Raw genomic sequence first — 57,671 nt, forward strand, 5'->3', positions numbered from 1 at the left:
CCCAGAGACGTGCGGATCCCGTATGCGTGCTTTGTTTCCCCAAGCTGAACGATTTCGCCCGCGGCCGGAGCGACAAACGTCCCGTCAGCCGGTTTAATCGCAACGCCTTCACCCATCATACCTTGAGAGAAGACGGGATCCGGCACATTCTTAAGCGGAACCATTTCACCTGATACAGGCGCATAGATTTGTTCTGAACCGGAAGTTGTTCCCTGTTCCGGAGTCGGTCCCTTTTTCCTTACAGCGCCTGCCGTTTGCGGTGATGCGATGTCCTTCAGATGATCAGCGACAAATTCCACATCCGTTCCGACAATAATCTGCACGTTTTGTTTGTCGATCTTCACGACACCCCGTGCTCCTGCCCGCTTAATGGATGTCTCATCCACTTTGCCGGTATCTTTAACCGCTAACCGAAGTCGGGTCGTGCAATAGTCGATCCGATCCAGATTCTCATTGCCGCCGAGTGCGTCAAAATATTTTTCAGCCATAATCCGGTATTTATCTTTCTCTTCAGTTTCAGCTGGGCTGATTGCGGGTGCCGCCTGATCTGTAAAGAATCCGGCTCCCGCATAGGCCAGACCGTCATCGTCTTCACGTCCGGGCGTCTTGATATCAAACTTCTTGATCGCCCAATAGAATATGCCAAAATAGATGAAAAAGAAAGCAATACCAATTGGGATCAGTTCCCATGCTCGTGTACCATGTGTATAGTTCAGTGCGAAATCAATCGCCCCGGCGCTGAAACTGAAACCAAGCTTGATACCAAGCAAATTCGTAATCAAGCCGGAAAGACCTGTCAGCACAGCATGCACGATATAGAGCGGATAGGCTAGAAACATGAACGAAAATTCAATCGGTTCAGTGATCCCGGTCAGAAATGCAGTCAGTGCAACCGAAAGCATCATGCCGAATGTTTCCTTCCGTTTCTCTTTCTTGGCGGTCAGAACCATCGCAAGTGCAGCGCCAGGGAGACCAAACATCATAATCGGGAAGAAACCGACCTGATAGGTTCCGGCAGTCGGATCGCCCGCGAAGAACCGGTTGATATCGCCGGTCACCCCATGGTATGTACCGAAGCCAAACCAGAGATACGTATTCAGGACATGATGGAGTCCTGTTGGAATCAGCATACGATTTGCAAAACCGAAGACAGCAGCTCCAACAGCCCCGGATGAAACAATCCATCCGTTGATGCTGTTCAGACCATCCTGAACAAATGGCCAGATCACACCAAAGATAAGAACAAGAATAATCGCAGCAACCGCGTTCAGCAAGATGGCAATATGCCTGCCGTTAAAATAAGGATTGTCATTCATTTTGTCACAAAAGCGGTTGTACAGAATGGGCGTGCATAGTCCGGCAATAAATCCGGCAAATACACCCATACTAATGTTTTTATCAATGCCAATGACACCGAAATTCAGTATAAAATAAACAATCGCACCGCTTACGGCAGCTGCACCGCTGCCATCTTTTGAAAGGCCAATCGCGATGCCCATGGCAAACAGCAAAGCCAGGTAGGTGAATATCGCATTCCCTCCGGCATTGATAAACGGAATTTTCAATACGTCGCTCGCTCCAAGGCGGTTAAGCAGCCCAGCGGCAGGCAACACGGCAATCGGCAGCATCAATGATTTGCCGAGCCTCTGTAATCCACCCAAACCTTTCATCAGGCTCTTCCCCCTTATTTAATGTGTGCCAGCACGATTTGAGCAATGAATGAACCTAGAAAAAGGCCGTATACACTGGTAATAATCGGCACAAAACGGCGCCCGCCGAAAAAAGCCAGCCATTCCGGTAAATGAATATTGTAGAATTTGTTGTACAGCCAGCCGGCAACGATTCCGGTCAGGCAGGCGCAAATAAAGAAGAAAACCATTGTTCCACCTAATGAAGCTCCAACTTTCACCGGCGTCGTCACATCAAAAACGAGTTTGGCATTCACAATCGATGTGAATGAAGCGGCAAATACCAGGTAGCCGACACAACCCGCAAGCGCTGCCGCACCGCTTTTGTCGTGCGCAATGCCGACCGCAAGTCCGACCGATAAAATGAGCGGCAAAAAGTAACCAAAAGTATTGGCCACCCCGGAAAAGCCTCCAAAACCGGTTAGCGAAAGCAGCAAGAATAGCGCATAAATAATGATAGCAAGAATGGGATAAACAAGTCCAGCTGCCAAGCGTTTAAAAAGATGATCCCGATGCATAATGTTTCCTCCCTCTCTTTTTTTGATTTCAGAGACAATGTCCTTTTATCTGACGTTTTCTGAATAAATATTTAATTACCAGCCAATTTTAAATCAACAAAAGATAAAAATAAAGCATCAAAAGTCATAGATGTAACTTTTTCTGACATCACTTTTAACAAAAATACCTTACTTTTCTTTACTTAGTCAATTTATTATGGGGAAAACAGAAGAAATCGCAGAAGGTGTTATTTCCTGACTTCTAAAGATTCGTCTTATTATGATTAGGAAGGGATTCGATTGGGTGGTAGGGTCTGCGAGATATAATGTGTGTGCTGGCCTGCACTTATGCAATCAAACAAAAGAAAGCCATATAAAGATATAGCTTCCTCCTTGAAATGGATGAAATGCAGTGTATTGGAGCATTTAAGTTGTTCAACTTTAACTGTTACGCATGATCTGTCTGCTACACTATTGTCGCGGAATGTAAAACACCTTAATAAAGACAGGCTGTGCTAAAAAATCAGGCTGATTTTCATGTGAACAATCCAGGTGTCCCGTTCGTTTGCAAGCATATCACTCATCTACTTTCTCCAACTTCACAATTTCATCCTCCGCCAGACCGGTCAGTTCGCTGATTTCTGCGATGCTCATTTGCTTGTTCAGCAATTTGCGGGCAAACTCCTTTGATGCTTCAACCTTGCCTTGATCCACACCCTGCTTAATACCTTGTTCAATTCCTTTTTCAATGCCTTGTTTCACACCGCGGTCATAGAATGAGTTTGGCCATTTTAAGACGGCATCACGCTCGTTTGCAGGCATATCACTCATCTACTTTCTCCAACTTCACAATTTCATCCTCCGCCAGACCGGTCAGTTCGCTGATTTCTGCGATGCTCATCTGCTTGTTCAGTAATTTACGGGCAAACTCCTTTGATGCTTCAACCTTGCCTTGATCCACACCCTGCTTAATACCTCGTTCAATTCCTTTTTCAATGCCTTGTTCGATACCTTGTTCAATTCCTTGTTTCACACCGCGGTCATAGAATGAGTTTGGCCATTTTAAGACGGCGTCACACTCATTTACAGGCAGTTCTCTCGTTTCTTTCATCAGTTGTTCCTCCTCGTTTTCATCCAGCTGAAGATAGGTTTCAAAGAATCCGTTGATCATGCCCAGGCGTGCTTCATCAAGGTTCATATGGACCAGCTGCCTGAGGAAAGCGAGACGAACCTGAACCCGCTCTTTCTTCGAGTAATGCATCCTGCTCATCAGTGCTGCACTGACCGGATTGTTGCTATGCATGAACGTTCTCCAGTTCAACTTATGCAACTCAACTTTAAGAAATTTAAACTGATTGACTCTCAAGAATGGTGCGACCACTACAAATTCATCAGGTTCGTTCTTAATTTTATTGTAGCTGAAAATGGCGATCGGTAAAACTGGTTTTCGAAATTTCAGATAGATCATGCAGAAGTAGATAAACATCCGCTCAGGAAAGCTCTCCTGATAATAATTCTGCGCTTCAAGATGAACGATCAGGATCAAATCCTTCGCCGACTTCAATTTTGTTTCTGCGATGACATCGGCTCTTTTCTTATTCCCATTAATCAGATCGGGAAACAGTTCCTCTGAAAGAAATTTTTTTACTGATAAATCGAGTCTTTCATAGATCTTCGGGAAAAAGGCTTCAAGAAATTCATCAAAAAAGTTGTGGAGTAATTCTTTGAAGATGCGGTCATGATCCGTCATGGAGGTCCTCCCCGAAAAGATTCTTTTGGAGGGGGCATTTTAATAAATAAGCAATCCTGCAGAGTGTAAAAGACGGGGGATGAAACTGTTATAAGTTAATCTGGAGTATATTGTCTGTGACGATTTTCTGATGTCACTTTTTAATAAGCCTGAGCTCAGACTGTTTCCTTTACCCCTCCTATTCCGGCACAATAATACCTATTAATTATGATGAAAACCAGAAATGGGCCCCGGATTGAAAAATCGAGACCATTTTTTGATTACGTTGTAAAAAATCGTAACTTTCATCTCTTGGTATTTAACTTGTGCATGTCCCGCCATACTTGGCAAATCTAGAAACGCCTCCTTGCATCGAAGAATGCCTTCTCTTAATGTTTACTGAACTGCTTCATCCAGTGGAACGGAATTCCGATCAAGAATCACCTCTCTTGATGCGAACATCCAGTGTTTCTCCAATTAAATAGATCTGATGAGAATCGATTAATAACTTTATGCACTGCATTCTTATCGGGAGTTCGAATCTCAGCAATCAATACCACTTCATCAGACAGTCATAAAAATTTTTAATTGTGTGAAATTCAGATGTGATTTACCGCAGGAAAGGATGCGCAAGAGGATTAGAAAGAGCAGATTTGCCCAGCTTGCAAGGATTAATAAATCTCAATCCGGTATAAATAAGGACTCTCGACTACTTTAAAAAGAAGTAATCGAGAGTCCCTTAATCAACGTTTTCCTAATAATGTATGTGGTCAAGGCGTTTCTTTTTTACCTTTAGGATTCTGGCCCTTTGGCGAATTAGAGATAACGAATGCTGCATTCTGAACGGCCTGCGGATCACGCCGGTTCAGGATAATCAGCCATAAAATTCCGGCGACAAGCCATGCAATATCCATGTAGGTGGCCCAATTCATCGGTGATTTAGGCAGCGGATAGATCGATGAAACAAGCGGGAATATAAAACAAATTACGCCTATAGTCGGAATTAAAAAATGACGGATCCAGCTGAAATCCTGTCGATAGGAGTGAAGATAAAGAACTGGAACAGCGATACACGATGAAACATACAGGATCATGCCAAGGACACCGCCCATAGTCTCAAGGAAAGAAAAACCGCCGACCGGACCGTGAAAAATTAGGGCGACGCCGATTGAAATAATCAGATTAACGCCTGTGATCAGTGTGATCGCCGCAACCGGTGATCGGTGAACCGGGCTAACACGGGCAAATCTTTGCGAGAAGATACCGGCGCGACCCATTGCAAACACAAGACGTGAGCCTGCTGTAATCGAAGCATTGCCAACAGCAATTGTGCTGTTGAGCAATGCGAGGAAGACGATCCAGATGCCAGCAATCCCCCATACATTCCGAGCCATGCTCTCCCATGGATTGGCAGCCTGCAGATATTGGCCGATCCGATCCGGGCCCCAGCTTAGGACACCGGCATAAATGGCAAAAATAAAAAACAGGCCGACAACAAGTGTGGCACCAACAATAGCAGCAGGAATGTTACGTTTGGCATTTCGCGTTTCTTCGGCCAGTGGCGCAGCGGTCTCGAAGCCTGAAAATGCAGCTGATACAAAGATCATTCCGCGGAATATGCCACTCCATCCGCCCTGAACACCCGGTGCCTGCGGAGTGAACAACGTAAAAGAATTTTGAGCGCCGGCACGGATAATCAGCCATGCGGCGAGGACAGTGAAAACGGCAAGCTCGATAAACCCAAGAACCATGCCAACACCTGCTGAAACCTTGACACCGATGCATGCAATCAGAAACAATATGACTGCCAGCAAAACATCCCACACAATCCATGGTGGATTCCATCCGAGAAGAGCGGGAAGTGAACCCTGCATCAACCATGACATCACTAAAAATAGCGCAGCGGGCCCGGTACCTTCCGAAAATAGAGTAATCCATGCGGCCAGGAAACCGAATCGGGGACTGAACGCCCGCGACAACCAAGTCATGTAATATCCGGCAGACGGCACTGCACGGGATAATTGTCCGAGACTATATGCGACGAACAAGGTAGCGATCAGCCCAAGAAGGGTAGAAAGCGGAGCGGCCGCACCTGCAACTCCCATAGCGGGAGCCAGACCGAATACCAGTCCGACACCTGGGGAGATATGACTGATGGACTGGAAAAGCGCACCGCCAAAACCAATCGCATTATGGGGAATTGAGGATATTTTTTATGAAAATAAATTTCTGCTCGAATAATGGAGGAAACTATAATGGCTCTGTCGAGAATTGAGATTGAGACACGTTATTCGGAACCCGCAAAATATATAAAACTCCGGCCGCTTTCGGTGAATGAAAGCAGGGGGTATTTGCTTTCAAAAAGGTTGATGGATATCTTTGGCGCTCTCTTGGGCCTTCTTCTCCTTTCTCCTGTTTTTCTGATTGTTTCGCTTGCAGTAAAGATCGAAGAACCAAAGGGAAAAGTTATTTTTAAACAAATCAGGGTTGGAAAAAGCGGAAAAACGTTTCATATTTATAAATTTCGATCGATGGTTTCAAATGCAGAACAGTTACTTGATAATCTACTGATTGAGAATGAAACAACGGGTGCCATGTTCAAAATGAAAGATGATCCACGCGTTACAAAGATCGGCCACTTCATTCGAAGAACCAGTCTTGATGAACTGCCACAATTCTTCAATGTACTGAAGGGCGAAATGAGCCTTGTCGGTCCGCGGCCACCGCTTCCCAGAGAAGTAGCGGAGTATACGGAGTATGATAAGCTGCGCCTGACAGTTACTCCGGGCTGCACCGGTTTATGGCAGGTAAGTGGCAGAAGCGAATTGAGTTTTAACGAAATGGTGGATCTTGATCTAAAGTACATGAAGCAGAGAAGTATTACTTTTGACTTAAAGATTATTCTTAAAACTATTTTAGTTGTTTTTGAGATGAAATCCGCGTATTAATTGCAGAAACTTGTCCACCATATAATAAAGATGTTGCTCATTTTGGTTTCAATTCAATGGTTTGATATTGAAACCTGATCCGGTATTTGAAACGGTGGCAAAAATGATCGAAATAGTTTACTTGGCTTTAGTTGAAGCTAATAAAGCCGCATGAATCTGAACAAGCGGGTGAAACTGTGAAAAAAATATTATTCATCACGACTCATCTTTCAGGGAGGGGAGGGACAGAGACGGTTCTAAGTACAGTTGTCCGTCTCTTAGTCGAAAAAAAATACGAATATGTTCCAAAAATCTTTGTTCTGGGCGGTAGCACAGACAAAAATTGGATGAATGATTTGCCTCATGGGGAATCACGTTATTACAAGAATAGTATGCTTCGCAATATGGCTTATTTCTTTACCCTAATTAAGCTTCTCAAAGAAGAACGGCCGGAAATAGTTGTGGGACTGGATCCGTTGGTTTGTCTCTTTACCAATATTATAAGAAAAACTTTTCTTGGAAGGTACATCATTTTCTCATGGATTCACTTTTCGCTCTTTCATTCGAATGTACGAGCGAACTTAATACCGAAAGCAGACTATCATCTGTCGATCAGTTCGGGCATTTCCCGGCAGCTGTCAGATCTGGGCATTCAACAGGATCGGGTATTTACGGTCTTTAATCCAGTTATCCATACAGTGCAGACAATAGAGCGGCCGGTTAACGGTACCACGTTTATTTTTCTTGGCCGAATTTATTTTGAGGGCCAGAAAAGACTCAAAGATTTGCTTGATACACTATCCCATGTGGAGGGAAACTGGACACTTGAAATTTTTGGAGACGGTATTGACATGGAAAAATGCCGAATCTATGCAAAACAATTAAACCTGGCTCCTTATGTGCACTGGAACGGTTTCGTCCCTCGTCCCTGGGATAAAATATCCCGTGCGACAGCCTTGATCTTAACATCAGCCTATGAGGGCATGCCAATGGTTTTAGCAGAGGCTATTGCACGAGGTGTATATTGTATTAGTGCAGATTGTGAAACCGGCCCGGAAGACATCATTATAGAAAAGATAAATGGAGAGTTATACCCGGCCGGTGATCTTAAAGCCTTAGAGCGCAAGTTGCAGGACATTGTTAATGGTCAGACACTGCCCGATCAGGAGGCCATGAAGGCCTCTCTTGGCAAGTTTCATCTGGATCAATACTATCTTAATTTTACTGGTGCGATTTCTAGTGTCATGAGTGCAGCTCCTCTTAAGGATTAGACGTTTGTTCTGTATAAGTTGTTGATGACCTGAATTTAACGCGTGGGCGACAATCATTTCGGACCAACTTCGATAAACGGACAAAATTTGTTGAAAGATCAAGATCATAATTTTGAAATTTCAGTTGAGAAGAAGTAAGGGATTCATTAAAATATGTTGAAATTTTACCAGACATTTTGAGTGCATTTGGTGTAGATTAGTTTTTAGCTGCGTCATCAATTGTGGCTTAACAGCGGGGAAAGATACATCGTCCATATTATTACCTTTTTTCAGTTTCTGGAATAATTTGAACTGATTTTCATGATCCCTGTTTTTATTATATTTATAAATTGCTCAGAGATATCAGAATGTCATGTGAAAAAACGGACAATCAGGACTATCGGAGAAACGTATTCTTAACATCAGTCTTTGAAAGATGCCCCACATTGCTTAATCTTTTTTATGATAATTTCTTCTCTGAACTTCAATTGGTCGGAAAGTATTTATCTCATTATTTTTTGCTCTTTATTGTAGTTAGGAAGTAGTTGGGAAAATTTTTACATAAGAGCTGCAAGATGAAAAAAATCGGAAAAATCAGGTGTCAAAGAATGAGCAAATATATGATCAATGTGATTGAATCTGAAAAACAGCATGCAGGCTCAAAAGCGAAAAATGATATAAATTTTTTTCTCCATGAATTAGGTTATTTGAATATTTATATTGACAGAGAAGTTGGAAGGGTGGAGAAATATTTATTCGCGAAAAGCAGCGTTGACAAAAAACTTTCCCAAATAAACGATGGAGACATGGTTATCGTTCAATATCCGTTTTATATGGGATACTGGTATATGAAGGTATTTATAAGCAGATTAAGAAAAAAGAATGCTAAGACGGTCTTAATTCTTCATGATGTCATTTCGCTTAGAGAATGTCCGGATAATAGCAAAGCTGTAAAAAAAGAAATAAAGCTGTTGACCAAATTTAATCTGATTGTTTCACATAATACGAAAATGACCCAATGGCTGAAGCAGCACGGAGTGAATCTTCCAATCATTAATCTGAACTTGTTTGATTATTTTACCCCACAGCCGATTCAGGAACGTAAACAGACAAAGAAGATTGTATTTGCCGGAAATTTAAATAAAGCCAGATTTTTGACATTACTGGACGGAATAAGTGCTGAGTTTCTTTTGTTCGGTCCCAATCCGTCAGAAAAGATGCCGAAAAACACCAAATACCAGGGTTCCTTTCCGCCGGATACATTGCCAAAGTATCTTGATGGAAGCTATGGACTTGTTTGGGACGGAGACTCAGTTAGGTCCTGTGGCGGCATGTTCGGATGCTATCTTAAGTATAACAACCCTCACAAAATCTCGTTGTATCTCAGCAGCGGACTGCCCGTAATTGTTTGGGATCAATCTGCTCTGGCCCCTTTTGTTTGTGAAAAACAAATCGGCTTAGTCATCGGTTCATTACAGGATATCGGAAAAATTTTAGAAACTGTAACGCTGCAGCATTATGAACAGATGAGAAAGAATGCTGAAGAACTAGCTGTAAAATTAAGAGATGGTTATTTTATCAAGAAGGCCATTAGGTCAAGTGAAAAATTGTTAGAATCAGAAACCAGGTCTAAAGACTTGATATAATGGACGATCATAGGGTAAATGCCGCTGTTTTTTTATTAAATATATACACGGATTGCCTCATGGGTCACAGATGAAAAAAAGATAAAGATCTGACAGATGTTTTGTAAAAAGCATATCGATCGGTTCAGATTGTACACTTTTTACAGTAATAATTGAAACCAAATTTTAATGAAATCATAAATTTTGTGTAATAAAATGAGTGCATAAACCAGACAAAATCTTTGTGTGACTTTCTTCCCATATCTTCCTCTTTTCATTGCTAAATTATATGCTATAATGCATATAGCTTGATGAGCTGAAAATGTCGATATTTATCATACTCTAGCGGTAAATATTGGTGTATAATAATGTCTATCTCTTAGAGGTCATATTTTTTTAAACGGAAAAGGACGGCTTTATTGTCGCTCCATTATTAATAATATCTACTAACTATATTGTATAAAAAGTCAGTATCGAAATGCGAGGGAACAGAATGAAGATTGCGGTCATTGGAACCGGTTATGTTGGTCTTGTGACAGGGGTGGCGCTGTCTGAAGTTGGTCACTCAGTGACTTGTATCGACGTCGATCCTTCGAAAGTGGAAAAATTGAGTCAAGGTATACCGACAATTTACGAGCCTGGTCTTGAGGAATTAATTAAGAAAAATATTGTCGAGCATCGTCTTTCTTTTACGGCGGATCACAAAACCGGCCTCAAGGATGCTGAGGTTGTCTATATAGCTGTAGGAACACCGCAAAGAAAAGATGGTTCTGCCAACCTTGACTATGTGGAGCAGGCCGCCCGCGATATAGCAGTGAATATTGATAAGAACATCGTTGTAGTCATTAAAAGTACAGTCCCTGTAGGAACAAATTTTCACATTAGAGATATCATCAATCAGAATACAAAGAACGGTATTCATGTGAAAATTGCCTCAAACCCTGAATTCCTTAGGGAAGGGTCAGCTGTAAAAGATACGTTTCACGGTGACAGGATTGTTATCGGTTCTGAAGATGAGGTGGCTGGTGACATACTGGAGGCAATCAATAAACCGTTCAACATGCCGATTGTCCGTACAGACATATCAAGTGCGGAAATGATCAAGTATTCTTCGAATGCGTTCCTTGCGACAAAAATTAGTTTTATTAATGAGATCGCCAATATTTGTGAGTCACTCGGAGCGAATGTCGAAGAAGTGGCAAAGGGTATGGGATTCGATCACCGGATTGGGCCTGACTTTCTGAAAGCAGGAATTGGTTACGGCGGTTCATGTTTCCCGAAAGACACCAATGCCCTTGTACAATTGGCAGGGAATGCTCATCACGAGTTCAACTTGTTGAAGTCAGTTATTGAAGTTAACAACCATCAGCAGACTTTACTGTTGAATAAAATCTTGTCCCGATTCGGCAGCATAAAAGGTAAAAGAGTTGCTGTGCTCGGACTCGCATTTAAGCCGCATACGGATGATTTGAGAGAATCACCCGCTCTTGTCATGATTCCGAAGCTGGCTGAATTGGGTGCAGATATAGTGGCGTATGATCCGATTGCTGTATCAAACGCCAGGAAACAAATTGATGTTTCGATTAAATATACTGAAGACCTGAACGAGGCGCTGAAAAAAGCAGACTTCACAGTCATTATTACGGACTGGCCGGCTGTTAAGAAGATAGATTTGTCCCTGTTCAGTAAACTAATGAGATCGGCAGTTGTTTTTGATGGCCGAAACTGTTATAGTTTGGACGCAGTCAGAAAATCTTCGATTGAATATTATTCTATCGGCCGTCCGGATCATACCCCCGAATTGATAGGCTGATCACTGGTAAGGAGAGTCAGACATGAAAAAAGTCAGAAAAGCCGTTATTCCGGCTGCAGGATTAGGAACACGTTTTCTCCCGGCAACAAAGGCACTTCCGAAAGAAATGCTGCCTATCGTCAATAAACCGACGATCCAATATATTGTTGAAGAGGCTGTTGAAGCCGGTATTGAAGACATCATCATTGTTACCGGTAAGGGCAAAAGAGCTATTGAAGATCACTTTGATATTGCCTATGAACTGGAACAAAACCTGATTCAGAAAAAGAAATTTGATTTGCTTGAAAAAGTCAGGGAACCGTCCAAAATTGATATTCACTATATCCGGCAAAAATCGCCTCAAGGTCTGGGACATGCTGTTTGGTGTGCCCGCAAATTTATTGGCGATGAGCCCTTCGCAGTGTTACTTGGCGACGATATTGTTCAATCAGAAAAACCGTGCATCCAGCAGCTTGCCGAGCAATACGAGAGAACCGGATGTTCAGTGCTGGGTGTTAAAGAAGTACCGGAAAATCAAACACAGCGTTACGGAATCATAGACCCTAAGGCTCAGGACGGCCGTCTGTATAATGTCAGTCGTTTTGTGGAAAAACCGACTTCCAATCCGCCCTCTAATCTGGCGATCATCGGCCGTTACGTACTGACACCGGAAATCTTTGACTTCCTTGAAAAGAAGGAAATTGGTGCTGGCGGTGAAATTCAATTAACCGATGCTATTCAAAAGCTAAATGAACTTCAAGGCGTTTATGCTTATCAATTTGAAGGTAAACGATTCGATGTCGGAGAAACCTTGGGTTTTGTTCTAACAAATGTAGAGATGGCGCTTCAGGATAAAGATATTCAGGAAGATGTGCTAAAGGGCATTGAGAAAATTCTTCATGACAACAAGCTACCGCTAAAGTAATGGAGGAGCAAACGATGGCTATACCAAAATCAGAAATCGAAGCACACTACAGCAGAGGCAAGGATATTCAATATAAAAGCCAATTAATTGGCGAAAATAAGGGATATCTTTATACAAAAAGGGCAGTAGACATTGTTGGTTCATTGGTTGGTCTTGTTCTTCTTTCCCCGGTGCTTCTTATTGTGTCTATTTTGATTAAGCTGGAAGATCCGCATGGTTCAGTCTTTTTTAAACAGGTACGCGTAGGGAAACACGGGAAGTCTTTTCAAATTTATAAATTCCGTTCGATGGTATCAAATGCGGAAGAGTTACTGGATAAGCTGCTTGATCGAAACGAAACAACCGGCTGCATGTTTAAAATGAAGGACGACCCGCGGATTACTCGGATCGGCCGTTTTATCCGGAAAACAAGCATTGATGAGCTGCCACAGCTTGTCAATGTGTTGAGGGGCGAAATGAGCCTTGTCGGTCCCCGTCCACCGCTGCCCAGAGAAGTAGCCGAGTATACGGAATATGATAAGCTGCGGCTTGTAGTTACTCCGGGCTGTACGGGCTTATGGCAAGTGAGTGGTCGGAGTACACTTGGGTTTGAGGAAATGGTCGAGCTTGATTTAAAATACATTAGGCACAGAAGTTTAAAATTGGATTTTAAAATTATTATTAAAACGTTTTTAGTTTTTTTTGACACAAAAGACGCATATTAAATAGACAAAGCGAAAATATTATTGGTATAAAACATTAATCCGATTGAACTGTATAATTTCAGTGTAGAAATTAGCGGAGGATATTAATATTAATGGATATTATTATTGTCATTGCGACGCATAAAAAGTATCAAATGCCAGAAGAGGACATGTACATGCCGATTCAGGTAGGAAAAGCTATAAAAAAAGATGATCTATATGAGGGAGACAACACAGGAGACAATATCTCCGCGAAGAATCCCAATTATTGTGAGTTAACTGCAATGTACTGGGCATGGAAAAATCTAAAGGCTGATTACTTGGGCTTGGCTCACTATCGACGACACTTTTGCAACAATGATCATTTCTTAGGAATAAGAAGAGGGACATTGAAAAAAGTGCTTTCATTTGAAAAAGCAAGTGAGTTATTAAAAAAGTATGATGCCATATTGCCACAGAAAAGGCATTATTGGATTGAAACAATAATGTCTCACTACGAACACACACATAAAATTGATGATTTGTTGAAAACTCGGGAAGTTATCTCAAAAATTCAACCAGATTATCTTCCTTCATTTGATAAAGTATTGAAAAGGCGCTCTGCTCATATGTTTAACATGTTTGTAATGAAGCAGAATATATTTCATGACTATGCTGATTGGCTTTTTTCAATATTATTCCAATTAGAAAAAGAAATTGACATAACGAGTTATTCCTCTTATGAGGCCAGGGTTTTTGGCTATATCAGTGAAATATTGTTTGATGTCTGGTTAGACAAACATCAAATAAATTGTATCGAATTGCCGGTTATGTTTATGGATAAACAAAATTGGGCTAAAAAAATTTATAAATTTATAAAAAATAAATTTTCATCAAACGAGCTGAATAGCGTAGATAATGAAGGAGAAATAAAAAGGGTTCGGGCTGCCGATATTAGATAATAAAATTTTATCTTCTAATATCAGGCTGAAAACAGGTTTTCATGATCAGAATTTAATAATGTTAAAGCAAATGATCTGATTTCTGGTGAAACGATGAAATTCGCTTAGTATTTCAAGATTATCGCTTATAATATGGCCCAATCGTTTTGACGGGCTTTTATTATTTAAGATAGTTGAATGGGTACATGATGGGCGTAATTAATTATTGACTTAGAAAAATTAGTTTCCTGAATGAGGGAACTACTAAGAGAAGACAACAATGAACCTTATAAGCAATGTTGGGTTTCATCGTTAGATGTTGTTTATTAGGGCTTGAATTATAGATATGATTTATCATCCCAACCACATATAAAATAGTGAATGGGGTGAAAAAGGAGGATCACTTCTCATATGATGTTTTAATTATGAGGAGAAAGCATGAGCGATAAAATAACGGTCAGTATAATTATTCCAGTCTATAAAATACCTGAAGAATATCTTAATCAATGTATTGAGAGCATTCTGGATCAAACATTTGATAACTTTGAAATCATCCTTGTTGATGATAATGACAATAATGATATAAGTGGGAAACTATGTGATAAGCTTTCTTTTGATCATGCGAAGATCATTTCTCTGCACCAAAAGAATCAGGGAGTTTCTGTCGCCAGGAATAATGGTCTGTTACATGCTAAAGGCCAGTGGATCGCATTCGTTGACTCTGATGATTGGCTTGAGCCTAATTATCTAAAAAGACTCGTACAGGAAGGCGAAAATCACAAGGCAGATATTGTCATGTGTTCCTGCTTTGCAAATTATATCAACAGAGAGAAGATAAATGAATTTTTTCAATATAGAACTAAGCTCTTTACGGGGAAAAAAAAGGATGAAATTCTATTGCAGCTGATCTGCCGGGGTATCAATGACTATTTTCCACCGGAAACGGGGGTAGGAGTACCTTGGGCCAAGCTATATCGTAAAGATTATTTAGAGGAGAAAAAGCTTAAATTTGATTCACAGTTATTCAGAATGCAGGATAATATATTTAACTTATATGCAGTAGAAGATGCAGATCGAATTTATTACTTTAACGAAATTTTATATCATTATAGAAAAAATAATGGTTCTGCTACAAAAAAATTCAATCCAAAAATTGTCACATATTTTGAAAAAGTAAATGAGGCTACCGAGGGTTTTATAAGAAAACACAAAAAAGAAAGACTCTTCTATAAGGCTTTATACGCTAAGACTTTAATCGGTTTTAACAGCTATATTAATCTTTACTACTGGCCAGTACTCAGGGCGAGGCAAAAAAGGTACCGGGTGATCAAAGAAGAAATTAAAGGTCTGTTAAAAAAAACGATGTATCAAATAGCTCTTTCAAAGGTTGATAAACATATACTGAATTTTCAGGAAAGAATCTATGTTGGACTTTTGAGAAAAAAGATGATCGGAGCCTTGTTGTTCATTACCCTTCTGAATGATTTTTACAAAAGATTGAAAAATGGCTCCCCTGAACAATAAGCAATCAATGTGTAGATGGAAATTGAAAATTTTATAATACATAATCATTAGGGTGGAGAACAGTGCAAAAAATAATAGCTATTGTTGTGACCTATAATCGGAAGGAACTTTTGATTGAATGTTTAAATGCAATTAAAAAACAGACCTATCCTGTCAGCAGGATTGTTGTTGTTGATAATGCCAGTAATGATGGCACAGACAAACTCTTCAGCAATAACAATATGTTTGACCAAGATCTTTTTGACTATCAACGTTTACCACAGAATATTGGCGGTGCCGGAGGATTTCACGAAGGATTTAAATATGCATCGCAATTAGATGTGGATTGGCTTTGGATTATGGATGATGACACTATTCCCCGTGACGATAGCTTAGAGAAACTTATCGACGATGCTGGCGTTTTGGGGACAGACAACGTTAGCTTCCTTGCAAGTTCTGTCTTTGGCCCAGAGAATGAAGCGATGAATGTTCCAGTGATATCAGGGCATCATTCGATCAGCGGCTATCCTGATTGGTATTTTGATCTGGGGAAAGGTCTCGTAAAAATTGAATCGGCGACTTTCGTTTCTTTGTTAATCAATAATCAGGCAATCAAAAAGATTGGATTGCCGGTTAAAGATTATTTTATCTGGGGAGATGACACCGAGTATACGTTGCGATTAACACATTATTTCGGGCCTGCATTCCTTTCCGGAAAGAGTAAAGTTTTACATAAGAGAGCAAATGTCAAAAAATTAATCATTGAAGAAGAAACAAATATTAACAGGGTTCCTTTGTACTACTATTTGGTTAGAAATATTCTGATAACAAGAACAGAGTATTTTGGGAGAAAAGAAGGAATAAAAGGTATAATTTTATGGGGAGGATTTTCTGTAACTCTGTTATTTCGACCAAAAGTAAAATACAGAGTGAAAAAGTTCCTTACCGTTCAAAAGGGCATTTTAGATTTTATTTTTCGACAATATGATTACAAAAGATTTAGCAATCGTATGACGCATTAACGAAATGAACTTTTTATGGATGTTGTTCAAAAGGGTGGCAAAGGGGAACAAACGGGCGTTGAGATTCATCGCTGATCATTTTGGGATTTTTTGGGACACTTTTTTATAATAGTGAAGCATGTTTGGCGTTTGATTCTATTTCACGGTTTGATCATACTTTTTTTATCACGCATATATCCCATTCTGATCAACTTCCCTTTTTAATTTCATACAACGGCTGTTCAAAGACATAATAACAGTTAAACACAGGAGGGTAATATCAGCATGTATGACTATCTAGTAGTCGGTTCTGGTTTATTTGGCAGTACATTCGCTTACGAAGCTGCAAAACATGGCAAACGTGTAAAAGTCATCGAAAAGCGGTCACATATTGCAGGCAACATTTATACTGAAAATGTTGAAGGTATAAATGTTCATCGGTATGGTGCACATATTTTCCATACCAGCAATCGTGAGATTTGGAATTATGTTAATCAATTTGCTGAGTTTAATCGTTACACGAATAGTCCGATTGCCAACTACAAAGGTGAAATTTATAATCTCCCCTTCAATATGAATACATTCAATAAATTGTGGGGTGTTGTGACGCCTCAGGAAGCGAAAGAAAAAATTGAGCAACAGAAGAAAGCGGCAAAAATTGGTCTACCAACGAACTTGGAAGAGCAGGCAATAGCTCTGATTGGTACGGACATATATATGAGGTTGATTAAGGGATATACTGAGAAACAATGGGGTCAAAAGGCAAAAGATTTGCCGGCATTTATTATAAAGAGACTCCCGGTGCGTTTTACATATGACAATAACTATTTTAATGATAAGTATCAGGGCATTCCGACTGGTGGCTATACTCAGATTGTTGAGAAAATGCTGGATAGCAATCTGATCGATGTAGAAGTCGGCAAAGACTTCTTTGAAAATAAAGCGGAATACATAAAAAGCTCTCCAAAGATCGTATATACAGGAATGATTGATCAATTTTTTGACTATAAGTATGGCACACTTGAATACAGAAGCCTGAAGTTTGAAACAGAAACATTGGATCAGGAGAATTATCAGGGGAACGCAGTTGTCAATTATACGGACGCAGAGACACCATATACGCGAATAATTGAACATAAGCATTTTGAATTTGGAAATCAGCCGAAAACGGTGATTACGAGAGAATATCCTCAGGCATGGCAAAAGGGGGATGAACCATATTATCCTGTGAATAATACAAAGAATAATGATCTTTACATGAAATATAAAGAATTGGCCGAAAGTATGCCAAATGTTATTTTTGGTGGAAGGCTTGGTATGTACAAGTACTATGATATGCATCAGGTCATCGGTGCCGCACTAGTCACAGCCAGAGAAGAATTTAATGAATAACAGGGATATGTGAAATAAATGAATATCGCAAAAAATTATATCTTTAATGTGATTTACCAAATTGTTACTCTATTTGTTGGTTTAGTTACGGTTCCCTACATATCCAGAGTACTTGGTAGTAGTGGCGTTGGAATTAATGCTTATACGAATTCCATTATTCAGTACTTTATTTTAGCTGGTACGATTGGCATCTCTCTTTATGGGAACCGTGCGATTGCTTATGTACGAGATGACAAACAAAAATTAAGCCGGGTATTTTGGGGCATATTTGTCCTGAAATTAATCACGACGTGTTTGGCTTATCTTATTTTTCTGCTGTTCCTAAGTATGACAAAGGAATACTCCAATATATTCTTGATTCAGTCCCTTTATATTATTGCGGCCACGTTTGATATTTCCTGGTTATACATGGGACTTGAAGACTTCAAGAAAACGGTAATCAGAAATTTATTTGTCCAGATTATTGGTTTGATTTGCATCTTTATTTTTGTGAAACATGCGAATGGTCTGTGGATATATGTGATGATCTCTGCCCTTTCACAACTATTTGGTCAGCTGACAATGTGGGCTTATTTGCCGAAGACGGTTCAGTTCATTAAGCTTAAATGGAACGATATTATGAAACATTTTATGCCTTCGCTGTCCTTATTCATCCCTCAAATTGCGATTCAGATTTACCTCGTCCTGAATAAGACCATGCTTGGTGTCCTGTCAAATAAAAATGAAGTCGGTTATTTTTATAATTCGGATAAAGTCGTAAGAATGATTCTTACTCTGGTGACTGCTATGGGTGTAGTTATGCTGCCCAGAGTGGCCCATACATTTGCAAAAGGCAACTTTAATCAGGTTAAAGAATATCTGTATCAATCGTTTGATTTTGCTTCCTATTTATCAGTTCCGATGATGTTTGGTATCGCGGGCATTGCAGGCACTATGACGCCATGGTTTTTTGGCCCCGGGTTTGCAAAAACTGGCGTATTGATTGTTGTAATCAGTCCGATCATTGTGTTGATTGCCTGGAGCAATGTACTGGGGCAACAGTACTTAATGCCTGTTGGAAAAGTCAGAGAGTATACGATTTCAGTTGGTGTTGGCGCGGTTGTTAATTTTATTTTGAACTTATGCCTGATTAAATTTTATCTATCCGTCGGAACGGCCATTGCAACGGTGTTTGCAGAGCTATCTGTTACACTGATTCAGATAATTTTTGTAGTCCGTGTGATCCAAATACGGAAATTATTTACGGCGATCTGGAAGTATTTGATTGCCGGATTTTTTATGTATGGACTGATTGAATACTTGGCACACATTCTTCCAGGAGGTCCTAAAACGACCTTTATTCAAATCCTGACCGGAATTGTGACTTATTTTTCGTTGCTTTTTCTGCTTAGATCAGAGATGAATCACAAGATTTTTGGTATGGGATTGCAAATAGTTAAAAAGGTGACTCAGTATAAGTAACCCAAAGCATCGCAGCTGTATAGTTCTGCCTTTCGCCTGTTATACTGGTATAGTATTATTCATAATATACGCTGAAAATAAACATCTCAGAGAGGGGCTAAAAAATTGTCTGTCTTTCTAATGCCCATAACATTGCTCATCAAACACTATCTGCCATTCAGCTACATGTATTTGGCTGAAGTCGATCTCTATTTATTCATGATATTAGTTGTTTTGTATTCAGTTTCCAGAAATGGGGCTTATTTTAAGAGCTTTTCTGGTATTAAAACAATAACCACTAACTATTTCAAAACTTTGTTTAGCAAAAAAGTTTTCATTTTTATTCTATGTGCCTTTTGCATACAAATCCTGTCCATCATCCTCAGCTATCTCAGAATTGGAAAAAGCATATATAACGTAAATCCGATCGTCGGTTTTGCAGCCGTCACTGCCCTCACTTGCGTTTTCTTTTTGCACTATATAGTGGTAGGTGTTTTGGTCAGCAATAAAGATGACATTCTACAGTTTATCAGGGGCACCTACTGGACGACTGTGTCTGTGCTGATCATCGTATATATTCAGCTTATGTTTTTAGTGGTCCCGCCACTATTAGGCCCTATCGTGCACTTTTTCGGCATATTCTTTGAGCAAAAAAACGGATATATGCTTCAATGGTACTGGAAGGGCAGCTATGTTCAGACTCTCGGCCGCATTAACGGGTTTTTCAGTGAACCGGCCAAACTGGCAGCATTTCTTTGCATTATTTGCCTTCCTTTCATTCTGGCGGCTATTAAGAACAAATATTCAATATTCAATCCAAAACTCAAGTATCAGCCGATAAAATATTACTCCCTGCTGTTGATCATACTGATTGCTTTACTCTATGCAAAAACAACAACTGGTATTTTTGCGATTGTTCTGGCAATTGGCGTTTTCTGGCTCACTCTTTCGCGGAAAAGAAAAATTTCTTTTGGCATTGCCATTATGATCGGTTTGATTGCCCTCGTCATTCTGTATTTTACGAACGGGACCATCCATCGACTTGCCAGTGAATATATTTTTGGCAAAGCCGGAGGCACGTCATCAGATAACAGGCTGGGTGGAACGATTGCTTTATTTGTAACTTTCCTTCATCATCCGATTCTTGGCGTCGGCCAGTCCTATACAGATTTTTTCCTGCTGAAAGGTACCCCGGCATGGACAACACATAATGCCGAATTTGCATCATTCGTAAAGGTCAGACATGCTTTTCCAATTTATAGTAACTTACTGGGCTGGCTTGTTCAATACGGTCTGATCATTTGTTCCTTCTTTGCCATCTATATCATCAGTATGAAACGATCAATGAGTAGGCTGGTGGATAGGCTCAAGGGTCACCCGGATCATATCCTTTATCAAACGATTAATGATGCGGCGTTCTACTTCCTTATTTTCTTTTTTGCGCTTTCAGCAGTTACATTCGGATGGAACGAATCTGCATTCTTTATCATGTTATTTTTCTTTGTTGTATTCAGGCAGTACTTGAAAAAAATAGCCATTGGAACGATTGCGCATTAAAGAGATTACAGAACAATATTAACTCAATACAAGTTTTACAATACTTGATTTATAATAGTGTAGGAAGTTTATTATTCGTTCTGAATGTTGAATAAAACAATGATCTTTGTTAGCATGGGTTTTTCTGTGCGTCCCTAATAACTTTGATCAAACTGGGAGATACAGATGTGGGCAAGAGAATTGTGTATATGGACTTGTTGACTTGTTTTTCTGCTTTATTTGTTGTTTTTCTGCACAGCACGTTAACTGTTTTTAATTTTAGAACTGACGCGAGCTGGTTTGAAAGTCTTTTTATTCAGTCCTTTTTTCACTGGCCTGTTCCTGTTTTCTTTATGCTGAGTGGAGCCAATTTGCTAGGTTATCGGCAAAGATATTCAACCCGTATTTTTTTTAATAAAAGGATTAAGCGAGTTGTTATCCCTTTTCTTATCTGGAGTTTGATATGGTTAATTTATGATTTTGGCAGAGGGATTATATCGAATTTGTCATTAAAACATGTTGTTAATTTATTCGTTTATAATGGCATACAGAATAATTTCTGGTTCTTTTACGCGATTATCTTTATCTATATATGCCTTCCCATTTTGTCTTTGCTTGCAAAAAAGGAAAATAAAAAAGTGGTTCTATTCTTTATTTTGTTGTGCCTGTTGCAGAACGGCGTGTTCCATTTCTTATTTGGCGTGTTTAGACATCCGGTATCGCCTTATTTTTCATTTCCTGTGGCAGGAACGTATCTGAGTTACGTATTAACTGGCTGGTATTTAGTTAACTTTCCTCTTAAAAAGATGCAGAGAATTTTAATTTACATTGCGGGAGCTGCGAGCGGTGGATTAATGTTTGCCGGTACTTATTATTTTAGTTTTGCAGACAGACGTTTAAATATATTGTTTATGGATTATAATTCTTTGTTTACCTTTTTCCTGTCAGTTTCTGTCTTTGTTCTATTTCAATCGATTAATTGGGATAAAATTTTTAGTGCCAGAATGGTGAGATTTATCACAATAATGTCTTCAACAAGTTTTGGCGTCTACATTATTCACAGGATGATCATTTCTGAGATGAATCATTATTTCAACCTTAATGCCACATCATTGTACTATATGACACTATTCCCAATTTTTATATATGCCTTAAGTGTCTTGGTTGTTTATCTTATGAAAAGAACACCGGTTATCAAACATATCATGCCATAATCTATATATCAAAATTGTGTGCAGAAAATAAAAAAAGTTTTCTTCTGCAGGCATTGACTCTTAACGACGAAGGAGTTCATTAACCGATGGAAAAACTTAAGGTTGGTTATATCTTTGACTCATATCCCTATCAACGCAATGTGATTGATAAAGTCGACGGGGTTGAATACGTCAAGGTTTTCAATGTTAACCAATATTTATCTTTATTATTTAAAGTTCTTAACAAGGTTAATTTAGTAAATGACCGTTATAAATATTATTATGGCTTTTCGTTTAACGATTATGGCTATAACAAAATTGATCTATTGCATACTTTTAACAGTGTTAGTTTTTCAAACAAGCCATGGCTGTCGACTTTTGAAACCTTTATACCCAGATATTCATCTATGCCGTATGAGCAGGACAATAAAGCTATAAAAGAATTGGAAACATTGGCAAAAGATTCATGCAAGAAAATAATTGCTATATCAGAATGCACAAAAAAAATTCAGCTCGAGTTATTAGATAGATTTCCGAAGTATAGAGATCGCATAAAAGACAAGATTTGTGTCATTCATCCCCCTCAAAAACTGTTTGTGAGAAATTTTGAAGAAAAGAATTTAAAGACGGAGGAACTATCATTCATCTTCGTTGGCCGTGAATTTTTCCGTAAAGGCGGAATGGAAATATTAACAGCCTTTACGAACTTAAAAGAACAATACCGTCTTAAAGTTAAGCTGACGATGATTAGTTCGTTCATCGGTCATGACTATGCAACAAAGGCAACAAAGGCAGATTTAAATAAGGCAAAAGAAATTATTAATAACAATCGAGACTGGATAACATACTATCCCAGCTTACCAAACGATCAGGTCATAGCATTAATGAAAAAACATCACGTTGGCCTTCTACCTACTTGGGCAGACACATATGGCTATTCTGTTCTGGAAATGCAAGCTTCGGGGTGCCCTGTAATAACAACTGATGTCAGAGCGCTGCCTGAGATAAATGACAATAACAAAGGATGGGTTATTAAAGTACCAAAGGATAAGCTTGGAGAAGCCTTTTATTCCACTCAAGAGGAGCGTAATCAATTGAGTGCGATTATTGAAAAGGGATTGGAAAGAAACATTCTGAATATCTGTCAGAATACGAATCAGTTAAAAATTAAATCCGAAGCTGCAATCAGAGGCATCAAAATGAATCACTCCCCGGAAAAATATGCACAACAATTAGGTGACATTTACCAGGAAAGTATTCTAAGAAAAACGCACTGCAGCGATTGAAGTCTCTTTAAAAAAAAACTGCCTTAGGGAACCTCTGGTCATTTATAATCTTTCTCACGATTTTTTCTATAAATCTGAGCACAGCAGCTAAGGTGATGAGGATTCTAAACAGAAGGAGAGAGTGTTCTGTACATGTCTTCTAGATTAAGGCGAGATGTGGTATTATGGCTTAAAAAGAGAAAGGCGAGTTTCTCGTGGTTTCCATGACGCATGTTCAGAAATATATAAGTGATCATAAATATCTTCAAGTATTTCTTCTCTGCCTGTTAACAGCCAGTCTAACAATACTTCCATTTATAATAAAAAATCATGGATTGTTTACAATCATTGACGATTTTAACTCTCAACAGATCCCTTTTAATATGCAAAGTAGCACCGCAATTAAACAGGGAAATATATTTTGGAATTGGAATACAGATCTGGGCAGCAATTTCATTGGCGCATACAGTTTTTATACATTGGGAAGCCCATTTTTCTGGATCAGTCTCATTTTTCCAGCCTCATTTTTCCCATATTTAATTGGCCCATTACTTATTCTTAAATACTGCACGGCTGGGATGACATCATTTGCTTATATTAAAAGATATGTAAAAAACAAGGAATATGCTGTTTTAGGTTCACTGCTTTATGCATTTTCAGGGTTTTCAACAGTAAATTTGATGTTTAATCATTTCCATGATGTTGTTGCACTTTTTCCATTGGTTATGGTAGGAATGGATAAGCTTGTTCTTGATAAAAAACCAGGCTTTTTTTTAATAGCGGTCGCAATCAATGTTTTATTAAATTATTTCTTTTTTATTGGAGAAATCATATTTTTGGTTCTGTATTTTATCTTCCGATTTCTTACGGAAGATTTTAAAAAATATATTCGGAGACTGTCTCAGGTGGCTTTTGAAGCGATTATCGGTGTTGGAATAGGCTGTATTTTATTCATTCCTTCCATTTTATTTACATTTCAAAATCCGCGTACGCATTCATTTTTATATGGTACAAGTTCAATCATCTATGATGGAAGTAGGTATTTGATGCTGCTGAAATCCATATTGATGCCTGCGGATATCATGAGTGATCAATCAGCAATCCTTCCAAATGACTGGACTTCTTCTTCAGCTTATTTGCCCTTAATTGGCATTTCTCTCATCGTTTCATTCTTGTTGGTCAGGAAAAACTGGATGGCAAAGATGATTAAAATTTCAATTGTTTTTGCGCTCCTTCCATTTTTGAATAGTTCCTTTTATGTTTTTAATGCATTTTACTATGCAAGATGGTTTTATATGCCTGTGCTGATCTGTGCTCTTGTATCTGCTGTTGTACTAGATCAGAGAGAAGCATTCAATATTAACAGGGGCCTATTAACAACTTTTGCAGCAACCATTATTTTTGTACTATATTTACTGTATTTTCCTTGGCATCCTCATGTTCTTGGTATCGTTTTCCATATGAAATTATTTATGACCTATGTAGCAATGGCCATTTTAGGACTGCTGATTACATTCTTTTTGCTAAACAAGATGAAAGGCCAGAAATTGACTGCTCTGATGATGATCTTTATTGTCATCTTTTCGTCATTGAATGGATTCATTAATATACAAAAAATGAAAGAAATAAGACCGAACCAGTCATCTGAACAAATATATAATGTCATCGTCAAGACAGGATTAAATATAAAACTGCCTGATGGCCCCTACCGCGCCAATTCAGCGCTCATTAATGACAATTTATCGATGATAGATAATTACCCTTCTGTATCCTCTTTCACTAGTACAGTAAATGGGTCGATATTTGATTTTTACCACTCAATTGGAGATGACCGTGCTATTGTTTCCAGCATTCCTTCACAGGATTATGGCTTAGTTCCCTTTTTGTCGGTAAAGTATTATCTTACAACGCACTTGAATAGCCATAGTCCTTTAATCGAAAAGTATAATAATGGAACTAATACTGTATACGCTTACCAATATAAAAACACTTTACCGATCGGGTTTACTTATAATTATTTTCTGACCAATCGGCAATTCATGAATATTCCTGTTACTGAAAGACATTTCGCTTTATTAAAAGCCATTGTTATACCGGATAATGATGTTAAGAAATTAAACAATAAGATAAAACAATTACCTGGCAAACAAATGCAACAAATGAATGCTAAGTACTTAAAAAGAGATTTGATCAATAGAAAAAGCGAATCTTCCTATTTCTTCCATAGGTATAACTCGGGATTTACCTCAAAATTAAGAGCTAATCATGAAAAAATGGCATTTTTTAGTGTCCCATATGATAAAGGATGGTCAGCGGCAGACAATAACAAAAAAGTTCCAATTATAGAAACAGATGGGTTTATGTCGATACCCGTATCAAAGGGTAATAATGTGATTAGGTTCAGTTATATGACCCCGGGACTGAAAAAGGGTGCATTAATATCCCTTATATCAATACTCATTTTAATTACTTATCTATCATTCTTAAAAGTGAGAGATAGAAGGAGATTTTAAGACAAAACTATAATTTGCTCCACGGTCCAGCTCATCCCTTTGCAATAAATGAAACGGAATCTTCAGAAATAACTGTTTTTCTATCTTTTCAGAGGAATTTTTGATAATCAGGCAATATTAAACATGTTGTTCTCCTCAAAATAAGTAGTACAATCAAACTATAATGATTATTGTTTTTCTGTCTATCTTTTACATAACATCTTTGAAGAAAGGAGGCTTTTTTAACTAGTAAACTTTGTACTCTCCGATCACACAAGATTTTTACTGGAAAATTTGGCTTTGTGACAACTAATTGGCTTATTGAGTGGTTGCTTCCCTGTGCTAGAGATATTTTGGGAAATAGAACAGTGGAGAAAAATAATAGCGAGTTAGGAAGTGTGAAATGTTTCTTCAAAAAAAAATTATAGCTAAAGTAGTCATTTCATTGATTGCTCTTTTTGTTGTGACCTCATATTCAGCTGTCCAATATACTCAGGCTGCAGATCCAGGAATAGTTGTGAATGATGTGGCCACAGTAAGCGCAAGAAGTAGCGATGGGGTATGGGGACAACCCTATCAGGGACCGAGCACACCATACGTTGCTCCAGCTTTGAAGTATAACGGCAAACAGGTACTGATTGTCAGAGAGGCACAAACGAATTACGGGGCGTATGAACAGTTCACGGTGAATGGCCAGATCGTTGGGTGGCTGGATAAGCGGGCTTTCAGTTCGATTAGCCCAACTTATAACAATGCAGTAAGCAAGGCCGGGGTGGTCAAGGCTGCCAGCACCGATAGTATATGGGTGAACCCGTATGCCGGTGGAGGCAACACCTATGTTGCTGCGGGAACCAAATACAATAATCAGCTGGTTCAGATTGTACGCGAAGCGAAAACGATAGATGGAACATATGAACAGTTCACGGTGAATGGCCATGTGGTTGGATGGCTGGACAAAAGGGCTTTCAGCGTCATTGGTCAGGTTAACTATAATAATGCAGTGAATAATATAGGCCAGATCAATGCAGCAAGTTATGATGGGATCTGGAGTGATCCTTATCTTGGCCCAGGGACGCCATTTGTAACTCAGGCTTCGAAGTACAACGGCAAGCAGGTGCAGATCGTTAGAGAAGCACAAACGAATTATGGGACGTATGAACAGTTCACGGTGAATGGCCACGTTGTAGGGTGGCTGGACAAAAGGGCATTCAGTACCATTGGCCAGGTTAACTATAATAATGCGGTGAATAATATAGGCCAGATCAGTGCAGCAAGTTATGATGGGATCTGGAGTGATCCTTATCTCGGTCCAGGGACGCCGTACGTGACCCAGGCTTCGAAGTACAATGGTAAGCAGGTGCAGATCGTTAGAGAGGCACAAACGAATTATGGGACGTATGAACAGTTCACGGTGAATGGTCAGGTCGTAGGTTGGTTGGATAAGAAAGCCTTTAGCTCCATTGGTCAGACTTATTATAATAATGCAGTAAATGAGGCTGGAGTGGTCAAGGCTGCGAGCTATGATAGTATATGGACAAATCCATATGCCGGTGGAGCCAACACTTATGTTGCTGCGGGAACTAAATACAACAATCAGCTGGTTCAAATCGTCCGGGAGGCGAAAACAACCTACGGTACTTACGAGCAGTTCACAACGAATGGTCAAGTCGTAGGTTGGCTGGATAAAAAAGCGTTTAGTACGATTGGCCAGGTTAATTATAATAATACAATGAATGCCGTAGGTCAGATCAATGCTGCAAGCTATGACGGGATCTGGAGCGTCCCCTATCTCGGCTCGGGTACGCCATATGTAGCTTCGGGTTCAAGCTATGATGGTCAGCAAGCGCAAATCGTCCGTGAATCTCAAACAAATTTTGGAACCTATTATCAATTTACGGTAAATGGCCGATTGATTGGCTGGTTGGACAAGAGGGCATTCAGCTCTGTGCAGAGTCTATCGGATTATACTGAAATTGATCTAAGAAAACCATCGGATATCACAGCTCAGGACATTGTGAATTTCTTTAATAAATATAATCCAAACAGCCCGCTCAAAACAGACGCCCAAAGCTTTATCAATGCTCAGAATACGTACGGCGTCAATGCACAATATCTTTTGGCACATGCCATTTTGGAAACCGGATGGGGTGAGCAATCGGATTTATATACTTATAAGCACAATCTCTACGGCTATGGTGCCTATGATGTTGCTCCATTTACATGTGGATACTATTTTCCAACAGATTCGGAGAGTATTAATTTTACAGCTTCACAGATTAGATACAATTATTTAAATGCTACGGGCATCTATTACGACAGTGCCTATGGCCCAACCTTGAAAGGAATGAATGTCAATTACGCGACCGATCCAAACTGGGCCGGCGGCATTGCAGCAATCATGCAGGAGATCAAGCCTTTAGATCCGGCATATTATGCGAATACGGCAGAGAAAGCATCATCTTCCCAAGATACGTCGACTTATCAAACAAATATTCCTGCCGGGCAGCCTGTCCCATCTGATGTGGTGATCAACTTCCCAACCGGCACGTTGGCAAATGTTGTAAACACATCATCCGTAAACATGCGGTCGTTACCCTATGTTACGACTAGCACTCTCTTAAGAAGCGTGGGTCAGAGTACCCCAGTGGCAGTACTAGGTTATAACACTGATGTACGCTATGATCCTAGTGGCTCTGATAATTACGTCTATCGATGGTATCGGGTAAGCATCGGTGGGCAAAATGGATGGATATACGGTGAGTATCTAAACATTGAGAACTTACTTCAAGTTGTAAATGTAACTAGCGGAGATTTGAATATACGTACAGATACTTCAACAAGTTCAGGCATTTTGTACAGTGTTGCAAATGGCACCTACTTGAGTCCGGTAATGAATAGTAGTGGACAGCTTGTAACAACTAGTGGATGGTACGAAGTCCATGTTCCTAACTCGCCTTCTGTAGAAGGCTGGGTATCCTCCTCTTTTGTATCTCAAATTAAGCAATAAATGTAGCACACAATATAAGTTCATCCCGAATGCTGAAATATAGCATTCGGGGTGGATTTTTTTGCTCTATTTTTATAGTGTGAGAGCCGGATCAGCCTCACTTTTTTTCTCCGGTAGAGATGATCATTTATTTCATAGCAGTCTGTCATTCTGCCGGAATTGAGTCTGACTAGGGCGAGACATGATCTGGGTCAGTTGAACGCTCCACCAGAACTATTGCCCAGCAGAATATCCTGTGTACCAAGGCCTAGAGTGTGCTTAATGCCTATTCTAAGAAGAGAGAAAGCTGCGGTATCATTACAAATATAATCACTAATGAATAATATAAGATCAAAACAATCATCTGACCCTATATTATAATCGTGAGGACAAGCTTACAATTAAATCTAAAACTACCCGATAAATGTTTTTGATAACTTGGAATTGAGCCATTTATAGGCAAAATGATCGCATAGAAATGAGCCACATGATTTCCAATTTTTAGCCCATCTTTCCTATGATAGAAAAGTAACCAGCAATTCTACATAAGGGAGAGGGAAAAAAGGATGATCGATATGGCTCTCTATGATCGTATCAAAATTATGAAGGAGGTTGAAGGCCTTTCTCAACGTGAGATTGCGAGAAATTTAGGGATTTCAAGAAATACGGTGAGTAAATATCTCAAACAGAAGGAGCCTCCGACCCTTGCGGTTCGGCAACGTTCGTACGGGAAGAAAGAATACTCAGAGGAAACTCAACGCATTCTGCCCGTCATCGATCAGTGGCTCCTTGAGGATCAAAAACACTGGGTCAAACAGAAACATACGGCGGCGAGAGTTTATCAACGATTGGTCGAAGAATACAACTTCAAAGGATCTGCCTCTAACATTCGTAAACTCGTTGCTCGGAGAAGGCAAAAACAGAAGGAGGTGTTCATCCCCCTTGAGTTTCAATTGGGCCTTCAATTCCAGTTCGACTGGGGTGAGGCGGATATCATCCTGAGCGGGCGGACGCAGAGAATCTTTTTGTTTTGTCTCCAGCTCTCATCTAGCCGTTTACGTTTTGTCCGAGCCTATGCCCATCAGAAACAGGAGGCTTTTTTGGATGGCTTTGTACACGCTTTTGAATTTCTGGGAGGTGTGCCGGTCGAAGGCCTCTTGGACAATTTGAAAACAGCCGTAGAGAAAATTCTGGAGGGCCGGCATCGCCTGGAACAGGAAGCGTTTATCGCGCTCCAGGCGCATTACGGATTCAAAGCCACATTCGCCAATCCCCGAAGGGGAAATGAAAAAGGCCGGATTGAAGGAACGGTCGGTTATGTCCGGCGTAACACACTCGTTCCTTTTCCAGACGTACAGTCCCTGGATGAGCTGAATGACTACCTTCTGGAGTGGTGCCAGAAAGAAGCGGAACACGTCCGTGTTCCGCATACCGATGAAACGGTGGCCCAGGTTTGGGCCAGGGAAAAGCTGACGCTCCATCCCCTACCGGAAACACCGTTTGAAGCCTGCCAACTGGTGTCCTGTCAGGTCAATCAGCTCTCCTTAATTCATGTGGAAACGAATCAGTATTCCGTTCCTTGCGTTTATGTGGGACAGGCCGTCTGGGTCAAGAAGTTCGTGGATCATCTGGTCATTGTGGCTCAGAATCAAGTGATCGCGGAGTATCCTCGTTCTTACGAACGAAATCAGCTGTTCACCCGTCTGGATCACTATCTGGAGGCGCTTCTGAAAAAACCGCGTGCCATCCGAGATGCGCTCCCCTTTCAGAGTCCGCAGATCCCTGAAGTTTTCCGGCAATTTCACCGCAAAATGCGTGAGGCTGAAGGCGCAGCTGGAGACCGCAAATTTATTCGACTTCTACTCCTTCACCGGGACTTGGGTATGGCCACATTGACCGAGGCACTGACCGAAGCGGAACGAAGGCAGAACTTCACGTACGAAGCGGTTTATGAAATCATTCAACAGGTGACCGGCAATGTGACTCGCCTGGCTGGCCAAACTTCGGAAGCCCTGCAGGGCTACAAGGTGAAAGTGACCGATATTAGTCAATACCGACAACTGGTAAGGGGGTGAACGAATGACCACGGAACTTTTATTAGATCATCTGACACGTCAGCTTAGAATGCCAACTCTGGCCAAACAGTACCGGTCTCTGGCACGAGAAGCGGAAGAACATAATCTGCGTTACGAGGACTACCTATTGGCCTTGCTTGAAGCTGAAGCTCAGAGCCGGGAAGAGAATCAGCGTCAGAGACGATTGAAACAGGCCCGCTTTCCCGTGCATAAAACGCTGGACACCTATGATTTCAGCCTGATGCCCAGTTTAAACCGAAATCATTTTCTTACTCTGGCGAAAGGTGAGTTCGTTCAAAAGAAAGAGAATGTGATCTTTCTCGGCAACAGCGGTACCGGAAAGACCCATCTGGCGATTGGCCTGGGTATTGAAATGATTCAAAACGGTTTTAAAACCAAATTTATCACGGCGTCTGAATTAGTCGAAGAGCTGCTTACAGCCTATGAGGAGCAGAAATTAAATGCGCTAGAGAAAAAATGGTTGAAGTTGGATGTGGTCATTGTAGATGAACTCGGCTATGTCCCCTTCTCCAAAACCGGGGCTGAGCTTCTGTTCCAATTCTTCTCAAGCCGATACGAGCGGGCCAGTCTGATTCTGACAACCAATCTGGAATTTAATGAATGGACGAGCTTGTTTGGCGATGAAAAGATGACTGCCGCACTCCTTGATCGGGTCACGCATCGCTGTCACATTCATCTGCTTAATGGGGAATCCTACCGATTCAGGCAGAGTATGAAACGGCAAGAAGACAAAGGGTAAGCCTGGAATTAGCGAAGGTTTAAGGGGGCAATGGCCCTCCCCGGGCCATTGCCCCCTTAAACCCATATTATCCCATTAATGGTATTTCAGTTTCATAAAGTGGCTCACTTTTAATGTGATCACTCTGGCTCAATATCATATTGACAAAAACAATAAAGCTATCGTGTCACATATAACCCCCATTAAGATAACTTGTCGATACCCATATTAAAGGGAATTATGTGATCAGGTTTTTAAATCATTAAAAATGAATAGAAAAAGGAAACTGAACAAGAATGCCGGTTATAATCTATCTTAAAGGTTCCCCCGGTGGCCTTTGAATTGGGTCATTACAAATCCGGCAATTAGAGCTAAGACAGCGATCAGCGATACGATGACGCCACAAAGTAAATAAATATTTGAGTAGTGCATGACAATTTTATTTACTCCATTGGTTAACGGGATAAGAATAAAGTTGCCTACAGCTTTGTTAATCTGGACAGGCCGATTATTGACAGTCGCATGCCAATTCTTGTCATAAGGTATGGAAAGGAATAAATATTGATTACGCGCGCTTGCCGTAATCTTTCCTTCAAGATAAGTACTGTTTATTTTTGATACAGTGAACTCATTTTCTTTAAGCTTGCCTATGATTGACTTGAAATCGGCCATATTTTGTTCATATAAACGAATATCCGGATTCGCAATGGATGCATTCGCCGGAATTTCTAAACGTAATTTGACCAACCCTTTGACCCCTTTCATGTCAAGAGGAATAATTCCATTATTTAGATAAGTCGGATATGAAGCAATAAATCTATTGCCTAAGAAAACCTGATAGCTGATGTTCTGTTGTATGCAATTTCTATAGTTGCTCAATTCGAAATACACGGGATTGCCGTTTTGCTGATGAAAAGTTAAAGTAAGATAACCATCTTTTAGATTATCAACTTTGCTTAATGTTCCCTTTATCAACCGCACATTGTGATATGTCTTAGCATACCTGATCGGATTGAACAGCTGTTTTCTGCTATTGCCAAGCAGCGTCCAGAATTCGTTCTGATAGTCGAAAGGATTGTCAGTGCTGTGCATTTTTGTAAAATCGCTGTTCGACAGCATTCCGGTACCCACGAAATATGGATTTCTGAAAATGTATTTTCCCGAATAGGAATAGGTTTTTTGATAATGATTGAGATTGCCTGTATTCAGCATGTCTGAATCAGAAATAACATATTTAACACCTAATAGTGTATCATCAGCGATCGTACTTCCCTGATTGTAATCAATCCAGCTCGGCCATACGGAATTGAAGGAAGTGAAGCCTAAATTTCCAAGAGCATTTCTTGTCTGAATGTTAAGACTCGAACTATAATGACTGATTCCATAATAATTGAATAAAAGCGAATCATCCAAAGCGGGCCCAAAGCGTTCATAATTTTTCTCAATGCGGAAAAAGCTTTGATCCTGATTCTGAATTCTACGGATGACCGGTTGGTTTTGATCAACGTAGTTTTTGAAACTTTGATAATCATCATGCTGTCCGTTCTCTGCAAAAGAAACTAACCCCGTTGTGATTAATTCGCCGCTAGCGATGAAAATCAGCAATGAGATGGTAAGTAGCCTGAATCGTACAGGATTTTTTGAAAGAAAGAGTAAAAATCCAGAATAGATGGCGATAACAAATAGGGACAGAATAATTTGTTTTAAACTCGTTCTGATATAACCGTAATGTAACGATAGTATCGTAAAAAACATGACCAAACTTATCCACGCAAATGCTTTAATGAAATCAGCTCTGTTCATATGGCTCAAATCCTGAACGGACTTCATTGCTAAAATAATCAATAGAAATGACATGATAAAGCTAAATCTCTGCGGAAAGCCTTGCGGTGTCCGAAACATTTGCCAAGCAATATTAAGAAGTTGAAACTGAAAGCAGGCGTATATAAAAAGCAGTAAAAAAAGCGAAATCAATTTCTCTTTGCGTGGAATTTTGTGGTTAATGAAGTACAAAACAACTAGCACTGTGATCAATAGGCCACAGTATATATTAGGTACGGCAAATTCAGTATTTTTAACCACTAATAAACTTCTGACAACGAGAAAGGGATTGATAAGCGAATGAAAAGAAAAGCTCTGATGTGTGCTGCTGCTTTTTGCAGCGGCAGTTGCAATAATGGTCGGCAGCAATAAAAACAAATTAACAAGAACCGAAAATACAGATAGTATGATATATTTTCTAAAAATAGAGGCAGACTCTCTAATATTTTTTAAATCGATATCATGTTTGAGCAGCCATATATAGATGAAATAGATGATTGAGAAAATGCACAGCATATAACCAATGTAGTAATTGAAAAGAATCGAAAGCGCCAAAGAAAAGAAGTAGGTTTTTCCCTTGTTTTCAGTGATCAATTTTTCGATACCCAAAGCGACAAATGGAAGTATGATAATATCCGTCAACCACATGACATTTGATAGATTGGTCAAATTATAGGACATGAGCGCGAAGGAACATGAAAAAATCAATATAAACGATAAGCGGACTTTGGTAAGTTTACTATGCGTGCAATAATAAAACATGGACAGCCCAGCAAGACCAACGATTAAATTGGAAATGATGTATAGAGCCGTGGGCAAACTGTCAGTTTTAAAAAACAGCAGAACAACAAAGAGCGGGTTTAAGTAATAGTAGGCAACTAATCCGCTCATGCTGCTCCCGACAGAGGCAGAAAATGAATAGACGAGATTATTAAAATGGCCGGATAAAATGCTGGTCCTAAGATAAGCCAGGAAACTGATGTATTGATATTTCAAATCCGCCTGTAAAAGTGAATACTTTCCAAACGGATAAATTTTTGTTGAGAAAAAAATGATATTTAATAAAAGGATTGGGAGGATGAAAGAAAGTACAGCAACCAAAAGCTTAGATCGATTTCGAATCATTTGCTTCACACCTGTTTCTATTAATAAATTGGTGAAACTCAATTCTCACGCAATAACAATATAATGGACTACCTGCAATAAATGCAGTCAAGCAGCATACTTATCCCGGGGATCAGTGTAGTGTTATATTTAAATTGTCTTACTTCTATGTGAACGCCAAGAAGAAATAAAAGGAATTCGCTTTGTAATGAAGATTAACATCAATACAATATAAGTTGTAACCGTAGTCCAAAGACTTAGTTTATCAATAATTGATGGCTCATATTTAACTGTAATTTTATTGTTTTCGCCTAAAGCGGAAGTCTTAATTGTTCCTCTGTGACTTACCTCGTATTTCAAAACTTGGTTATTAATTTTCAACTGATAATTTTTGTAGGCTAAAAAGGGTAGATCTATGGAATCTCCTTTTTTGACATGATTTATGGAATAAACAAGAGAATTATCATTTTGCCTTGGATTGATCGTAGAACTTTTCCCGTTAATAAATGTTCTATGTGTCATAATACTCCTATAAAGCTCTATAAATTCTATACTGTTTATTGGAAAATAGTCTTGATTTCCTGGAGTCCAATAGTAAAAAAATTGAAAATGATAGTTTTTCGAATCAATTTTATATGGATATATTGTATGATTCTGACTGGGTTTAAAATTTAATAAGCTTTGATTTTGTACACTTCTCTCAAAAGACTGAGCACTAGAGTAATAAAAGATAATCGGCAGAAAAATTGTTAAAAATATAATAAAGGCACTATTGATCTTTTTTTCTCTCGTTTTTTGGATCAGGGTAACACATATCTTTGAACAGTAAGCCGCTAAGAATAAATCAGTCAATGTGAGTAATCTCCACGGAAATTGAATGATGTTAATCGGCGTATTCTGAAATAATTTCCACGGAAAAAAGTTGCTGGACAAGATTAAAGTCAAGATACTCAAGAGATATATATTAATATATATTCTAGAAAAATTCTTAAAGAAAATCCATCCCAGCAATAGTGTTATACCCAAAAAGATGCCTAAATTAAATGGCCAAAAAGTATTAGAAAATGACAGATTAACAACATCGTTTAATCTAAGAGATTTGGTCAATAAGTCTCCGATATAGGGTTTGTTGGTACGTGTTCCTAAATATTGCTCTATAAAAGGTCCCCAGAAAATTGAGGTTGTCATTACAGTCAGAAATATTGATAAGATCAGCCATTTAAATCTCAATAGTTTACTATTTAGTTGTGTCCAACTTAAAGCTATAATAAATATTATAAAAACTACAACGATGATTGAACTTAACAAATGAGAATAGATAAGTCCAACCATCCCTACCGTCAAGTAATACCATTTTTTGTAGTCACCATATAAGGAGCAATAGATGCCTAAGAATACAACCGGCAAAAATGCAATCGCTATAGATTCACCTAGATCGAATCTCTTGAAAATATCCAGAGCTCTGTACATCGAAAGTGTGTAAACTAATGAGAAAATAACGCTTTGTAATCTGGAACGGCAAAATTTTTCCATGGAATAGTAGGAAATAATAAAAGTGAGCAAAGTCAGTATCCATAATCCTGTGTAGATGCTGTTGACAGGATTATGGACGATAAACCTTAGAATAGCAAAGGGATATATAGTCATCCATGGATAAAAGAAATTGACACCATCGCCAACTTGATTAAAAGTATAAATATTAACATTAGGAATATATGAACCGTGGAGAATGCTTTGGTAGATTTCTTCAATTCTGTTTAAATGAAAAGATAGATCATCTCCAGAAAATAGCATTCCCGTTTTATAAAATGGTCTTATGTATAAATAACTAACAAAGGCGTAAAAAAGACTTAAGATAATTTTGAATTGATACGGCTTTAATTTCTTCAGTGTTAGCATGCAAATACATCCCTCATTTTTATAACTGAAATTTTTTTATATTTTTATTCAGATACAAGCGAAAAATTAAATATTTCTTTTACTTGAAGTTTTTCTATTAAAAATAAACCATTTACTGAATGCGTAATTAATCACTACAACAAAGACATTAGCAATAATTTTTGCCAATGTCTCATTGGTTTTAAGAAAACCTACCATTAAGATCATCGAACCCAGGTCGATAAAATAAGAAAGCAGCCGGAACCAGAAGAAAGAGAATATTTCTTTAATCAGTGTTTTTGAGTTTTCCGTTTTACTTTTGAATACGTATATTTTATTTGTAATATAGGCAAATATTATAGATACAATCCATGCAATGGTGGTGGCTATTTTATAATCCATATGGAATTGAATAAGCACAAGGAAACACGCGATATTTATGATTGTCGTCAAAATACCCATGATTAAATAAAGAACGACTTCAGCGGATCGTTTCATGCAGATGTCCAATCTCCTTAACTTTTTCATCATTATACTCGTCTATAAAATACAGCGGTCTCCGCTTTGTTTCGTTAAAAATTCGTCCCAAGTATTCGCCAATAATGCCGATTGATAATAATTGAAGTCCTCCAAGAAAAAGAATGACAGTCATCAGCGAAGCATATCCGCTGACATCATTTCCAAATAATATCGTTCTGATAATAATAAATGTCATATAGATAAAAGCAAAAAAAGAAACGAAAGAACCAACAATTGAAGAAATTCGTAGTGGTGCAACTGTAAAGGAAGTGATTCCTTCAATTGCCAGATTTATTAGGCTTGCGTAATGCCACTTTGTCTTTCCGGCAGCACGCGGATCCCGGTCAAATAAAATTTCCTTTTTGTTAAAACCAATCCAACTGAACATGCCCTTAGTATAACGCTGTGATTCACGAAGTTGCCTGAGGGCATTCACAGCACGCCGATCAAGCAGGCGAAAATCGCCGGTATCTCTTTGAATTGGTATACGTGTCGTTTTTTGTAAGAGGCGATAAAATTCAGCTGATGTGAATTTTTTTAGCCAGGATTCACCCTTCCTGCTTTTTCTTTTCGCATAGACATCGTCGTAGCCCTGTTCCCAGTATTTTATCATTTCTGGAATTAGTTCGGGTGGATCTTGTAGATCTGCATCCATGAGAATGATTGCATCACCTCTCGCATAGTCCAGTCCGGCGATCATAGCAATTTCTTTCCCAAAGTTACGTGATAAGTTGACATAGGATACGCGGTGATCCAGCATGCGCATGGATTTGATTATAGAAAGTGTATTGTCTCTACTTCCATCATTCACAAATAACAATTCAAACTCGTAATTGGTCAGTGAATTAATGACATCTGCTGTGCGATGATAACACTGATCAAGGACCTCTTCTTCGTTATATGCAGGAATGAGTATTGACACAGTTTTCATGATAGCCTCCATCAAAATGAGTCGAGCTATTAATGATTATACACACTTTTGTTGATTAATGAAGTAATTTTTCGGCTTTATTGTATTGATGGCATGTCACGTGCAATCATTAAAGCATTAAAACTTCAATTATAACAATGACCTGTAACAAGCTTTTAACATATTTTTCCCTTTAAATAAAAGACTTTAATTACGATAATAATTAATGAATATAGCTTGGTGAGAGTTTACATAAAATCATTCGTCAGCTTTATTCAGAGAAAGGCGGAATCAGATGAATTAATAGAATAAAATGAAAGGAGGGAGGGTGAGCATTGACCAAATGCTTAAAAAGTGTGGCTGCAGTTTTACTGTTTTGTTCACTCTTTGCCGGGTCACTTACAGAACGGGGACAGATCATTCAGGCTGCAGCAGCGTACAGAGCTTATATCACTGCGAAGACTACAAGCGTATACATAGGCCCGGGGACTAGATATCGTTCGGCAGGCACGCTTCATGAGAATAATGGTATAACGGTTTTGGGGACAACGGGAGGCTGGACAAAGATTTCCTATAAAGGGAGCATACGTTATGTATGGGGGAAATATGTCAGGAAGGGCACTCCACCAAACCCGTTCAAATCATACAGCGCGTATGTGATACCGGTATCTCTGCAAATCCGAAATGCGGCAAGTACTCATTACAGGATGGTTCGCACGTCATATAGAGGTGCGAAAGTCACTGTTATCGGAAAAAGCGGCAATTATTCCAAAGTAGAATATGGTAGCCAGTCCGGTTATGTTCTGACAACGGACCTCAGCAACTTCAGCCCATTCAGTGCCTATGTTACAGCGTCATCATTGTGTCTGCGCGCGGGAGCAAGCACAAGAAATCGGATCATCAAGTATCTTCACGACAATGACCGGTTAACGGTATACGCCCAATATGGTAGCTGGTATTATATCAAATACGGAAATATAGTTGGTTATGCCTCTGAACAATACATAAAGAAGGGGACCCCGCCCAAACCGAAGTTTATAGCATACAGCGCCTACGTAACCACGTATACTTTGCCTGTCCGCAGTCAACCAAGTACGCATTACAAAACTGTTGCCATATTATCGATAACGAATAGGGTGACAGTAACCGGAATTACCGGCAGTTATTCCAAAGTTTCTTTCGGCAGCAAATCGGGTTACGTTGAGACAAAATATCTCAGCAGAAGCATGTTCCGCTCCTTTAACGTCTATGTAAACGTGTCAACATTGAACATGAACAAGGGTCCGGGCAATGATTATGGGCGGCCTGTAAGGTCACTCAATCGGAATAATGAGTTAACCGTGTATGGTCAGATCGGCAACTGGTACTATGTCAAATGCGGAAGCTCCTGGGGTTATGTTGCGGCACAGTCCACCAAAACAGGATATCCACCGAAAATCGTTTCGGCACCAAAACCTAAGCCGGTACCGAGCCCCAAACCGGTTCCAAAGCCGATACCACCAGTGCAGCCCAAGCCGGTGTCAACGTCGCAGTCACAGCCAGTAGTACCTGCTCCGTTTAAAACATATACAGCATACATTGGGTACGATTTTTTAAATGTTTACCAAAATCCAACGTCGAATTCTATTGTTGTCGCAACATTGCGTGAAAGAACACCTGTAACTGTAATTGGTAAAGATCAAAGTGGCAATTGGCTGAAAATCAACGATAATGGCACACAAGGATTTGTTAACAAAGCGAATTTGGATACAGATCTAAGTCACTTCGCTCCTCCGGCAGCTCTGAAATACGGTGTTGATATTTCGCACTATCAAGGCAACGTAGATTTTAATGCGCTCTATAATGCCGGGAACAGATTTGTTATCCTTAAAGCTTCAGAAGGTGCCCCTTCTGAAGGGTCTAACTCTTATTTTTATGACAGCAAATTTGCAACTTATGTTCAGCAGGTGAAGGAAGAAGCACCACGTCTTCAGCTGAACGCGTATCAGTTCTTTCGCGCTCGTAATACAAAGGATGCAGCTGCCGAAGCCGATTATTACATTTCAATACTGAAACAGGCAGGAATCAATAATTCTAATTCTATTGGATACACGTTCCTAGATGTTGAAGCAAAATCGGGTAGCACGACCCTTTTTAGTGGAATTAGTCCTAAGCAAATGTCTTTAAATATTAATGCTTTTATGGATGAAATGAAGTCGAAAGGATTCACGAAATTAGGGCTTTATTCAGGTAAGTCTTTCTATGAAACTAACATAGTTGGTTCTGGATCTCAACTTGAGAGCGGCTTACTGCTCTGGCTTGCTAGATATCGTGGCGAGGATACTAGTCAGGGTATTGGTTCGAATTATAATGTTGACCTTTGGCAATATACCAGCAATGGGTCTGTTAACGGAATCAACGGATCAGTGGACCTCGATGTCGATTATTCAAACAAATTTTAAAGTAATTTTCTCCTGTCCCGCTTTTCGGAACGGGATTTTTTTATGAAATGTTCAAGGCACAGCTCAAAGTGCTGATGTACCCACTAGATATATGAAGCACCTTGATTCCTTTACCAATGTTTCGGGATAAACTGATTGGTGAGATAGTTTAATTGTAACCAAATCTTTTATTGCAACATTAGGATATAAATACTAAAATTGCTTATTAGTAGTTTTTAATTGATGATTATATTTACATATTGAAAGGATGAATTATTAGGGAGGGAACTGCATTTGAAAAAACTTGTCAGTCAAGCGGTCATTTTAATGCTTTGTACAATTTTTAGTCTCGCAATGCTTTTTTCTCAGGTTCAGGCAAAGACAAGAATTTATCAGTATTATGTTGTGAAGACTTCAGATCTTTATAATTCAACGTCTCTTCATAAGCATAAAATCAGCACGATTGCAATCAATAATCGTCTGACTACATCAAGTAGCCGATCATCAAGCATGTATCGAGTAAAGTTTGACGGGAAAACAGGCTATGTCTATCGGAACAATCTGGCAACGAAGCCAAAGAGCGTAAAATTTTACGTGACAAAGACGACTCATCTGTACAATTCCACAAAGAGTAATAAGCGTTCGCTAACGACGATTCAGATCAATAACTCGCTCTTTACGACGAGTCCTCTTTCTTCAAGTTATTATGAAGTCCGCTATGGAAAGCAGACCGGGTATGTTTACAAAACAGATCTGTCGGCTCAGCCGAAAAATGTCAAATTTTACGTGGTGAAGACAGCTTATCTGTACAATTCCACAAATAATAATAAACGTTCGGTGGCGACGATTCAGGTCAACAATTCGCTTAATACGACGAGTCCGCTTTCGTCAAATATGTATCAGGTGCAGTATGGGAATCACAAGGGTTATGTTTTAAAAACAAATCTTTCGACGAAACCAACAGTCGTGAATTTTTACACGATAAAGGCGTCAATTCTTTATAATTCGACAGCCAAGAATAAACGCGAATGTAGCTCAATCGGGATTGACGAGCCATTGAGCACGACGAGTCCTCTTTCATCCTTCATGTTTCAGGTCAGTTACAATAATCAAAAGGGGTATGTTTATGCTGCCAGCTTGGGTAAATCGCCGGTTAATTATTCCGACAGCTATGGTGTCTCGTTGATTACCCGTTATGAAATGCTGCAGATTCCAAACCAGCAGCTTTACTCTCAATTTAAGGTTCCCAACTTTGACAGTGAAAATATAAACAATATTCCTTCGGCTACCGAGGAAAAATTGGGTAGTACCACACCTGTTGCCATGGATGTTTGGGACAGCTGGCCGCTGCTGAATACCGATGGAACACTGGCCACTTATGACGGGTACCACCTAGTTTTTGCTATGGCAGGCGCGCCAAATTCTTCAGAAAATTATATTTATCTTTTCTACCAGAAAGTTGGGGATAATTCACTGGATGCTTGGAAAAATGCAGGGCGTATTTTCAAAGGGGAAAATGCAAACGAATACGCGTTGCCGAATGATAAATATCTGGCAACTCAGGCAGAAGAATGGTCCGGTTCGGCTGTTTTGACTGCCGGCGGAAATGTCCGTTTATTTTATACTGATCGCCAGCCTTGGGATCCTGCCAACAAATTTTACGGTGATCAGATTCTGACAACCGCTCAGGTCAATATAGATACGACTAAAGATAGTCAGGGAATTCTCAGCGTGAAAAACTTAACCGGGTTGAAATCATTGTTTGCTGGGGATGGGAAGCTCTATCAAACGGCTGATCAGGGTGCCAATGTCAACGGTGATGATCATTGTTTAAGAGACCCGCATTATATCGAAGATAATGATGGAACAAAATATCTTGTCTTTGAAGGTAATACGGGCACTGACGATGGTTATCAAGGAGAGCCTTCCCTGTATAATCAGGCATATTACGGCGGGAATAATACATTCTTCAAAAATGAACAGAAAAGCCTTCTGTCTGGCAGTGAGAAAGGATATGCTTCACTTGCCAATGGAGCCATCGGCTTGGTTAAACTGGACAGTAATTATAATGTTGTCGGTGTTGAAAAGCCTTTAATTGTTTCTAATCTTGTATCTGATGAAATTGAGCGCCCAAATATTTTCCAGCTGAATGGAAAATGGTATCTATTTACGGTTACACGGGGAAATCGGTTTGCGTCACCTTTGTTTACCAATAACATGGTCTATATGCTTGGTTTTGTTGCCGACCATCTTCAGGGACCGTACCTTCCCCTGAACGGGACTGGGCTAGTTCTGGCATCGCATGAAGCACTGGACAGCCGGACTTTTACTTATTCTTATTTCAATGTTCTTCCGGACATTAAGAATTTAAAAACAAATGGAGGTCCGACCAATGTTGTCATCACCGGCTATATGACAAATCGCGGGCTACCGGGTAATGATCGTTCAACGTTTGCCCCCAGTTTCCTGCTGACCATCGATGGGGATAAAACCTCAGTGCGGTCTCAGGATATTCTGAATCAGGGACAATTGACTGTGGACAATGCTTCGGCAGCACCTGTTTCATCGGGAGGCACGGGTACTGGAAACAGCTCCGGCAGTTCCAACAGTTCTGGCGATTCCAGCGGAAGTTCGTATTAATGGACGGTTTAAAATAATTAAGTCGCATAGTCGATTAAATAAAAAAAAGATGATCCCGCTGAAATGGGATCATCTTTTTAGTCTGAAAATGGGGGGTAAAAACTATTATATTTTCTTTGCCTTATTGTCCTTCAGATTAGGCAGGGCGATTCCGATATATGCACTTAACTTGTTTGCAAGACGAAACTTCGACACTGGTGCCTGTTAATTGTCATTAATTCGCATCAAACCATGCTGAATTTATTCAGGGCAACCAATCGTTATCTAGTGAGCACAGAATCGTTCGCGGCCTTCACTATCAATTGAATCCGAAATGTCAGATGAAACTGCTGCGGGCATTGACCGGTACTATTCTTGATGTTATGGTTGATATCTGTAAGGGCTCACCCACTTTTGGCAAATGGGGTGGATTCATTCTTAGTGAATACAATCGATGGCAGTTACTGATTCCAAAGGGTTTTGCCATGGCTTCTGTACCCTGACTCCGAATGTCAATGTGTTCTATAAGGTGGATGAATACCATGCACCGGAACAGGATCGTGGCATTATGTGGAATGATCCGGATATAGGCATTGATTGGCCGGTCAGCGATCCAATTCTCTCAGAAAAAGATCAGTACCACCCTTTACTTAAAAATGCGGAGATTAATTTTGAAATGGGGGTCGAAGACTGATGAAACTGCTTGTAGCTGGAGGTGCCGGTTTTATCGGCAGCAACTTCGTCCATCATATGATTAAATTCCATCCTGAAGATACAATTGTTAATTATGACTTACTTACATATGCAGGAAATTTGGAAAATCTGCAGGATGTTGAAGATCGTCCAAACTATCATTTCATTCATGGAGATATCTGTAACCGTGAACTACTGGAGTACGTGATTGATCAGTTTGCTATCGATACAGTTGTTAACTTTGCTGCAGAATCGCATGTCGATCGCAGTATCACTGAACCCGATCTATTTGTAAAGTCAAATGTACTTGGTACACAAACTTTGCTCGATGTAGCGAAAAGCAAGAATGTGGAAAAGTATCTTCAGATCTCGACGGATGAAGTGTATGGTTCTCTGGGATCCGAGGGCTATTTTTCAGAAACAACTGCTTTAGCCCCAAACAGTCCTTATTCGGCGAGCAAAGCTTCTGCAGACCTAATGGTTCGTGCTTATTATAAAACCTATGGTATGAACGTGAATATCACACGCTGCTCAAACAACTACGGCCCGTATCACTTCCCGGAGAAACTAATCCCGTTGGTTGTGACGAATGCGTTGGAGGGCAAAGAACTTCCGGTCTATGGTGACGGTAAGAATATCCGTGACTGGCTCTATGTTAAGGATCATTGCTCAGCGATTGATTTGGTACTTCACAAGGGTAAGCCAGGAGAAGTCTATAATGTTGGTGGTCACAATGAGAAGCGGAATATTGATATCGTTGAATTGATCGTGGATACACTTGGAAAATCCCGTGGTTTGATCAAACATGTTTCGGACCGTCTTGGTCATGATCGCCGTTATGCGATTGATCCGACAAAAATTGAAACGGAATTTGGCTGGAAACCGCAATACAACTTCGAGAAAGGGATTAAAGAAACGATACAATGGTATCTCGATCATGAAGACTGGTGGCGCAAGATCAAGTCTGGTGAGTATATGAATTATTATAAGAAGCAGTATGGAGCTAGAAGTTAGGTCAAATAAAGTTGTTGTGACGAAGGCTCATGGTCGATTTGGTATGGAACGTTCCTTAATGTTTTGAATAAAGGGAATGAAATATATGATTTGGTTCATCAGATTGTCACCTTCAAAGCTATCTTTCCAATCGTAAAAACATGCAATTTTAAAAGGGCTGTACCGATGCTACTGAGAATGAACCAATTTTAAGAACGGCGGCATAGAGACCGAACTTTTTTAAAAATCATTCGATTTTGTCTGAATTCCACTTTGACAATTTAAAGGCTGAATCATAGCGGATCAGATCACTTTAATGAGAACCGTTATTTTTTAAGGAACTCTTGGGTCAGGGGAGGAGAGATAGGTAAGTTGGGCTAGATGACAAATACGATTTGCCTCTAGATTGACGGCTATCTATCCTGGTCTATACTAAAAAACCAAGTGATAGATTAAGAAATCACTTCACAATCGAAGATACAAATCACGAGATGTAATCCTAATTAAAGCTGTGCCATAACACTCTGTGCAGCACGATAATACTTAATCGTTCAGTAGTTTCAAACAGAGCTGAAAGACAAACAAATCGTCAGGATCTGAAAGGGATCTTCCTGACAGATGTTCTATTTTCTGGATTCGGTAGATGAGGGACTGACGCTGAAGGGAAAGCACGCGGGCGGCCTGGCTGACGTTTCCCTTGCAATTGATGTAGCATTTCAATGTTGGAAGCAGGTCTAGGCCGTGCTCTCCCTGATAAGCAATGAGCTGGCCGAGTGTATTTTGTACCAATTCATTTGCCGCCTCATTTCTTGACAGGGCTTCGAGTGCGCGGTAGAAGGCGGTTTCGGAATAAATCATCCGATGCCCGGGCCCTTGATACTTTCTACCGATCTCCAGAGCAGTCTTTGCTTGGGAGAAATGGTTAGGCAGCGATGGAATGCTGCCCGGACGGTCGTCAATTCCCCAGGAAAAAGCCGGGAAATCAGCGTCAGCCAGTCGTTTTGTTACCTGGTCCAAGAACAGGATGAAGTCTTTCCGGCCATCATCCTTCGTTTCCAAAAAGATAACCAGCAATTCTTCATAAAAAGCACAGAAAGTCTTTCTTTCTAGATCTGAGGAGCATACAAGAATCAGCTCCTCAACTTTAGGTTTTGCGAGATACCGCTGGTTTTTGCTCGAATCGCTTTCTGGCTGACCAAGAATCACGATAAACGTGTCCGAAAGCGCTATTCCATAGGAAGAAGCCTTCATCTCCAGCTCTTTCGAATCGTCCCATTTTCCCTGAATCAACTGGCTTAAAAATGCCGCTTTTTCTTCCTGAATCTTCTCGGAGTGTGGTTGTTCCATTTTAAACCACAAATTAAGAGGGGTCACCGCTTGGTCAAGAGTGGTGTCAGGAATTGGCAGTAATGCCGGTCTATCAGTCGTCATGATGAGGGAAACATTTTGCTGGTTTAACGTTTGAAAAGGAAAGATCTGAAAGGTTGTCTTCCGAATCTTTTGCCATTTACTGGCTTCGCCGGTGCCGGTTGGAGGGGCTTCGTCCAAGAAATCAGGATTAAAATATTCCTCCCTTGCCTGTCCTGTTGGTAAAATTACTGTCCCAGTTCCATCTTGACGGAGAGCAACCTTTATGCCGAAAACGGCCGCCATCGCTTGGAGAGCATCACGGATGGACCGCCCGTCCAGAAAGAACCTGAGCATTTCCCTTTGGAGATCGTCGACGTTATGCTGGGAGAGCTGTTCCCACTGATGAATTCCTGAAATAATCGATTTAATGACATCGGAAAAACGAATTTCCCACGGTAAAGTGATCAGCGGGAAATTGTTCTCTACAGCAAAAGTGAGGACGACCCGAGGAATATGGTGTATATATCCGCCGATAGCAATCGCCAAAGCCGCCGCACCGGAATCACGGATTTCTTTAACAAATGACAGGAAGATCTGTTCATCCTGACATCCGATCGCTGTCGTCAGGACAAACTCGTTCTTTCTCACAAAACGTTCAACCGGGAGCTCGATCACGGAAACCGATTCGACAGGCTGTGTTTCCAGCACGTTCTGTCCCGAAAGAACAACCGCTTTGGCCATTAACGAATGAGATAGGATATGGCTGAGCGTATAATTCATTGATCAGGACTCCCCGAAACGTGATTTGTCAAAAAACATGCCGAATGATAGAAAAAGATCCGTATCGGTTGCTCTTATTATAATAGAAAAATACTGAAAATAACATTAATTAACCATGTAGTGCTGTTAACGCTGACTTTTGTTTCATGAATTTGTGAAAAAGTTAGCTATTCGTCAACTTATCTCTAAAAAGTGACAAAAAATTCAGCTGAATTTTCATACAAATTGAACAATAGTTTTTAACTTTGTGTTCATTTACACTTAAAGTAATCTTTTATAACATCAGATGTCATAAGTTTATACAATGGAAAACGGTTGAGCAAATAATTAATGGGAAAAGGAGCGAAAAAGGCCGGTATTGGTACGCAGACGGTATGAACCGGAGAGAAGGTGGCCCTTGTGCCATTTTGCGACACATGTTTCGGTGATCGTCAGTGTGGCGTATAACTATGACGACATGGACGAATGGTACGATGTCGCAATCGGGAAGAAAACGGGTCACATCTACGGATGGAACTCGAACCCGACGGTGCAGCCGTTTGAAAGCAGGATGAAGGCACTTGAGGGAGCGGAGAATGCGTATTTCTAAAGGCATTGAAAACACAGAAGATCTGGCTGACGATCTAAGACAGGCCTTTGAACAGCTGGAAGAAACGGATAACGGTTAGTTATTTTTTATTTTTCTATATCATCTATTATCAAAAAATTCATGTTATTAAAGGATTTTTATTCAACTTACATACTCAGGAGGGGATTATATGGCTGATTCGAAGTTAAAGAAGGGCTATCTTTCAATGATTGAAGTTCTTGCCCTGTCTGTATCCATTGTTGCGCCGACCATGGCCATGGCTTTTAATACGGCTCCGACAGCAGGCGTTGCCGGGACAGCCGTTCCGCTATCCTTTTTACTTGGTACGATAGCGATGATTCTTGTCGGCGTGTCTTTCGTTGAATTTTCCAAGCGGATTCCGCATTCCGGATCCGTCTATGCTTATAATACCAAGGGATTCGGGCCCAAAACAGGCTTCGTCTCTGGCTGGTCGCTTGCGGCGACCTATTTTTGTTATTCCGCTGGATGCGCAGCGCTGTTTGGTAATTTTGCAAATGTTTTTTTGCTTCACTTTGGCATCCACGTACCGGAATGGATCCTTGTAATGGTTGGCATATTTCTGGTCTGGTTTTTCTCTTACCGCGACATTCGTCTTTCCACGCGGGCAGCGCTGATGCTTGAATGCATTTCCATTGTCGTAGTCCTTATTCTCTGCTTCATTGTTGTTGGAAAAGGTGGGAGCTCCGGAAACAACCTGACACCATTTACCACGGGAACAGCGGGGATCTCAGGTATTGGTGCCGGCATGATTTTTGCCATCCTGTCATTTGCCGGATTTGAAGGGGCATCGACTCTGGCAGAAGAGGCGAAGAATCCCAAAAGGGCAATTCCTGTTGCGATCCTGGGGACGGTAATCATGGCTGGTATTTTCTATGTCTTTGTCAGTTATGCCCAAGTCATTGGCTTCGGCGTAGATCATATTGCAAAATTGTCGGGCTCCAATGCACCACTGGATGTTCTTGCGTCGCGTTATGTGAACAGCGTGATGGGCACATTCATTGATTTCGCTGCGATGATCAGCGCGTTTGCCTGCTCTCTCGGGTCGGCCAATGCGGGGTCAAGAATACTGTTCGCGCTGGGACGTGACAAAACTATTCCTGAATTTTTAAGCTATGTTCATCCGAAGCACGGGACGCCGGTAAATGCAGTAAATACCATCAGCCTTTTCACACTTGTCCTTTATCTTGTGATCGGACTGTCAGCGGGTGCATCGAATTTCTACGCCTACTTCGGAACCATCGGCACCTTCACCTTGCTTTTTGCTTACATCATGGTCAATCTGGCGGCGATTCGTTACTTTCGCAGAAACAAGGATGAAAATTATTCGGTAATCCGCCATCTAGTCATCCCGATTCTTGGCTTTCTGTCACTGCTCTGGCCGATCTATGGGAATGTGTATCCGGTTCCGTCTTTCCCGTTTAATATTTTCCCGTATATTGCAGCGGCATGGATTATACTCGGGATTGTTATCATTGCCGTAAAGTTGTCCAAGAATCCGGAGTTTGCCTCCCATATCGGAGGCTGAAGACCACCTTATGAGTAAAATGACGAGAAAGAAAGCAGGGAGGAGATACAAATGGAAATTGATGACGTCGTACGTCTGGCGAAAAAAGAAGGCGTACAGCTTGTTGAATTCTTATATGTCGATAACAGCGGTATTGCCCGGGGTAAAGTGACACATGTGGATCACCTTAAGGGGCGAATGATCAGCGGAATCGGGCTGACTCCGGCCATGATGGCGATGAACGTATTTGATCATCTGCAACCGATTCCTGAGATGACAGCGGTCGGCGAGGTTCGTCTGATGCCGGATCCTGAGTCGTTCCGCGTGCTGCCTTATCATCCGAAGGTCGCGGCCGTGATGTGCGATCAGATCAGTCTGAATCATGAGCCATGGGCTGCATGCCCGCGCAGCTTTCTGAAATCCATCATCAGACAGGCGGAAAACATGGGCATTACAGTCAGGGCGACATATGAGGATGAGTTCACACTGGCAAGACTCAATGAGGAAGGAAAGCATGTCCCAATCGACGAGTCACTTTGTTTCAGTGCGGCCGGCATGGTGGCGGGGAATCCCGTTATTCTGGATATCGTCAGCGCGCTGAAGGATCAGGGAATCCAGCCGGAACAGTATTATCCGGAATTAGGTTTCGGGCAGCACGAACTGTCCATCAGCGCGACGGACCTTCTGACCGCCGCCGATAATCAGGTCATTTTCCGGGAAACGGTCAAGGCTATTGCACGTCAGCACGGGATCATCGCGAGCTTCGCTCCGAAGCCGTTCGTTGATCAGGCAGGAAACGGCGGCCATATCCATTTTAGTATCTGGGATAAGGAGAGCAGCAAAAATCTATTCTGGGATGCAGATGATCCGCTCAAGTTGAGCGAGATCGGCTACCAGTTTGCGGCCGGCGTTCTGCACCACCTCAAAGGGCTCGTTGCGCTGACCTGTGCCAGCGTCAATTCGTACCGTCGTCTCCAACCCGGATCATGGAGCTCTGCCTATGCGGCCTTTGGAAAGGACAATCGTGAAGCGGCGCTGCGTATCGCCTCGACTTTTTGGGGCAACGAAGAAAAATCAATGAACATTGAATTGAAGGCGAGCGACTCTACAGCGAATCCGTATCTGGCACTCGGAGCGATGATCGCCTCCGGGCTTGACGGTGTCAAAAACAAATGGCATCCGGGGGATTATGTGGATGTGGATCCCGGGACTCTGACCGATGAAGAACGTGCGAGACTGGGCATTAAGAAGCTGCCTTCGAGCCTTCTCGAAGCGCTGGAGGCATTGAGGACGGATTCTTTTTTCGCCGATACGTTGGGTGATCTGCTGTTTCGATCCTATACGGCGGTTAAAAAATCCGAATATGACATGTTTGCCAGGCATGATGTACCGTTTGAGCTGAACTACCACTTCGCGAAATATTGAAGTATAAAGAATAAAATTTTAACCTGAGTGGATCATGTGAGGGATGGAAGGAGCTATTATGTCCGACTTACTGAAAGGCATTCCAGTAATTGATCACCATTGCCATGCGATCGTTGATGAAAAACGTCAGAGTGATACGGAAGCGCTGCTGCGCGTGACGTCGGAGGCACCCGTGACCTACTCGGCTGCCGATCTGAAGGAACGTCTTGCCTGGCAGGCGGTCAAGGTCATTGTTGGACGCTATACCGATGGGCAGTGTCCGAGTGGGGAAAGCATTCCCGGACTGTTGGCGCAGCAGGATTACGCGGCGTACTGCCGTACTTTGTTTCAGGACGCCGGCTATCAGGCATTGCTTTTGGATACGGGTTTTGCGCCGGAGTCGGCCGCTTCCCTGAAGAAAATCGCTTCGTTGACGGGTGCGCAGACCTATCCGATTTTTCGTCTTGAAAAAGTCCTGGAAGAGGAATTTGAAAGAAAGAAAACTTTTACTGATTGGTGGGAAGCGGTGATCAGTCGCGTCAGAACAGCCCGGGAAAGCGGCTATATCGGTGCGAAATCCATTGCTGCTTACCGATCCGGACTGCAGATCCATGAGGTTGACATTGATACTGCGAAGGAAGCCTTTCAAAGGTGGAAACATTCAGGAGAGAAGCGGCTGACTGAAGCAGATCTGATCAATTTTGGTGTCTGGCATGCGGCCGGGGATCTCGCCCGGCAGGCACTGCCCCTGCAGTTCCATACCGGGTACGGCGATCCCGATACGGATCTAAGGCAGGGAAATCCGCTGCTCTTGCGCGGATTTATTGAAAAATACACACCGCTCGGACTTTCCATTGTGCTGCTGCATTGTTACCCGTACCATCGTGAAGCGGGTTACCTTGCCAGCGTCTATAATCATGTCTTCTTCGACACTTCACTGATTGTGCCGCTCGGCCTTAGTTCAGCCAGACGGGTTGTGGCGGAGGCTTTGGAGCTGGCCCCCTATTCAAGATACCTGTTTGCATCGGACGCGCATACACGGCCGGAAATGTTTGCGTTGGCGGCTGAAGTCTTCCGGGATGCATTTGAAGCGCACCTGAACGATACTTTGGTGGTCCGATATACCAGCCGCGAAGTGAGGGAGCACTGGGCAAGTCTCGTTTGCGGGATGAACGCAAGACGGCTCTATCTGGACGAGGCATGATGATCTGATTGCAGCGGTTCCTTAGGATGAAGGGATTGCTGCATATTTTTTATTAGCTGAGATAGGAGCTGAACGAATTGATGATGAACAAAGCCGTTATCGGCGTTACAGGTTATGATGTTTCTGAAGAAGAAGGGTACGGCGGCAAACTGCGGGGAAATATCGGACAGGGCTTTAGTGTCATCGGTCATGACTACCTGCAGTGTGTGGAACGGGCAGGTGGTATTCCAGTTGGTCTGCCAGTTCTTTCCGACAGCGATCTTTCCATTGTGTCATCATTGGACGCTATTGTTTTAACAGGAGGTGAGGATGTCGATCCGCGTCTGTTCAGGGAAAACGTGGATCACCGTATGGGCAGGATCTGCCCTGAAAGGGATCATTTTGAACTGAAGCTTATTGAGTACGCGCTTAAAGAGAACAAACCGATTCTTGCCATTTGCAGGGGCATGCAGCTATTAAATGTCTATTTTGGTGGATCCTTATATAAAGACATCTCCGATAAGGGGAAGGTCCTGACGCACAACTTTGAAAATAACCCGCGCTGGTATTGCGCCCATTCCGTCCGGCTGATGCATCCGGTTTTAAGAGACTTGTACGGATCAGATGAGATTGACGTCAATAGCTATCACCACATGGCGATAAACCGGCTGGGGGCGGGTTTGGAAATAGCAGCCGAATCCTCGGACGGAATTGTCGAGGCGATGGTGCACCGGAAATTCAAGGATATTCTAGCCGTACAGTGGCACCCGGAAATGATGTCTGTTAAATATGAAGAAGGCTTATTGCCCTTTCAATGGCTGATACAGGCTGTAAAAGCAGAGAGAGACAAATGTTTTAGATAAAAAGGGAGCATTTACTGCCTGGAAAATGCGTGCATAGAAATCATTCATGCCCATGGTGAAAAACGAACGGATTTTCTCAATTCCAGTGACTGGATAAGCTGATTCACGTAATATTTGAATGGTCCGTTGATAGATACGTAAAAGGTCCGGAAAATGGCTTGCTGTTGCCATTTCCGGACCTTTTTATCCGTTCTGTATTTCCCCAACCCAGTCCCGTGTTACGTCGCTCCGTGTGTGTCAAAAATAACCCTTGTCCTTATTTGATTTGTCATGGTTAAAGTAAGGCTATTCGATTTTTCTGTATGAAATAACGTGTCAGAAAATATAACAAAAATAAATTATTTTTTGATCAACAGGTTTAGAATGTTGTCAAAGGTTAGTTTGTTCATAGACCAAACTAACTAAAATGGTGGAAAGAAGGGCTGCTTTGAAAACGGGAAATATGGATTTGATCAGAAACATTAACCGGCAGCGTGTTCTGGATGTTATTAAACATTTTCAACCTGTTAGCAGAGCCGTGATCTCGAGAAAGCTTTCATTAAGTCGCTCAACCGTATCCATGATTGTTAATGACTTAATTGAAGATCATTCGGTTGTTGAACTTGGAATGGGTGAATCGACAATGAACGGCGGCAGGAAGGGGACGATGCTCGGTTTTAATCCGCGGTCTGCTTTTGGCATCGGTATTGATCTGCAGGGCGGAAGTTCTCGCATCGTGTTGGCGGATTTAGACGGGAACGTGACTATTTCTCACAGTTTTACCTTTGATCGGGATTTGGGAAAGTTCAAAACGCTTCTGAAAAAATTTCTAAGTAGCTTATCGGATGAAATGACTCACCTGGTCGGTATTGGAATTTCTGTACCCTCCATTGTGAAAGACCATGAAATTGTTGTTGATGCACCATCTCTTGGCTGGCAAAATCTCAATTTGGCGGAAGAACTATCAGATGTCACGAATCTTAATCTGTTCACTATCAATGACGTGAATGCTGCGGCATTTGGTGAAAGATGGTTGGGGCAGGACAGACAGATTGACAATTTATTTTACCTGTCAATCGGTACCGGTGTCGGATCGGCTATTATTGCGAATGGTGGATGGGTATCCGGTGCTGATCAGGCTGCAGGAGAAATCGGCTACATGCTTGAGAATAAAGATGTTAATCAGCACGATACGTATGTTGTCGGGCAATTCGGAACGTTTGAAAAAAAAGTTACTTCTTTACTTGCCGCTAAGAAGACGACGCCTGAGATACGTAACGAGCTGGTCACTCAATTATCTGTCGCCTTTGCCAATATATCCAGTCTGCTGAATCCCGAAAAAATCATTATTGGCGGTCCGTATCAACAGAAGCTGGAACCATTAATCGGAGAAATTCAGAAAAAAGTGCAGCAATATAGCCCACTGCCTGCTGAGATAGCCTACTCTGCTTTGGGGTGGGATGCAGCGGCAATCGGTGCTTTGGAAGGTTTATATCACTATCTCCGGGATCAGACAATCAATTAATCATTTTTGAGAGGGTGAATCGTAATGGAAAAGTCAGGCAATGGGTTGGTTCGCAGTATTGGCACAATGCAGGCAACAGCGATTAATATGTCTCAGATGATGGGTGCCGGGCCTTTTATTACTATCCCCATTATTCTGACAACCATGGGGGGCCCGCAGGCAATGTTTGGATGGATTGCCGGTGCCTTGCTTGCTTTGCTTGATGGACTCGTCTGGAGTGAGCTGGGCTCAACGTTACCTGGAGAAGGCGGTACGTATATTTATTTGCGTGAAGCGTTCCAGTATCGCACAGGCAAATTGATGCCGTTTCTTTTTATTTGGTCAACATTAATTGCAACGCCAATGATGATGGCAACAGGCGCGATTGGGCTGGCCAATTATTTTGGCTATTTCTTTCCGCACATTACACCGCTCGAAACAAAACTTGTTGCCGTTGCAGTAACTATAATAACCATTGCACTACTTTATCGCCGCGTGAATTCAGTAGCTAAAATATCAACAATACTGTGGATCGGTATGATTGTAACTGTCGTCATGGTCATTGGTACCGGGCTGACTCACTTCAATCCTCAGCTCGCCTTTAATTTTCCAAAAAATGCTTTTGCACCGGCCAGCTTTTTTACCGGTCTTGGAGCAGGAATGCTATTATCGATTTATGATTATATGGGCTATTATACCAGCTGTTATCTGGGTGATGAAGTGAAGAATCCCGGACGAACGATTCCGCGTGTTGTCACTCTGTCAATTCTGCTTGTTGCAGTGATTGACTTAATGATGAATATCGGAATTATTGGCGTTGTTCCATGGCAGACAGCGATGAAGAGTACGAATATCGGCAGCCAGCTCATGGGACATATTTGGGGAACACCGGGAGCAGTGATTATTACGCTACTGATTATCTGGACATGTTTTGCGTCCGTATACACTGGCTTGCTCGGCGCTTCACGTCTGCCCTATAATGCGGCTAAAGACGGGCTATTTTTCAAAGTATTTGCGAAGCTGCATCCAAAGTATCAATTTCCAAATGTCTCCTTGCTCATTATGGGTATTGTCATGGCCATTTGCTGTTTCTTTGACCTTTCAACGATTATCAACGCCTTAATGGCACTGATTATTGTTGTTCAGTTTATGGGCCAGATTGTTGCACTGACTGTTCTGCGCAAACGCCGTCCGGACTTGAAGCGTCCCTACAAACAATGGCTGTATCCCATTCCAAGCATCATTGCCTTTATTGGCTGGGGCTATGTCTTCTATTCATCAGGCTGGTCGGCAATCACTCTTGCCGTTGTCTGGACGGTCATTGGTATTGGTGTATTTTTGGTCTGGGCTCATCTGCATTCTGAATGGCCATTTGGTCAGAAAAAGATTCAGGAGGCATTTAAAAGTCTGGAACAATAATTAATCGGTACAAAAATAGAAAAGGGTAAAACTGTAATAGAGGGTGAACGTGCGATGAGTCAAACGGAGGTTATCCTGGCTTATGATTTTGGTGGGACAAAGGTGGGTGCCGCGCTGGCAGATAAAAATCGTAGGATTATAAAAAAAACTAGAATCAAATCGTCAGGAGTACCTGTCGCTGTTCTGCTTCGCCGTGTCGTTGAAATGGGGAACGCTTTGCTTGAGAGTGTCAATGATTGCATGCTGGTCGCTGTCGGAGTCAGCATGTGCGGTGTTGTTTTTAAAGATCATATTGAGCTTGCACCCAATCTGTCCGGAATCGAAGAGCTGAATGTTCGCCGGATGCTGATTGACGCATTTCATGTCAGAGTTGTGATGGAGAATGATGTTCTGGCTGCGACACTGGTCGAATTACGGCGGGGAAATCTAAAGGGGACGGATTATGGTTTGTACGTTAATTTTGGCACAGGCATCGCGGCAGGTTTTACAGCGGGAAACAGCATCATGAGAGGCCATCAGGGGGCAGCCGGTGAAATTGGTTATTTAATGAAGAGCAGGGATGATACGGCTACTTTTAAGTCCGGTCATGCCTCTTTTGAAGAGTTTTCCAGTGGCGCCGGCGTTGAAAAACGTTTTTCTGAGGATTATGGCAGAACACGGACTGCCAAAGAAATATTTGAAACGAGCCAATCAGGTACAGAAATAGGAAAGTTTGTGTCAGAGGTTTGCAGTGAAATAGGTTATCAGATCGCTAATTTGGCGGTGATGTGGAACCCGGAAAAAATCGTTATCGGCGGAGGCATGGCGGCTTCCTTTGCCCAGCTTCAAGGTGCGATTCTAAAGAAACTTCATGAGAATGTGCCGTATCCTCCTGAATTAGTCCGCTCCTATTTCTTGCAGGACGCTAGTTTGTATGGAGCCATAGAATTGGCGCTTTCCGAAGAGCAATAACAAGATTTTACTCTGTTTCAGAATGTTTGGCCGAATGATACTTTTGTTATTTTTCCATTGAAATAAAAATCCGTCTGGAGCTGTTCATGTTTTTCTTCCCATACACAGAGCGGGAGATGAGTTACGCCTTGAATTTTGGAAGGAGGGGCCGCAAATGTTCCGTTTAGACCTGGATTTGCGATATATTGCTCAAAGAACACGTACATTCAGGCAGGAATATGCGCATGTGAAGAGCGACAGCGGAGTTTCAGGATTAAGGTCTTTGGATCTTGCGCTCAGAAAATTTCTGAAAGAAAAACAGTAAGATTCGGTTGCTGAAGATCAATGCGTTAAAATTAAATCTTATGATATAGAAACACGTGACAGATTTTCGATCACTGCCCGGTGGTATACAAAACAGGAGTGTCCAAAGCAGCGTGCGGTACTTTACATTCATGGCGGCGGTATGATTATCGGGATAGCTGCAGATTCAGATGCTATGGTTTCAAAATACGTGGCTTCGATCGAGATTAATATGCTTTCTGTCGATTATCGCCTGTCACCGGAATATCCTTATCCAATTCTTGTCTACGATTGTTTTGACGCTTTGAAATGGCTGGTGAAGCATGCCCCGGAGTTGAAAGCGGAGCTTGACCTTTTCAGAAATGAGGACATCGCTTTTGGCTTGGATTTATTGAAAGCCGAAGTATCAGTGGAGATGAACCTGATCCGAGGGGTTCCGCATTCTTTTGATTCTCTTGCGCCCAATGCCCCGGTTCCGCAACGTGCGTTTAACGAAAGATGCCGGGTTCTGATGTCATAATTTTTTGAAATGCAATGATAAGAAAAGTCCGGAGTGAAATATTGATTCTTCACTCCGGACTTTTAATTTATGCTCTTTTGTTTTCCACAACGATCAAATGATTCATAAAAAATCTGCTGTCAATTTGTAAAATACTGTTTAATCACGTTTTGCAGTTGTCCCGGGTCAAGGACGATCTCACTGTTGTTTGCTTTCAGAATATCATCATACATGGTCACGCTGCTGCCTTTGACCTGACGGTATTTGATCTGCTGCTCTGGGTGGAAGTCACCTTTGACACCCAGTCCGATGCTGATCATGTCATCCGTTGTCATATTGGTTGCAACGAGGAATTTTGATAATGAACCGGCAAGTGCCGGGAACCTTGTCACATTGGCAGGACTCATCATTTTTTTGGCGATGCCAACCAGTGCGGCCTGCTGCAGCTGCTGGCGCCCATAGTCCGTACCAGGCAGCGAGTAGCGTTCATGGGTAATTTCTGTAACCATTTTTCCGTCGAGAGCATGTGTACCGGCTGTAAATGTTTTCCCCATATCTTCCGGATACCAAGGATGGGTCAGCGTTACATTGAATGGCAGAGTCATGTCGATACCGCCAATCGCGTCGACCATGTACTGCAGTCCCCAATAATTGGTTTCTGCGTAATAATTGATCGGAACTCCGGTCAGACTGGAGATTGAATTGACCGCTTCAATAATGCCCTGTTT

Annotated in this window: 41 protein-coding genes and 3 pseudogenes (2 of these 44 only partly in view); 32 read left to right on the top strand and 12 right to left on the bottom strand. The window is 41.1% G+C overall.

Features of this window, described 5'->3' with window-relative positions:
- The 6 genes and pseudogenes from COP04_RS20695 to COP04_RS04265 form a co-directional block, all read right to left on the bottom strand.
- A protein-coding gene (locus COP04_RS20695) for a PTS sugar transporter subunit IIA (RefSeq protein ID WP_420852778.1) crosses the window boundary here: on the bottom strand, nucleotides 1-299 show its 5' portion. Its footprint begins 265 nt before the window's first position; only the first 299 of its 564 coding nucleotides appear in the window; the start codon lies at nucleotides 297-299; its stop codon lies off the left edge, out of view.
- Nucleotides 273-1,670: pseudogene (locus COP04_RS04245) on the bottom strand (PTS transporter subunit EIIC); the annotation flags it as partial. The pseudogene COP04_RS04245 and the gene COP04_RS20695, both read right to left, overlap by 27 nt.
- Before the next feature lie 14 nt (nucleotides 1,671-1,684).
- Entirely contained in the window at nucleotides 1,685-2,206 is a 522-nt protein-coding gene (locus tag COP04_RS04250; protein ID WP_100486844.1) for a PTS transporter subunit EIIC, read from the bottom strand.
- 555 nt (nucleotides 2,207-2,761) lie between these two features.
- Nucleotides 2,762-3,016 (bottom strand): RpnC/YadD family protein, encoded by a 255-nt coding sequence (locus tag COP04_RS04255; protein WP_100486845.1) that lies wholly within the window; start codon nucleotides 3,014-3,016, stop codon nucleotides 2,762-2,764.
- Nucleotides 3,009-3,935: an RpnC/YadD family protein gene (locus COP04_RS04260; protein WP_100486846.1), complete on the bottom strand. Its 927-nt coding sequence runs from the start codon at nucleotides 3,933-3,935 to the stop codon at nucleotides 3,009-3,011. Before COP04_RS04260 ends, COP04_RS04255 begins: the two co-directional genes overlap by 8 nt.
- A gap of 749 nt (nucleotides 3,936-4,684) precedes the next feature.
- The gene (locus COP04_RS04265; protein WP_100486847.1) at nucleotides 4,685-6,124 is read right to left on the bottom strand and encodes an amino acid permease; all 1,440 of its coding nucleotides are present in this window, start codon (nucleotides 6,122-6,124) and stop codon (nucleotides 4,685-4,687) included.
- Between the two features lie 45 nt (nucleotides 6,125-6,169).
- Between COP04_RS04265 and COP04_RS04270 the strand changes: the two genes are divergently transcribed.
- The 18 genes from COP04_RS04270 (at nucleotide 6,170) to istB (ending at nucleotide 31,679) form a co-directional block, all read left to right on the top strand.
- On the top strand, nucleotides 6,170-6,862 hold the full coding sequence (locus tag COP04_RS04270; RefSeq protein WP_100486848.1) for a sugar transferase: 693 nt from the start codon (nucleotides 6,170-6,172) through the stop codon (nucleotides 6,860-6,862).
- Nucleotides 6,863-7,038: 176 nt separating this feature from the next.
- Nucleotides 7,039-8,112, top strand: coding sequence for a glycosyltransferase (locus tag COP04_RS04275; RefSeq protein ID WP_157800162.1), 1,074 nt, complete (start codon nucleotides 7,039-7,041; stop codon nucleotides 8,110-8,112).
- Between the two features lie 587 nt (nucleotides 8,113-8,699).
- Nucleotides 8,700-9,737 carry a glycosyltransferase gene (locus COP04_RS04280; RefSeq protein ID WP_157800163.1) on the top strand — a complete coding sequence of 346 codons (1,038 nt, stop codon included), beginning with the start codon at nucleotides 8,700-8,702 and terminating at the stop codon, nucleotides 9,735-9,737.
- A gap of 472 nt (nucleotides 9,738-10,209) precedes the next feature.
- A complete protein-coding gene (locus tag COP04_RS04285) occupies nucleotides 10,210-11,529 on the top strand; it encodes a UDP-glucose dehydrogenase family protein (protein WP_100486851.1) in 1,320 nt (439 codons plus the stop codon).
- Nucleotides 11,530-11,551: 22 nt separating this feature from the next.
- Nucleotides 11,552-12,433: a UTP--glucose-1-phosphate uridylyltransferase GalU gene (galU, locus tag COP04_RS04290; protein ID WP_100486852.1), complete on the top strand. Its 882-nt coding sequence runs from the start codon at nucleotides 11,552-11,554 to the stop codon at nucleotides 12,431-12,433.
- A 14-nt stretch (nucleotides 12,434-12,447) separates the two neighbouring features.
- Nucleotides 12,448-13,137, top strand: coding sequence for a sugar transferase (locus tag COP04_RS04295; protein ID WP_100486853.1), 690 nt, complete (start codon nucleotides 12,448-12,450; stop codon nucleotides 13,135-13,137).
- A 92-nt stretch (nucleotides 13,138-13,229) separates the two neighbouring features.
- Complete coding sequence (locus tag COP04_RS04300) at nucleotides 13,230-14,057, top strand: DUF4422 domain-containing protein (protein WP_100486854.1); 828 nt, start codon at nucleotides 13,230-13,232, stop codon at nucleotides 14,055-14,057.
- A 417-nt stretch (nucleotides 14,058-14,474) separates the two neighbouring features.
- Nucleotides 14,475-15,560: a glycosyltransferase family 2 protein gene (locus COP04_RS04305; RefSeq protein ID WP_100486855.1), complete on the top strand. Its 1,086-nt coding sequence runs from the start codon at nucleotides 14,475-14,477 to the stop codon at nucleotides 15,558-15,560.
- Between the two features lie 62 nt (nucleotides 15,561-15,622).
- On the top strand, nucleotides 15,623-16,561 hold the full coding sequence (locus COP04_RS04310) for a glycosyltransferase family 2 protein (protein ID WP_100486856.1): 939 nt from the start codon (nucleotides 15,623-15,625) through the stop codon (nucleotides 16,559-16,561).
- A gap of 264 nt (nucleotides 16,562-16,825) precedes the next feature.
- Entirely contained in the window at nucleotides 16,826-17,932 is a 1,107-nt protein-coding gene (gene glf / locus COP04_RS04315) for a UDP-galactopyranose mutase (protein WP_204988018.1), read from the top strand.
- 18 nt (nucleotides 17,933-17,950) lie between these two features.
- The gene (locus COP04_RS04320) at nucleotides 17,951-19,393 is read left to right on the top strand and encodes a flippase (protein ID WP_100486858.1); all 1,443 of its coding nucleotides are present in this window, start codon (nucleotides 17,951-17,953) and stop codon (nucleotides 19,391-19,393) included.
- Nucleotides 19,394-19,498: 105 nt separating this feature from the next.
- On the top strand, nucleotides 19,499-20,929 hold the full coding sequence (locus COP04_RS04325) for an O-antigen ligase family protein (RefSeq protein ID WP_100486859.1): 1,431 nt from the start codon (nucleotides 19,499-19,501) through the stop codon (nucleotides 20,927-20,929).
- 167 nt (nucleotides 20,930-21,096) lie between these two features.
- On the top strand, nucleotides 21,097-22,122 hold the full coding sequence (locus COP04_RS04330; RefSeq protein WP_100486860.1) for an acyltransferase: 1,026 nt from the start codon (nucleotides 21,097-21,099) through the stop codon (nucleotides 22,120-22,122).
- An 86-nt stretch (nucleotides 22,123-22,208) separates the two neighbouring features.
- A complete protein-coding gene (locus COP04_RS04335) occupies nucleotides 22,209-23,387 on the top strand; it encodes a glycosyltransferase family 4 protein (RefSeq protein ID WP_100486861.1) in 1,179 nt (392 codons plus the stop codon).
- Nucleotides 23,388-23,590: 203 nt separating this feature from the next.
- A complete protein-coding gene (locus COP04_RS04340; RefSeq protein ID WP_239984950.1) occupies nucleotides 23,591-25,879 on the top strand; it encodes a YfhO family protein in 2,289 nt (762 codons plus the stop codon).
- 382 nt (nucleotides 25,880-26,261) lie between these two features.
- The gene (locus COP04_RS04345; RefSeq protein WP_100486863.1) at nucleotides 26,262-28,865 is read left to right on the top strand and encodes a GW domain-containing glycosaminoglycan-binding protein; all 2,604 of its coding nucleotides are present in this window, start codon (nucleotides 26,262-26,264) and stop codon (nucleotides 28,863-28,865) included.
- A gap of 545 nt (nucleotides 28,866-29,410) precedes the next feature.
- Complete coding sequence (gene istA / locus COP04_RS04350; protein ID WP_100486864.1) at nucleotides 29,411-30,919, top strand: IS21 family transposase; 1,509 nt, start codon at nucleotides 29,411-29,413, stop codon at nucleotides 30,917-30,919.
- A 4-nt stretch (nucleotides 30,920-30,923) separates the two neighbouring features.
- A complete protein-coding gene (gene istB, locus COP04_RS04355) occupies nucleotides 30,924-31,679 on the top strand; it encodes an IS21-like element helper ATPase IstB (RefSeq protein WP_100486865.1) in 756 nt (251 codons plus the stop codon).
- Between the two features lie 294 nt (nucleotides 31,680-31,973).
- Here the strand turns inward: istB and COP04_RS04360 are convergent, their stop codons facing one another.
- The 4 genes from COP04_RS04360 to COP04_RS04375 all read right to left on the bottom strand — a co-directional run bounded on the left by COP04_RS04360 (nucleotide 31,974) and on the right by COP04_RS04375 (nucleotide 37,911).
- Nucleotides 31,974-34,604, bottom strand: coding sequence for a YfhO family protein (locus COP04_RS04360; RefSeq protein WP_100486866.1), 2,631 nt, complete (start codon nucleotides 34,602-34,604; stop codon nucleotides 31,974-31,976).
- 129 nt (nucleotides 34,605-34,733) lie between these two features.
- Nucleotides 34,734-36,482, bottom strand: a complete 1,749-nt coding sequence (locus COP04_RS04365; protein WP_100486867.1) for a hypothetical protein — start codon at nucleotides 36,480-36,482, stop codon at nucleotides 34,734-34,736.
- 66 nt (nucleotides 36,483-36,548) lie between these two features.
- On the bottom strand, nucleotides 36,549-36,959 hold the full coding sequence (locus COP04_RS04370) for a GtrA family protein (RefSeq protein ID WP_100486868.1): 411 nt from the start codon (nucleotides 36,957-36,959) through the stop codon (nucleotides 36,549-36,551).
- Nucleotides 36,943-37,911 (bottom strand): glycosyltransferase family 2 protein, encoded by a 969-nt coding sequence (locus COP04_RS04375; protein ID WP_100486869.1) that lies wholly within the window; start codon nucleotides 37,909-37,911, stop codon nucleotides 36,943-36,945. The genes COP04_RS04370 and COP04_RS04375 overlap by 17 nt, the downstream gene beginning before the upstream one ends.
- A 314-nt stretch (nucleotides 37,912-38,225) precedes the next feature.
- On the opposite strand from COP04_RS04375, the gene COP04_RS04380 reads away from it, so the two are divergent.
- The 4 genes and pseudogenes from COP04_RS04380 to rfbB all read left to right on the top strand — a co-directional run bounded on the left by COP04_RS04380 (nucleotide 38,226) and on the right by rfbB (nucleotide 44,636).
- Nucleotides 38,226-40,331 (top strand): SH3 domain-containing protein, encoded by a 2,106-nt coding sequence (locus COP04_RS04380; RefSeq protein WP_100486870.1) that lies wholly within the window; start codon nucleotides 38,226-38,228, stop codon nucleotides 40,329-40,331.
- 273 nt (nucleotides 40,332-40,604) lie between these two features.
- Entirely contained in the window at nucleotides 40,605-42,950 is a 2,346-nt protein-coding gene (locus COP04_RS04385) for a glycoside hydrolase family 68 protein (RefSeq protein WP_100486871.1), read from the top strand.
- A gap of 236 nt (nucleotides 42,951-43,186) precedes the next feature.
- A pseudogene (rfbC, locus tag COP04_RS04390) lies at nucleotides 43,187-43,623 on the top strand (dTDP-4-dehydrorhamnose 3,5-epimerase); the annotation flags it as partial.
- Complete coding sequence (rfbB, locus tag COP04_RS04395; RefSeq protein ID WP_100486872.1) at nucleotides 43,623-44,636, top strand: dTDP-glucose 4,6-dehydratase; 1,014 nt, start codon at nucleotides 43,623-43,625, stop codon at nucleotides 44,634-44,636. The pseudogene rfbC and the gene rfbB, both read left to right, overlap by 1 nt.
- Nucleotides 44,637-45,158: 522 nt before the next feature.
- Here rfbB and COP04_RS04400 read toward each other — a convergent pair.
- Nucleotides 45,159-46,745 carry a PucR family transcriptional regulator gene (locus COP04_RS04400; RefSeq protein ID WP_100486873.1) on the bottom strand — a complete coding sequence of 529 codons (1,587 nt, stop codon included), beginning with the start codon at nucleotides 46,743-46,745 and terminating at the stop codon, nucleotides 45,159-45,161.
- Nucleotides 46,746-47,103: 358 nt separating this feature from the next.
- Here COP04_RS04400 and COP04_RS04405 point away from each other — a divergent pair.
- The 10 genes and pseudogenes from COP04_RS04405 to COP04_RS04445 form a co-directional block, all read left to right on the top strand.
- Nucleotides 47,104-47,325, top strand: a pseudogene (locus COP04_RS04405) (hypothetical protein); the annotation flags it as partial.
- A gap of 178 nt (nucleotides 47,326-47,503) precedes the next feature.
- Nucleotides 47,504-48,880 carry an APC family permease gene (locus tag COP04_RS04410; RefSeq protein ID WP_100486874.1) on the top strand — a complete coding sequence of 459 codons (1,377 nt, stop codon included), beginning with the start codon at nucleotides 47,504-47,506 and terminating at the stop codon, nucleotides 48,878-48,880.
- Nucleotides 48,881-48,931: 51 nt separating this feature from the next.
- Nucleotides 48,932-50,284, top strand: coding sequence for a glutamine synthetase family protein (locus COP04_RS04415; protein WP_100486875.1), 1,353 nt, complete (start codon nucleotides 48,932-48,934; stop codon nucleotides 50,282-50,284).
- 58 nt (nucleotides 50,285-50,342) lie between these two features.
- Nucleotides 50,343-51,467: an amidohydrolase family protein gene (locus tag COP04_RS04420; protein ID WP_157800166.1), complete on the top strand. Its 1,125-nt coding sequence runs from the start codon at nucleotides 50,343-50,345 to the stop codon at nucleotides 51,465-51,467.
- A gap of 80 nt (nucleotides 51,468-51,547) precedes the next feature.
- A complete protein-coding gene (locus COP04_RS04425) occupies nucleotides 51,548-52,309 on the top strand; it encodes a gamma-glutamyl-gamma-aminobutyrate hydrolase family protein (RefSeq protein WP_100486877.1) in 762 nt (253 codons plus the stop codon).
- 427 nt (nucleotides 52,310-52,736) lie between these two features.
- Nucleotides 52,737-53,813: an ROK family transcriptional regulator gene (locus tag COP04_RS04430; RefSeq protein ID WP_157800168.1), complete on the top strand. Its 1,077-nt coding sequence runs from the start codon at nucleotides 52,737-52,739 to the stop codon at nucleotides 53,811-53,813.
- A 24-nt stretch (nucleotides 53,814-53,837) separates the two neighbouring features.
- Nucleotides 53,838-55,211 carry an APC family permease gene (locus COP04_RS04435; RefSeq protein WP_100486879.1) on the top strand — a complete coding sequence of 458 codons (1,374 nt, stop codon included), beginning with the start codon at nucleotides 53,838-53,840 and terminating at the stop codon, nucleotides 55,209-55,211.
- A gap of 54 nt (nucleotides 55,212-55,265) precedes the next feature.
- Nucleotides 55,266-56,162 (top strand): ROK family protein, encoded by an 897-nt coding sequence (locus COP04_RS04440; protein WP_100486880.1) that lies wholly within the window; start codon nucleotides 55,266-55,268, stop codon nucleotides 56,160-56,162.
- 154 nt (nucleotides 56,163-56,316) lie between these two features.
- The gene (locus tag COP04_RS19400) at nucleotides 56,317-56,466 is read left to right on the top strand and encodes a hypothetical protein (RefSeq protein ID WP_157800169.1); all 150 of its coding nucleotides are present in this window, start codon (nucleotides 56,317-56,319) and stop codon (nucleotides 56,464-56,466) included.
- Between the two features lie 69 nt (nucleotides 56,467-56,535).
- The gene (locus COP04_RS04445) at nucleotides 56,536-56,964 is read left to right on the top strand and encodes an alpha/beta hydrolase (protein WP_338062863.1); all 429 of its coding nucleotides are present in this window, start codon (nucleotides 56,536-56,538) and stop codon (nucleotides 56,962-56,964) included.
- A 119-nt stretch (nucleotides 56,965-57,083) separates the two neighbouring features.
- On the opposite strand, the gene COP04_RS04450 is transcribed toward COP04_RS04445, so the two are convergent.
- Nucleotides 57,084-57,671, bottom strand: partial view of an LCP family protein gene (locus COP04_RS04450; RefSeq protein ID WP_100486882.1) — the 3' portion only. The gene runs 423 nt beyond the window's last position; 588 of the gene's 1,011 nt are visible here — the last part of the coding sequence; its start codon lies beyond the right edge, outside the window — the gene reads right to left on this strand; the stop codon is at nucleotides 57,084-57,086.

The sequence above is a fragment of the Sporolactobacillus pectinivorans genome, from assembly GCF_002802965.1.
Taxonomy (GTDB): Bacteria; Bacillota; Bacilli; order Bacillales; family Sporolactobacillaceae; genus Sporolactobacillus; species Sporolactobacillus pectinivorans.

Excerpts from the sequence above, each read along its gene's own strand:
- COP04_RS04260 (WP_100486846.1), bottom strand. The coding sequence starts at position 3,935 with ATGACGGATCATGACCGCATCTTCAAAGAATTACTCCACAACTTTTTT.
- COP04_RS04335 (WP_100486861.1), top strand. The coding sequence starts at position 22,209 with ATGGAAAAACTTAAGGTTGGTTATATCTTTGACTCATATCCCTATCAA.
- COP04_RS04295 (WP_100486853.1), top strand. The coding sequence starts at position 12,448 with ATGGCTATACCAAAATCAGAAATCGAAGCACACTACAGCAGAGGCAAG.
- COP04_RS04270 (WP_100486848.1), top strand. The coding sequence starts at position 6,170 with ATGGCTCTGTCGAGAATTGAGATTGAGACACGTTATTCGGAACCCGCA.
- COP04_RS19400 (WP_157800169.1), top strand. The coding sequence starts at position 56,317 with ATGTTCCGTTTAGACCTGGATTTGCGATATATTGCTCAAAGAACACGT.
- COP04_RS04420 (WP_157800166.1), top strand. The coding sequence starts at position 50,343 with ATGTCCGACTTACTGAAAGGCATTCCAGTAATTGATCACCATTGCCAT.
- COP04_RS04410 (WP_100486874.1), top strand. The coding sequence starts at position 47,504 with ATGGCTGATTCGAAGTTAAAGAAGGGCTATCTTTCAATGATTGAAGTT.
- COP04_RS04280 (WP_157800163.1), top strand. The coding sequence starts at position 8,700 with ATGAGCAAATATATGATCAATGTGATTGAATCTGAAAAACAGCATGCA.
- COP04_RS04440 (WP_100486880.1), top strand. The coding sequence starts at position 55,266 with ATGAGTCAAACGGAGGTTATCCTGGCTTATGATTTTGGTGGGACAAAG.
- glf (WP_204988018.1), top strand. The coding sequence starts at position 16,826 with ATGTATGACTATCTAGTAGTCGGTTCTGGTTTATTTGGCAGTACATTC.
- COP04_RS04320 (WP_100486858.1), top strand. The coding sequence starts at position 17,951 with ATGAATATCGCAAAAAATTATATCTTTAATGTGATTTACCAAATTGTT.
- COP04_RS04255 (WP_100486845.1), bottom strand. The coding sequence starts at position 3,016 with ATGAGTGATATGCCTGCAAACGAGCGTGATGCCGTCTTAAAATGGCCA.
- COP04_RS04300 (WP_100486854.1), top strand. The coding sequence starts at position 13,230 with ATGGATATTATTATTGTCATTGCGACGCATAAAAAGTATCAAATGCCA.
- istA (WP_100486864.1), top strand. The coding sequence starts at position 29,411 with ATGATCGATATGGCTCTCTATGATCGTATCAAAATTATGAAGGAGGTT.
- COP04_RS04425 (WP_100486877.1), top strand. The coding sequence starts at position 51,548 with ATGATGAACAAAGCCGTTATCGGCGTTACAGGTTATGATGTTTCTGAA.
- COP04_RS04305 (WP_100486855.1), top strand. The coding sequence starts at position 14,475 with ATGAGCGATAAAATAACGGTCAGTATAATTATTCCAGTCTATAAAATA.
- COP04_RS04340 (WP_239984950.1), top strand. The coding sequence starts at position 23,591 with ATGACGCATGTTCAGAAATATATAAGTGATCATAAATATCTTCAAGTA.
- COP04_RS04375 (WP_100486869.1), bottom strand. The coding sequence starts at position 37,911 with ATGAAAACTGTGTCAATACTCATTCCTGCATATAACGAAGAAGAGGTC.
- COP04_RS04365 (WP_100486867.1), bottom strand. The coding sequence starts at position 36,482 with ATGCTAACACTGAAGAAATTAAAGCCGTATCAATTCAAAATTATCTTA.
- galU (WP_100486852.1), top strand. The coding sequence starts at position 11,552 with ATGAAAAAAGTCAGAAAAGCCGTTATTCCGGCTGCAGGATTAGGAACA.
- COP04_RS04415 (WP_100486875.1), top strand. The coding sequence starts at position 48,932 with ATGGAAATTGATGACGTCGTACGTCTGGCGAAAAAAGAAGGCGTACAG.
- istB (WP_100486865.1), top strand. The coding sequence starts at position 30,924 with ATGACCACGGAACTTTTATTAGATCATCTGACACGTCAGCTTAGAATG.
- COP04_RS04250 (WP_100486844.1), bottom strand. The coding sequence starts at position 2,206 with ATGCATCGGGATCATCTTTTTAAACGCTTGGCAGCTGGACTTGTTTAT.
- COP04_RS04360 (WP_100486866.1), bottom strand. The coding sequence starts at position 34,604 with ATGATTCGAAATCGATCTAAGCTTTTGGTTGCTGTACTTTCTTTCATC.
- COP04_RS04370 (WP_100486868.1), bottom strand. The coding sequence starts at position 36,959 with ATGAAACGATCCGCTGAAGTCGTTCTTTATTTAATCATGGGTATTTTG.
- COP04_RS04400 (WP_100486873.1), bottom strand. The coding sequence starts at position 46,745 with ATGAATTATACGCTCAGCCATATCCTATCTCATTCGTTAATGGCCAAA.
- COP04_RS04435 (WP_100486879.1), top strand. The coding sequence starts at position 53,838 with ATGGAAAAGTCAGGCAATGGGTTGGTTCGCAGTATTGGCACAATGCAG.
- COP04_RS04345 (WP_100486863.1), top strand. The coding sequence starts at position 26,262 with ATGTTTCTTCAAAAAAAAATTATAGCTAAAGTAGTCATTTCATTGATT.
- COP04_RS04285 (WP_100486851.1), top strand. The coding sequence starts at position 10,210 with ATGAAGATTGCGGTCATTGGAACCGGTTATGTTGGTCTTGTGACAGGG.
- rfbB (WP_100486872.1), top strand. The coding sequence starts at position 43,623 with ATGAAACTGCTTGTAGCTGGAGGTGCCGGTTTTATCGGCAGCAACTTC.